This is a genomic window from Sagittula sp. SSi028, from assembly GCF_048553715.1.
In the GTDB taxonomy this organism is placed as follows: domain Bacteria; phylum Pseudomonadota; class Alphaproteobacteria; order Rhodobacterales; family Rhodobacteraceae; genus Sagittula.
Window position 1 is genome coordinate 390,798 of sequence record NZ_JBLZNC010000004.1, and the last position, 45,845, is coordinate 436,642.

Consider the following 45,845-nt stretch of genomic DNA (forward strand, 5'->3'; position numbering starts at 1 on the left):
CCATTGCCGCACGTCGTGGCGGAAATCCAGATACCCCAGCGCGCAGCCCACCGCGATCTGCCCCATATCCAGCGGCCCGTTCAGGTGGCTCATCCAGCGGGTTTCCAACGCGTCGAGCGAGCGCGCCACCTTGGACCACTGGCCTTCGATCCAGTCCATCGACACATGTTCCGGCGCGCGAAAGCGTTCCTCGTAGACAATCAGAACCGCGGCTTCCATGATGCCATGCGCCGTCGCCTCAAGCGTCAACGTGTCCCAAATGCGCGCCTCTGGGTACAGGCCGGCCTCGGCGCGGGCGTCGAGAAACCGGCAGATCACGCGACTGTCGTACAGCGTGGGGCTGTTCTCCCGCACGAGGGCAGGGATTTTCCCGACCGGATTTGCCGTGGCCAATGCGGCATCGGCCTGCAGTGGGGTCGTCGCGACATTGACCCGTTCCACATCATCGATCTGGCCGGTCTCGTGCAAGGCCACCATCACCTTGCGAACAAAGGGCGAGGCGGGCGAATACAACAGTTTCATGGGGGACCTCCTGTGCGGTGTCCATCATGCTTGGCAGGCTTGGCGCTCGGGCTCAAGCGCCTGTGACGCCTAACCTGCTTTGGGGTGGCAGGCGTCGTAGATTTTCATCAGATGCACCTGATCAACGCCGGTATAGGCCTGTGTTGTCGACAGCGACGCATGGCCCAGCAGTTCCTGAATGGCGCGCAAATCGCCGCCCGCCTGCAACAAATGGGTGGCAAAGCTGTGGCGCATGGCGTGCGGGGTCGCAGTCGACGGCAGGCCCAGTTGCATGCGGGCGCGTTCGGTGACCTTTGTGATGTGGCGCGGGTTCAGCGCCCCGCCGCGAGCGCCTCGAAACAGCGCCTCGTCCGGTGTCATAGGGTAGGGGCACAGCGACAGATAAGTGTCCACCGCACGGCGCGCGATGGGCAACACCGGCACCAAGCGTTCCTTGCGCCCTTTGCCCATGATCCGCAGGCTGTCGGTCAGCGGCAGATCACGCCCTGTCAGTCCCAGCGCCTCGGAAATGCGCAAGCCGCATCCATACAGCAGCGTGGTCACCGCAGCATCGCGCGCGCCTTGCCAGCTGTCTTGCGTTTGCAATTCCACCGTGTCGATCATCGCGCGCGCGGCGTCTTCGGACAGGGGGCGCGGCAGTTTTTTCTGAAACTTCGGCGCGCGTATGGTCAGCACGGCAGTGGGCTCGAACCCCTCGCGTTCCGCCAGCCAGCGGTAAAAGGTCTTCACAGCCGACAGCTTGCGCGCCACTGACCGCGAGGAAATGCCCTGACCGCGCAGATGCGCCAGCCAGCCGCGCATGTCAGAGGTCGTCACCCGCGCCAGCGGCGCAAGCCCCTGCGGTTCCGCATGATGGCTGGTAAGAAAGGCGATGAAATCAACAACGTCGGTCCGGTAGGCCGTGACCGTATGCTCTGACGCCTCTTTCAACGCGCGCTGATGGTCCAGCCACGTGGCCAGCGCATGGCGCGCCGCTTGGGAAATCTCAAATGTCATGGCCCCACCTTATAGCGCGGATTGCGCCGTGACCTGTCCCCCGGTTGGTGGCGCGGCTCAGCTGAGCCAGCGGCGCATGCCCCGTTCAAACACTCCGGCGAAAAAGGCCAGCAGATCGGTGCCTTGCTGTGGAGAGAACTGATGCGGGTCTTCCGATCCCATGACCAACAGGCCGGGCAGGCGGCCGGGGCCGAAATCCAGTTTCAGGCAGGCTTCGGAGCGGATCCATTCGGCGCGGGTGCCGTAGACGCGCCCATCGCCGTGGCTGACCTGTCGCAGTGTGACCGTGCGCACGGGGGCTTCGCGGTCGCCACAGATGAATTGTTCGACAAACCCCGGTTCAGCCACGGACAACACATCGCCCAAACGGCGGATCACCGGCTCGCTGTCGTCCTGTGCGGTTTCCAGAACCAGTTTGATAATGTCGACCCGCAGGATCTGTGCGACCTCGCCGCCGAGATCCTTGAGGAAGGGTTCAAAATCCAACGGGTCGAGCATCCGTAGAATGGCGCGGTGGATCTGGTTGGTGCCTGCAAGGTTTTCGTAGGCGGCGGCGATGACGCTGCGATGCGTGTCCTCCAGCCGGTCAAGCCGTGCCTCCAGCCGTTCCATCGCAATGCCGCGCAGATCCACGATATTGCCGCCCATCGCACGTTCGTTCGCCGCGATCAGCGCGTGCATCAGGTCCTTGTCATCCAAGATCATGTCGGGACGCGTGATGATCGTTTCGCGGAGAGACTCCTCGATTCGGGCGGTGCTGGTCATGTGCTGTCCTGTATCGGGCCGGCGGGGCCGGTCGGTCGCTGCTCGCGCTTTTGCGCTTTGTTTGGGCATTTTGTGCCTTGGCGGGCGACCCGCTGTCAAGGAATTCCGCCCTGTGTCGCGCGGCACGGCGGCAAACGCTGCGCTTTGGGCACGGCGGGAATCGTGCCATCCTGCGAACAGGAGGAGAGCGACCATGCCAAATATCACACAGGATTCCGGCTATCAGACTGTCATCACCACGTTCGAGACCAGCCCGGGGAATTGTCAGGACCTGCTGGAGGCGCTGCAAGACGCGCTGGCCGCGCATATCTCGCAACAGCCGGGGTTTGTTTCTGCGGCCTTGCACGTCAACGATGCGCAAACCCGGATCGCAAACTACAGCCAATGGGCGCGGCGGGAGGATTTCCTCGCCATGCTGCGTTCAGACGACATGCGCGAAACCAACCGCCGTCTGAACGCATTGTGCCGATCATTCGAGCCGGTGCTCTATGAGGTGGCGGCCACGTTCGGGCGTGGCTGATCAGGCTGCGACGTCCTCTTGGATGGTGTCGCGCGCGGCAAAGCGGAAACCGGACCCGCGGACTGTTTCGATGTCGACGGCGCCATTCGAGGCCTGCAAAAAGGCCCGCAGGTTGCAGATGTAGACGTCGAACACCCGGGCGTCGGGTTCGTTTTCCAGCCCGTAAATGTGGGACAGCAACTCGGCCCGTGTCACAAGCTGCCCCGGACGCAGCGCGAGGTATTCCAACAGCTCGTACAGCTTGGGGGACAGTTTCATCGGGCAGTTCGACAGATGTGCCTTCCGGGTCAGCAGATCGACGGTCAGCGGCCCGTGGTTGATTTGCGGCACGGGCAAACCCAAAGCCCGGCGCGCCACGGCCTGCAGCATGACAACCGCTTCTTCCGGCGGGCGGCTGGTGTCGATCACGCAATCCGCACCGGCATCCAGCCAAGCGGCGATCTGCTGCGGTGTCGGCTTGGTGGCAACCAGCGCGACCGGCATGGGATCGGTTTTGGACTGCAAGATGGTCAGGTTCACGCCCTGCGCCCCGATCTGATCGGCTGCGAGGATCAAAAGATCGGCTTCGCCATGGCGCATGAAATGGCTCACGTCCTCGATCCGGTCGGTGCGGGTCATCAGCGTGCCATTGGCCGCAAGCTCTGCCGCGAGGGTCATCATGGTCCAGTTGGTTTCAGCGATCAGGTAACGCATTGGTTCGTCCTTCAGGTCATCACGGTCTGTGTTTGGATCAGACCCCGCCGGCAGCCCGCACGGGGCCACACACATGGCGGTTGATGGGCCCGGAGACGGTGTTCTTCCGGCGGGCCAGCGAAGGGCTGCGTTCTGCAACCTGTATTAATGGCATACGTGCGAATCTTGCGCGGATTGTGGCGCGCACTGGGCAAAGCTGTGGCTCTGGTCCGGATGCGCGCGGGTCGGGCGGGCTTGACGCAAAGACCAAAGCCTACAGTTTGAACGCCATGGAAACCTATTATGATTTGACCGACCGGCGCGGTCTGCCCGAGAACCTGATCCTGCTGCTCGACAGCTTTCCGCGTGAGGCTTGGGCGGAACATCCCAATTTTGCCGGTCTGGTGGCCTTCTGGCTGGACCGCCATGCCATGTTTCGCAAACTTTGCGCGATGATGGGGCAAGAGGCGGAGCAGGCCGTCGATGGTACGATGTCCGCGCAAACCCATGCGCAGCGCTTGCGGCATCTGGGCGGGGCGCTGGTGCAGCAATTGCACGGCCATCACCAGATCGAGGATGTGCACTACTTCCCGATCCTGCGCGCGCGTGAGGACGGTCTGGCGCGGGGCTTCGACATCTTGGACCGCGATCATCACGCGATGGACGGTCTGCTGGATCGCTTCGGCCAAAGCGCGAATGGCGTGTTGCGCGGCACGGTGGAGCCGGGGCATTTCCGCGAGGTCCTGACCGGGTTCGAGACGCTCTTGCTGCGCCACCTCACTGATGAGGAGGACCTGATCGTGCCCGTGATCCTGAAACACGGGCCCGATGGTTTGCAGTAATCCGTGCGCTATAGATCAGGCGCGCTGGTTCAGCAGGGCGGTCATCACGGCGGGCACATCGATATGGCCCAGCACCTGATCACCGTCGGCCACCAGAACCGGCAGATCCCCCGCCGCCACCATCGGAAGAATTTCGCGGATGGTCAGCTCGGGCGAGACACGCGGCAGACCGTCGGCGCCCTGATCGGGGACAGGTCCCATGATCTCCAAAGCGCGCAGCACGTTCAGCGGGTTCATATGGGCGACAAAGTCCGCCACATAATCGGTCGCGGGGTTCAGGACGATATCCTGCGGGGCGCCGCATTGCACGATCCGCCCGCCTTCCATGATGGCGATGCGGTTGCCGATCTTCAGCGCCTCGTCGAGATCATGGCTGACAAAGATGATCGTGCGGCCCAGCTTTGCCTGCAGTTCAAGAAGCTCGTCCTGAAGCTTGTTGCGGATCAGCGGGTCAAGCGCGCTAAACGGTTCGTCCATCAGCAAAATGGGCGCTTCGGTCGCCATGGCACGGGCCAGTCCGACACGTTGCTGCATGCCGCCTGACAGCTCGCCCACCTGACGGTCGGCCCAGTCGGTCAGGTTCACCAGATCCAGCTGCGCGCGGGCGCGGTCGTGGCGCTCTGCCTCGGGGACGCCTGCGATTTCCAGACCAAAGGCCACGTTGTCGATGACGGTGCGCCACGGCAGCAGACCGAATTGCTGGAACACCATCGCCACCCGCTGAATGCGGATGTCGCGCAGCTCTTTTTCGCTGCAGTTGGCCACATCGACCATGCCGCCATCGGTGCGCACCTCTACCCGGCCACGCGCCACGGGGTTCAGCCCGTTCACCGCACGCAGCAGCGTGGATTTGCCAGAGCCGGACAGCCCCATCAGCACCAGAATTTCGCCGTCCTGCACTTCGAGCGAGCAGTTGTGCACGCCCAGAACCTGTCCGGTGGCCTGCTGGATTTCGGACCGGTCCTTGCCTGCGTCCATCAGGGGCAGGGCGGTCTGGGGCTTGTCGCCAAAGACGATGTTGACCGCGTCGAAACGCACCATTGGATCGCTCATGGCTTAATTCCCCCGTTTGAACATGCGGTCAAAGATGATGGCGACCAGAACAATGGCGATGCCCACCTCGAAACCCTTGGCAATGTTGACGGTGTTCAGCGCCCGCAGGGTCGGCACGCCCAGACCGGATGCCCCGACCAAAGCGGCAATCACAACCATCGACAGTGACAGCATGATCGTCTGCGTCAGACCGGCCATGATCTGCGGCATGGCGTAGGGCAGTTCGACCTTCCACAGCAGTTGCCGTTTGGTGGCGCCAAAGGCGGTGCCCGCCTCGATCAGCGCCTGCGGGGTCGAGGTGATCCCCAGATGGGTCAGTCGAATGGGTGCGGGAATGGCAAAGATCACCGTGGCGATCAGGCCGGGCACCATGCCGAGGCCGAAGAGGATCAGCGCGGGGATGAGGTATACAAAGGTCGGAATGGTCTGCATCAGGTCCAACACAGGTGACAGGGCGTTCATCAGCCATGGCCGCCGCGCCGCCGCAATACCGACAGGGACGCCAACGCCCATACAGACCAGCGCAGAGGCGATGACCAGCGACAACGTTTCTGTGGTTTCTTCCCAATAGCCTTGGTTGATGATCAGCAGCAGGCCCGCAGCGGTAAACACGGAGAACCAGACAGATTTTCGGGCAAACCAGCTGACCAGGGTGATCACCGCAACGATGACCAGCGCAGGGGGCGTTTGCAGGCACCACAGCATGGCATCGATGACGGTCTCAAGGATCAGCGCAAAGCCGTCAAAGAACCACGCGGCATTGTCGGTCAGCCAGTCGACGCCCCATTTCACCCACTTCCCCAGCGGGATCTTGTTGTCTTCCAGCCATTCCATGGCGTGCCCTCGCTTATTGCTTTGACTGACCAGTCAATTAGCCGATGTGAGGCAAAGAATAAAGCCTCACCCGTTCAAAGATGTCAGAAAACGTCGCTTTTGCGGGATATTCCGACAAGAAAGGCCGCCGACACGCGGTCGACGGCCTTGACGGTTGTCTCGGGGCGCGGATCAGTCCAGCGCGGAGGTGACCGCCGCCAGCGCATCACCACCGTCCTTGGTGGTCACGCCGTCCAGCCAGCCGTCCAGAACGTCCGTGTTCGCCGACAGCCATGCGGTGGCTGCATCCTGCGGGTCCTCGCCGTCATCGAGGATCTTGGCCATGATCTCGTTTTCCATGGCGAGCGTGAATTCGAGGTTGGTCAGCAGCTTGCCCACGTTCGGGCAGGCGTCGACATAACCTGCGGTGGTGTTGGTGTAGACGGTCGCCCCACCAAGGTTCGGCCCGAAATAGTCATCACCGCCGGTGAGATAGGACATCTCGAAGTTGGCGTTCATCGGGTGCGGTTCCCAGCCAAGAAAGACCACAGGCTCGTCACGGCGATCGGCGCGCGACACTTGGGACAGCATGCCCTGCTCCGAGGATTCGACCACTTCGAACCCTTCGAGGCCAAAGGCGTTCTCGTCGATCATGGACTGGATCAGGCGGTTGCCGTCGTTGCCCGGCTCGATGCCGTAGATCTTGCCGTCGAGCGCGTCCATGTTGGCGGCAATGTCGGCAAAGTCCTTGATGCCCGCATCGGCGGCGGCCTTGTTCACGGCCAGCGTATATTTCGCCCCTTCAAGGTTGGCGCGCACGGTGTCGACGGTGCCCGCCTCGCGGTAGGCGGCAATGTCGCCTTCCATCGTGGGCATCCAGTTGCCAAGGAAGACATCCACATCGCCCGACGCCAGCGAGGTGTAGGTCACCGGCACGGACAGCACCTTGACGTCGGCCTCGTATCCCAGCGCCTCCAGCACAACAGAGGTGGCGGCAGTGGTTGCCGTGATATCGGTCCAGCCGACGTCGGACAGGGTCACGGTGTCACAGTTGGCCATGGCACCGGTTGCGGTCACGCTGAGCGCGGCGATGGCGCAAAGGGTCTGCTTGATCTGCATGGAAGTCTCCGCTGTTGAATTGGTTCTTTTGTCTAAGCATTCGGCGGGTGTGCCGCGCTTGTGCAAGAGCTTAGCGGCAATTGACTGACGGATCAATCAGGGATTCCGTTGTGTGACCCTCGCAAACGCAAAACGCGCGACCGTTTGCTGGCCGCGCGTCGTCATGTCATTGGTTTGTTTGGCTAAATATCCGCGCGTCAGGCGCTGCGCTGTTTGCTCTCCCAATCCGGCGCGATCCAGGGTTCCACATTCTCTGGTGCCAGCGGAGAACGGCCCAGAATGTGGTCCGCGGCCTTCTCGCCGGTCATGATGGAGGGGGCATTGAGATTGCCATTGGTGATGCGCGGAAAGATCGAGCTGTCCGCAAGCCGCAGCCCGTCAACGCCGATCACCCTGCATTCGGGATCCACGACGGCGGTCGGATCATCCGCCGCCCCCATGCGCGCAGTGCCGCAGGGGTGGTAGGCGCTTTCGACGTGCTGGCGAATGAAATCATCCAGCTCGTCATCGGTCTGACAGTCGGCACCGGGTTGGATTTCATGCTTGTAGAAGGGTTTGAACGCGTCCTGCGCAAAAATCTCGCGGGTCAGGCGGATGCAGCGCCGGAAGTCCTGCCAGTCTTGTTCGTGGCTCATGTAGTTGAACAGAATGCGCGGATCGTCCTTCGGGTCGGCGCTGCGCAGGGTCACAGCCCCGCGCGAGGGGGAGCGCATCGGTCCCACATGGGCCTGAAAACCGTGGCCTTCGGGGCTGGCTTGGCCGTCGTAGCGAATGGCAATCGGCAGGAAGTGATACTGGATGTCGGGGTAGTCCACACCCGCCTGCGAGCGGATGAAGGCCGCGCTTTCAAACTGGTTCGAGGCGCCGGGCCCGGTTTTGTTCAACAACCAGCGCGCGCCGACATAGGCTTTGCCCAGCAGGTTCCAGTATTTGAACAGGCTGACGGGCTGGCTGGCGGCGGCCTGAATATAAAGCTCCAGATGATCCTGCAGGTTCTGTCCAACGCCCGCGCGATCCGCGACCACATCGATGCCGTGTTCCGCCAGATGTTTGGCGGGACCTACCCCTGACAGCATCAGCAGTTTGGGAGAGTTGAGCGAGGAGGCGGCAAGGATCACCTCGGCGCGGGCATGCACGGTCTCAACCTTGCCACCACGTTCGATTTCGACGCCGGTGGCGCGGCCGTCTTTGATCACCACCTTGCGGGCAAAAGCACGGATCAGGTCACAGTTCTCGTGCTTGAGCGCGGGTTTGAGATAGGCGTTGGCGGCGGACCAGCGCTGCCCCTGCCAGACGGTCATGTCGAAGGGGCCAAAGCCCTCTTGCTGGTGGCCGTTGTAATCGCCCGTCACGGGATAGCCTGCCTGTGCACCGGCTTGGACAAAGGCCTGTGTCAGGGGGTTGTCGCGCTTGCCGCGGGTGACATGCAGCGGGCCGTTGGTGCCGCGCCATGCAGCATCCCCGCCATGCCCGCCATCGTGCCAGTTTTCGAGACGTTTGTAATAGGGCAGCACATCCGCATAGCCCCAGCCAGCAGCCCCCTGATCCCGCCAGTGATCAAAGTCACGGGCATGGCCGCGCACGTAGATCATGCCGTTGATAGACGAAGACCCGCCGATCACCTTGCCACGCGGCGTGGCAAGTTGCCGCCCGCCGAGATGTGGTTCGGGTTCGGATTTATACCCCCAGTCATACATTTTCATGTTCATGGGATAGGACAGCGCGCCGGGCATCTGGATGAACGGGCCTGCGTCACTGCCGCCATGCTCGATCACCAGTACGGATCTTCCAGCCTCTGTCAGGCGCAGCGCCATCGCGCAGCCTGCACTGCCTGCGCCGACGATAACGTAGTCTGCGGTGAATTCTAGGGTCATGCCGCGTCCTTTCGGATGGTGCGCCTGCAGAGCCTGCGGGACGCCGTTGGCGTTAGGTATTTTGCCCAAGGAAAAACGGGGGCGCGGGTTTCAGACGCCCCCGTTGCGGTTGGGTCAGAAGGGGGCTTCGACGTCGCCCATGCGCACGTAGACGGATTTCATCTGGCTGTAGTGTTCAATCGCCTGCTTCGAGTTCTCACGGCCGACACCGGAGGCTTTGACGCCGCCGAAGGGGGCCTCTACCGGGGCGTCGTTGTAGCTGTTGATAAAGCAGCTGCCCGCCTGAAGCTGGCCGATGACGCGGTGGGCGCGCTGGATGTCCTTGGTAAAGACGCCGGCAGACAGGCCGAATTCGGTGCCATTTGCGCGGGCGATCACCTCTGCTTCGTCGTCGAAGTCGAGCACGGCCATCACCGGGCCAAAAATCTCCTCGCGCGCGATGGTCATGTCATCTGTAACATCGGCAAAAACGGTTGGGGCGATGAAAAAGCCATCGCGGTCGAGCCGTTCGCCGCCGCAGATCAGGCGGGCGCCTTCGGATTTGCCCTTGGCGATGTAATCCAGGACGATGTCCATCTGGGTCTCGGACACCATCGGGCCGATGGACGTGGCATCCTCACGCGGGTCGCCGATGATGGCCTGTGCGCTGCGTTCCGCGAGGCGTTTGAGGAATTTGTCCTTGATTGCACTGTGGACGAAGACACGGGTGCCGTTGGAGCAGATCTGGCCGGAGGAATAGAAGTTGCCCAGGATGGCACCGCCCACGGCGTTTTCGATGTCGGCGTCCTCGAACACGATCATCGGGGATTTGCCGCCCAGTTCCATGGTGACGTGTTTCATCTCGGCGGCTGCAGCGGCGTAGACTTTTTTGCCGGTGGGGACGGATCCGGTGAGCGAGACCTTTTCCACGCGCGGGTCTGAGACCAGCTGTGCGCCGGTGGCCCCCATCCCTTGGACGACATTGAACACGCCTTTGGGCAGGCCGGCCTCGATCAGGATCTCCGCGATTTTAAGGGCGCACAGTGGCGTGGTTTCCGAGGGTTTGAACACCATCGCGTTGCCGCAGGCCAGCGCCGGAGCCGCTTTCCAGCAGGCGATCTGCGTGGGGTAGTTCCACGCCCCGATTCCCACGCACACGCCCAAGGGTTCGCGCACGGTATAGACCCAGTCCTCGCCCAGCGGGATGTGTTCGCCGGTCAGCGTGCCTGCCAGACCGCCGAAATACTCCAGCGCGTCTGCCCCGGATGTTGCATCAGCGACGCGGGTTTCCTGAATGGGCTTTCCGGTATCGAGTGTTTCGAGCTGGCTGAGCTCTTCGTTGCGGTCGCGGATGATCTGGGCTGCACGTGTCAGGACGCGCCCGCGGTCACGGGGGGACCACTTTGCCCATTCCTTCTGCGCCTCTGCTGCGGCCGCAAGCGCCTGTTCGACGATAGCGGGGGTGCCTGCGTGCACCGTGGCAAGCTGTTCGCCGGTGGCCGCAAAGATCACTGGTATGGCATCGCCTGCGGTGTCTTCGACATAGGTGCCATTGATGAAATGGGAGGCTTTGGGTTGTGCGATCATGTCTGTCTCCACGCCCGTGGCGTTGGTTATATGCGTCAGGGGCAATCGGTTGGCATGCCCCAGTTGGTGGATCGGTTCAGGAATTACCGGATCCTGCGCTGATTTCTTGGGTCAGCGCGGCAAGGACGTGGGCCTGTGCGTCTGCGCCGTCCATGGCATGCGGCGTGATGGCGCTGCGCAGGTATAGCCCGTCGATCAGGCCGGCGAGCCTTTCGGCCGCAGCGGGGGCGTGGTCGCCGACCAGTGGCCGCAAATCATGCACTAGATTGGCGTGTAAGCGGCGGTGATAGATCGACAGCAGGCGGCGCGCCTCGTTGGAGGAGCGGGCGAGCACGTAAAAGTTCAGCCATGCGGAAATCACGTCCGACTGAAAATTCGTGGTCGAGAAACTGGCGCGGATGATCGCTTCGATCCGGTCGCGATTGGTGTTGGCGCGGGTCAGGGCGTCGCGGACTTCGGCGGCGTAAACCGTCATGATATGGCGCATCGCGGCGAGGAACAGGCGATCCTTGTCCCCGAAGTAATGAAAGGCGAGGCCGGAGGATACACCGGCGCGCTTGGCGATGCGGCTGACAGTCACGTTCAATGACCCTGCCGCGCCAATCTCTTGCACGGTGGCCTCGACCAGTTGTTTTTTGCGCGCAGCTTCTGTGGCCATTTGGTTCTCCTATGCGGGCGACAGTAGCAATCATTGACTGACGGATCAATCAGAAGTCTTCGGCCATGCGAATGACTGCGCAACGGATTATGAAATGATTATGAAGCATGCATGTGTCACCCATTGGACATTTTGCGCGAAAGATTTGTTTGGGGGTCGCGGTAAAGGTGCAAGTATACAGAGGCCGTTAGTAGGGTGCGCAAGGCCCATGAGCTTTGCGGTTGTATTGTAATAAATGCATTTTTACGGACTTGCCTTGGCCGGAATCCGCGTTTCCCGTCATGGCAAGTCCTTCAAACCCACTCCAGCTCCAGTATCGCGCCTACGATCCTTAGCTGCTGCGCTATCGGCTTTTGCATTGCTTCCACATCGGCCAGCCCCTTTGGGTCGTACGTCTCAGAGGCAGATTGGTCACAGACCTATGATAAAAGGGTGAAGTGGCCTGCTTGGCGTTGGGCGGATTGGCCGGTCTCATGCTGTAAAATGGGTAATATTTTACGTAATTGAGATTATAAATTGACTATGCAGAATTCGGTCGCCTACCCGCACGTTTTAAAATGCCGCCTGTTGGCGGACCTGCCGCCAAATGACAAAACAGAATTTGTGGATCGCTGCAGTGCGATCGTCTACCCCGAGCCAGAGGTCTTTCTAACGCAGGGGGAGACGTCCCCGGGCGTGTTCATCGTCGCCCACGGTCGGATCGACGCTGTGTTGGTCGGGGAGGGCGGTGCGCAGACTGTGCTGGCCCATCTTGGCCCCGGGGATACGGTGGGCGAGGTGGAGGCCATCGCGGATGAACCCTGCGTGGCGTCGTGCCGGGCGCAGGCGCTGACGACTTTGTTGTTTTGCCCAACCGAGATGTTGCAGGCGTATCTCCGCCAACCTGTCATGATGCGCAATGTGGCGGCTGTTTTCCGCAGCCGACTGGAAAAGGACAACGCGCTGAAGGCGGTCGACCAGCATGGCAATCTAACGCAGCGCTTGTATCTGCGGCTGCGCACGCTGAGCGATGCGCGCAACCGTGTGCGTGCCAGTCAGGCCACGCTGGCAGAGATCCTTGGCTGTTCGCGGCAATCGGTGAACAAGGCCATGGGGCGCTTGCGGGCGGAGGGGATCATAGATGCATCCAAAGGCGAGGTCCGCCTGCTGCGGTATGAGCTGACGTTGGACGATCTTGGCAGTCTGTTAACGGAATGAAACGACTGGGTACGAAAAGGGCCGCGCAAGGCGGCCCTTTGTCCTGTCATTGGATCACGCGGGCGCGGTGCCTGCGTTCTTAGCGGCCTTGCGCGCGCGGTCATCCTCTTTACGCGCCTTGGGGAAGAAGCTGTAGTAGAACACCGGTGCCGCCACCAGCGTCAGGATCGAGGCAAAGCCAAGCCCGCCCATGATCGTCACCGCCATCGACGCAAAGAACGCATCGGATAGCAGGGGGATCATGCCAAGGATTGTCGTCGCCGCAGCCAGCACAACCGGACGCAAACGCGAGGTCGACGCGTCCAGAACCGCCTTGCGGAAGGGCACGCCATCGGCGCGGACCAAATCGATCTCTTCGACCAGAACGATACCGTTCTTGATCAACATCCCCGACAGCGACAGCAGACCCAGCAGCGCGGTGAACGAGAAGGGCAGACCCGTGCCCAGCAGCCCAAGCGCCACGCCGTTCACGCTCATCGGGACCAGCAGCCAGATGATGACGGGCTGGCGGATCGTGCCGAACAGCAGCACCGAAATCAGCACCATGATGATCAGCGACAGCGGCAACTGCCCGCCAAGGCTGGCCTGCGCTTCGGTCGAGGATTCATACTCCCCGCCCCATTCCAGCGTGTAGCCTTCGGGCAATTCCATCGCTTCGATGGGCGCGCGGATATCGGTGAATACGGCAGCGGCGTTGACGCCTGCCGGCACACCCGCCTGAACGCTGATCGTGGGCACACGGTCACGGCGCACGACAAAGGTGTTCTGTGCCTCCCAGTCGAAGCCGTCGATGATCTGCGCCACCGGAATATAGGCCTGCGCCGCGTCAGAGTAGACCGGCAGGTCCGCCAGATGTGCGCCGCCGTCGGCACTGGCGCTGTCAGAGCGCATGATGATCGGGATCAGTCGGTCCGCCTCGCGGTAGTAGCCGACCTGCGTACCATCGGTGCCGAATTGCAGCGCGCCCGCCAGATCGTCACGCGACACGCCTGCGGCCTTGGCCCGTTCATCGGCAAAGCGCGGCTCGATGATCAGTTCGCGTTCCCGCCAATTGGTGCGCAGATCCATCAGCTGGTCAGAGGCCTCGATCAGCCGTGATTGCGCCTCGACCGCCAATTCCCGCAGAACCACCGCATCGGGGCCAGAGAAGCGCGCCTCGATCGGGGCGCCGCCGCCGGGGCCAAAGGCCAGACGTTCGGTGCGGAATTCGCCGGCGGTCAGCGTGGAGCGGCCAAACGCCTCCAGATCGGCGCGCAGTTCCGGGATCTGTTCCAGCGATTCCGTGCGGATGATCAGGTGGCCATAGGTCGGCAGCGCCTCTTCCGGGGCGTAGGTCAGCATAAAGCGCGTCGCCCCCCCGCCGATGAAGGTCGCCACAGACACCACGTCATCGCGTTCGGCCAGCCAGTCCTCCAGCACAGCCATGTCATCGGATGTGGTGTGGATGCTCGCCCCCTGCGGCAATTTGTAATGCACGTAGAACAGGGGCGTGTTGCTGTCGGGGAAGAACTGCTGCTTCACCTGACCAAAGCCGATGTAGCACAGCACAGTGATGCCGATCAGCGCGAGGATCACCAGATGGCGCAGGGTCAGAGCCGCGTTCAGCACGGCGCGGTACGCGCGGAACAACGGGCCGCCGTAGTGGTCGCTGTCCTCGCCGGAACCGACCTTGAAGAAGTAATGCGCCAGAAGCGGGGTCGCGGTGATGGCCAAAATCCAGGACAGCAACAGCGAGATCCCGATCACGGCAAACAGCGAGAACAGGAATTCACCGGTCGCATCCGGCGAAAGACCAATCCCGGCAAAGGCCATGATGCCGATGACCGTCGCACCAAGAAGCGGCACTTGCGTTTTCTTGGCCACGTCCTCTGCGGCGTCGCGGGCGGTTTTGCCCTGCGCCATATCGCCCTGCATGCCCTCGGCCACAACGATGGCGTTGTCGACCAGCATGCCCATGGCGATGATCAGCGCGCCCAGCGAGATACGCTCCATCTCGATGCCGAAAATCGCCATCAGGAAGATGGTGCCGACGACGGTCAGCAGCAGGGTGGCGCCCACGACCACGGCCGCGCGCCAGCCCATGAACAGCGCCAGCACGATCACCACGATGGCAACCGACATGGCAAGGTTCAGCAGGAACGCGTTCGAGGCTTCGTCCACCACCACGTGCTGCTGGTAGATCGGATGCAATTCGACACCGGCAGGGACGTCGCGCATGATCTCGGCCAGACGGTCATCGACGCGTTTACCAACGTCCACGATGTTCAGGCTGGCCTTGCCGGACACGCCCAATGTGAAGGCCTCTTGCCCCTGAAAGCGGATCAGTTCGGTCGGCTCGTCAACGCGGGACCGCTCTACCGTGGCAAGGTCGAGCAGGTCGATGACATCCCCGCCCACGCCGATGGTCAGGTTTGCAATTTCGTCAACGGTGTCAGAGCCTTCGGGCGCCTGAATGCGGACATCCTGTCCGTTCTGGCTGACCGAGCCGGCATCTGTGCGGGAATCCGTGTTCGACAGGGCCGCGGCGATGGCGTCAGGCCCGATGCCGAGGTTCGTGATGATGGATGTGCGGGCGTCGACATAGATCGCCTCGGACGGCAGGCCCGCCAGCGCAACATCGGCCACGCCGTCGACCGCCAGCAATTCGCGCCGCAGATACTCAGATATCTCATGCGTTTCCGCATCCGAGAATCCCGGGGTGGTGACCGCATAGAACACGCCGTACACATCGCCAAAGGTATCGTTGACGATGGGGGTGCCGGCCTCGGGGGGCAGGCTGCGGGTGGCGTCTTCGACACGGTTGCGTAGCTTGGTCCAGATGGCGGGCAATTCGGTGCCATCATAGGTGGATTCAATGTTCACCGAGATGCGGCTGATGCCGGGTTTGTTGGACGAGGTGATGAAGTCGATCTCGCCCATCTTCTGGATCTCGGATTCCAGCGGTTCCGACACCTCGCGCGCCACCTGTTCGGCGCTCGCGCCGGGGTATTGCGTGATGATGATGGCGTTTTTGATAGTAAAGGCGGGGTCTTCAAGGCGGCCGATCGTTGCGAACCCCCAGATGCCGCCAAGCAGGCAACCCAGCATCAGGATCCATGTGATCAGCGCCTTATCGATAGAGGCGCGTGCGATAGACATCGTCAATTACTCCCCGATACGGGTGAAGGGGCGCACGGACTGGCCGTCACGCAATTGCGATGCACCCGTGCTGACGATTTGCGCCCCGTCGGAGGGGCCGTCGGTCATGTAAAGCCGCCCGTCCTCGTGCAGTTCGATCTCGACCGGGGTCTGGGTGACGGTGTCGTTCTCGAACACCATGACGAAGGGATTGCCCTCGGGGTCATAGGTCAGCGCGGTTTCCGGCAGGATCACCCCGTCGGGGGCCTTGCCCTCGGCGCTGGCGTAGACGGTCACGGATGCGCCGGGAAAGACAAACGCACCGGGATTGTCGATAAAGGCGAGGGTGATCGTGTAGGTCTGGCCCACGCTGGATGTCTCCGTCTCGAACTCGCGCATGGAGAGCGGATAGCGCGTGGGCTCGCCCGGCAGGACGGCCTCGAACTTGACGGTTTCTCCGGCACCGGCCTGCCGGAACAGAACCTCGGGCACTTCGATATCAACCCGCATCTCAGAGATGTCGTGCAAGCGGACAACCGGCGTGCCGGCGGACACCGTCTGGAAGTTTGCCACCAGACGGCGGGCCACCAGCGCATCAAACGGGGCGCGCAGCGAGGCGTGTCCCAAATCGTCCTGAGCATTCTCCAGCGCGATTTCCGCCAGACGCAGCTGCGTTTCCGCATCGCGCACCGACACGGCAGAGGCGGCTTGCCCGCGCAGGCTTTGCAGGCGCTCGGCGTCGCGCTTGGCCTTGTCGTAATTGGCCTGCGCCTGTTCCACCGCGCGTTCGTAATTGGCAATGTCGAGGCGGGCGATCAATGCGCCTTCTTGCTTGGTCGTGCCCTCATCCGCATTCAACGTTTCCAGCTGGCCCCCCACCTGAAACGCCAGATCTACCGTCTGGCGTGCGGCGACCTGGCCAAAGAACTGACGCTGCAAGGTCACCGGCTGGGTGCTGATTTCCATCAATTTGACGGGTTTTGGCACTTCGCGCGCTGCGGTCTCTTCCTGAGCGTGGGCGGCAGAAAATACGGAAAGGGATGCGGCCAGCAGGCCAGAGAGTAGGGGCAAATTGCGCACGGAAGGAGGCTCCTGTCGCAGGGTTACGCGTTGCGGCCCCATGTAGGAGCGTTTCGAAGCGTAGTAAACAGTTCGGTTTAGTTTTTATATGCAAGTGTCATTCTTGCAAAAACGCACAGCGTCGAATGCCTCACTACGCGTCATTTATTATGACCCGATGAATATCGGTTTCTAGGGATATGTCGAAAATGACAGGTCAAAGGGCGCCCGCAGGCGCCCCTTAAAGCCGTTTCAGGCGGATTGCATGTTTACGGCTTGCCCGTCCAAAGTACCTGCAACCGCAGCCTCTGCCAGCAAGGCGGCCACGTCAGCGCGAGAGGCTTTGCCGGATGTATCGACAGCATCGCCAAGGATCACACCGTCGCTGCGGCCATCATCGGTCAGAGCCACGGGGCGCAGAATGGCATGTGTCAGACCGGACGATTGCAGATGCGCGTCTGCGTCATGTTTCGCCTGCAGATAGTGCGCCAGATCGCCGGAAGGGTTGGACTGGTCGGCACCAACTGAGCTTAGCATCACAAACCGTTCGACACCGGCAGATTTCGCCAGATCGACCAGTCGCTGTGCGCCATCGCGGTCGATCTTGTCCGTCATCTCCGGCCCGGTTTTCGACCCGGAACCGGCGGCGAAAATCACCACATCGGCACCGTCGCACACGTCGTCGGGCAGCTCTGCGAGATCGCCATATCGCAGTTCTGTCGTCTCCGGCAAAACGCTGGTATCCGACGACTCGCGCACGAGCGAGATTGTTTTGTGACCGCCCGCTTCAAGCGACTGCACCACCTGTGCGCCAGTAGATCCGGTCGCACCTGCTACGAGAATTGTCTTGGTCATCGTGACCTCCTGTTCATAGTGGGATCCGCAGGCGATACGCTGTTCGACCGCCTGCGTGGTTCGGTGAGATCAGGGCAAAAAGACGGCCTTGGCATTGGCGAATTCCTTCATGCCAAAGCCACCATGCTCACGTCCGTAGCCGGAATCCTTCACGCCGCCGAAGGGCATATTGGGGTCCGCCGCACCAAACGAGTTGATCCGCACCATGCCGGTGTCGAAGTGTTTGCGCGCCAATTCCAAGGCGTGTTCTTCGTCCTTGCAAAAGATACCACCGCCCAGCCCGTAACGGCTGTCATTGGCGATGCGCATGGCGTCTTCGTCGTCTTTCGCACGAATAACCGAAGCGACGGGGCCAAAGATTTCGTCGTCGTAGGCCGGCATGCCCGGTTTCACATCGCCCAGAACAGTGGCGGGGTAGAACGCGCCGGTGCGATCAGGCACGGTGCCGCCGCACAGGACCTTCGCGCCGTTTTTAACGCTTTCCTCCACCTGCTGCCTGACCGTGTCGAACTGATCCTCGCTGGACAGCGGCCCCAGCTGCGTGTTCTCGTCCATCGGATCGCCCATCTGGATCGCCTGCATCTGCTTCACAAAAGCATCGACAAAGGCGTCATAGACCGCGTCGGTCACAACGAACCGCTTGGCAGAAACGCAGGTCTCGCCATTGTTGTAGAGCCGCCCCATGACGGAATACTTCACGGCGGTTTCGATGTCGGCATTCTCTAGCACCAGATAGGCGTCGTTGGAGCCCAGCTCGAGCACGGTTTTCTTTAGCGCTTTTGCGGCAACGCTGCCGATGTGCCGGCCTGCGCCATCGCTGCCGGTCATGGTCACGCCGCGCACTTTGGGGTGTTCGATCAGCTTGTCCGACACGTCATGGTCGATGATCAGCACCTGAAACAGCTCTTCGGGCAGGCCTGCCTCGATGCACAGCTCGCGCAGACGCAGACCGCTGCCGGTGCAAATGCTCGCATGTTTGAGCACACAAGCGTTGCCCGTCATCAGATTGGCGGCCAGCACGCGGACCGGCTGATAAAGCGGGAAGTTCCACGGTTGGATCGAATAGATCACACCGATGGGTTGATAAGTCACAATGCCGCGTTGGCCGTCGCCGTGGGTGCGTTCCTCATCGGCCAGCGTGTCGGGGCCGTTTTCGGCTGTGTAGTCAAAGATGGCCGCGCAAATCTCAACCTCGGTCAGGCCGTCCTTGTACAGTTTGCCGGTCTCGCGGGTCATCAGATTTGCCAGCTCGTCGGCGTTGTCGCGCAGCTTCTGCGCGATTTTCTTCAGGTAAGGTGCGCGGTCGGCATGGGACAGCGCGCGCCAGTCCTCAAACGCGGTATGAGCCGCGTCGACGCGCTTCATCGCCTCGCTTTCGCTCATCAGGTCATAGGTTTTCAGTGTTTCGCCGGTGGCGGGATTTCTCGTGGTGATCGTGGACATAAAGCCCCCCTTTCATTCAGGGGGAGAACCAAATGCCCCCGTCAGGGTTCCACCGGCGGCAGTGACAGCTTTGTGATCCGGAGGCGCGATCTTACGCGTCGGCGTGGACGGCGGCCCCTTTCAGCAAAATGGTTTTCCACGCTTGTTCAGTCGCCTCCAGAATAGCGGGCACCTGATCCATCAGGCTGTGCGCCTGCGCGATTGAGCCCGCCTCTGCCATGGCTTCGACGTCTTTGAAGATCATCCGCAAGCGTGCCGCTGCCATCATCCCGCACATTCCGGCCAGGGAATGGCTGGTGGCTTGTACGCTTTTGATATCGCCGCCCACCAGAGCGCTGTCCAATTTGCGCATCAGCTTGCGGAATTCGCGGCGGAATTCCTCGAACTGGTCCTGAAGTTGCGCGATGCTGAGCAGATCGACCAAATCGCTGACATGCTCCCGATCAAGGTCGCTTGTGACACTGTCGTTTTGCGGAACCGGCGCGGGTTCGGGCGTGGAAATGGGATCATAGGCTTTGTGGACGCATTCCTGCAGGGCTTTGCGGTTTACGGGCTTCAGCAAAAAGCCGGACATACCTGCATCCGTGAAAGCCTGTCGGTCTTTCGGCAAGGCATGGGCGGTAAAGGCGATAATGGGGGTATCGCTGTTTGGCCCGCCGGAGGCGCGGATCATGCGGCAGGCCTGTGTTCCGCTGACCTCGGGCATGGAAATGTCCATGAAAATGAGGTCAAAGGCCTTGGTTCCCGCAATATCCACGGCCTCCTGCCCGCCGCTTGCCGTGACAACGCGATGTTGTCCCTCCAGCATTTTTTCCAACAGGTTCCGGTTCACGCTGTTGTCGTCGACGATCAGGATACGTTTTTGCGCGGTCGTATCAACCGGTTGTGCATGCGCATCCAAGTCGGCAATCGCGGCGTCGCTGACTTCGGTGACAGGAATGTCCACAATAAAGGACGTGCCTTCGCCCAATGTGGATTCGCAATAGATCTGGCCGTTCATCTGGGTGACAAAACGCTTCACAATTCCCAGTCCCAGACCCGTTCCGCCGGTCAGGCGTTCGTAACTGCGGTCCAAAGACACGAAATCATCAAAGATGCGCGCCTGATCCTCTTCGGAAATCCCGATTCCGGTATCGCTGACCTCGAACCGCAATGTGCCACGGCTTTGCGTTGACCGTGCGTCCGGAATGTATTGGGTGAACAGGGAGACTGCACCTTGAGGCGAGAATTTGATGGCATTGCTAAGCAGATTGATCAGCACTTGTTGAACTGCGCGCTGGGCAAGGCTGAATGTTTTGCCTTCCAAGCCCTTTTGCTGCTGGTCGAGCTGGACGTCGCAATTCTGCGCCATCGTATCCATCATGCCGATCATGTTTTCGGTGAGCGAGGAGACATCGCAGCTGGATTTACTGAATTCCTGTTCGCTCTCGCTGCGTTCGATGGCCAGAACGTCATTGATATGGGCCATCAGAATATCGCCGGAAAACAGCGCTGTTTTGACATTGGCGCGCTGCGCGTCGGTGAGAGGACCCTCTTCGAGCAGATAGAGCGAAGACAACACGCCATTGAGCGGTGTGCGCATCTCGTGGCTCATCATGGCAAAAAACCGCGAGCGTTCCTTGGCAGAGGACAGTGCCGTATCCCGCGCCTGCATGATTTCGGCCTCGTGGCGTTTTTCCAGCGTCAGATCCCGAATGTAATTGATAAAGATCGGGCCATCGCGGGTTTGGGATACAGACACGCTGAATTGGGCGGGGAAAATCGTTCCATCCGCATAAAGCAAATCGAGTTCGCGGGTTTCGCCGTCTTCAAATGTCCGGTAGCCGCTGCGCAGATATGCGTCCCGGCTGGCGTTCAGGATGGCCCGCGCGGATTGTGTGGCAAGGATTTCTGTCCCCGGCCGCCCCAGAACAGACTCGGCTTTATGGCCAAACATATTTTCTGCGGCCTTGTTGAATTCGATGATCCGGCCATGGCGGTCAGACGCCACAATTGCATCAATCGAGCCGTGCAGAATGGCCGTCAACTGCCGTTGCTTTTCATTGGCAAAGACGGACGCGTTGTGCAGCGATGCCGTGCGGCGGATCAAAAAGATAATGGTGGCGATCAGAAACAGCGTCATCAAGCCAATGGCGGCCAGCATGGTTTCCATCAAGGCCGACAATTTCGCACGGCCGTCGCCATTTACCTCCGAGATGTGCTGGATGGATCTAAGCACAACCGTCCGAACACCAATCTCCTGTGTTTTGATCGCTTCCAGAATGGACGGCAGTTCTGCTGCAAGCTTTGCATCGGGTCCGTCGACTACCGGGATCAACGCGTCCATCTGCGCAAGTAACCCATCCAACAGGGCGATGCGTTCTGCATCCAGCGTGGCTCTGTCGATCAGGGGAATGCGGCTGTAGAATATGTCAAAACGTTCACGTACAGCATCCAAGTCCGGCGTTTCGCTGTAGACATTCTCGACTAAAGCGCTTGAGAATTTTAGAAACTCGCTATCAAGCTGCGAGGCGCGCCATTGGCTTTGGTCTTGAGTTCCGGCCTCAAGGATTGTGATGTTTTGCCGGACAAAGATCGACATGGCGATGACCACGACAAAGGCCGTCAATGCAAACAGGCTAAGCGCGAATTGGCTTTTGTTCGACATGTAAGTGGTCGCGAGGTTCGGCAACCTGCGCCGGAACGGGCAATCTTTCATGATCGGACACCCCAGCAAGCGGCGCTCACCAAGAACGTCGGTCGTAGGTCCCGCAAGTGGATCGGAACGCCGGGGGCAAAAGACGGAATCATGACAGGTTTACTCGCGAGATCACATGTATTTATCCGATCGACAGTATCGAAAGCGATGGAAGAAGGCGCTGACAATAAAGCCTATCCGCCTATACGAAGGTGTATTGCGGGGAAATTATTGGTTGGTGTAGACTTTCCTAACGCGTCAAAATCATTCAGATTTGGGCGCAGCGAAGGGTGTCAAACCCAGACAATTCACAAGGGTGCAGGCAAGGATGGCTTTACGGGTACTGATCGCGGATGACCATGACATGGTGCGCGACACGTTTACGATGTTCCTTGAAACCAGCGGGACAGCGCAAACCGTACCCGCCGGTACGCTCGACGAGGCGTTGGACGTCATGCGCCAGAAGGGGCCGTTCGACCTTGTTCTTCTGGACTACACCATGCCGGGAATGAAAGGTCTGGAAGGGCTGAAAGCCGCGCTGGAGATCAGCGGCGGCAATCCTGTCGGTATCGTGTCGGGCACCGGCACCCGCCTGATTGCGCAGCAGGCCCTGGACATGGGGGCGGCCGGTTTCCTGCCCAAGTCCATGCCGGCCAAGACTTTGGTGAACGCTGTGCGGTTCATGGCCATGGGCGAAGTTTACGCGCCCGTCGATTTCATGTCGGGCAAGGATGCGCCGGATGAGACAGATTTTGAACGCGACCTGTCAGACCGCGAGAAACAGGTGCTGCGCGGCCTGATGGCGGCGAAATCCAACAAGGAAATTGCGCTTGAACTTGATCTGCAGGAAGTGACCATCAAACTGCACGTCAAGACACTGTGCCGAAAGATCGACGCAAAGAACCGCACGGATGCGGCCATGATGGCACGCGACGCGGGCTTCGTCTGATCCCATCCGTCGGGCGTCACGGCGGGTCCCTCCCTTATACGCGTTATTGACGACTCGCGCAGGCGGGGGGCTTTGTGCCGCGCCACTGCAACCTCAGTCATAATTGCCCCCTTAGCGATCTCTTTTTGGTTTCACGAATATACACAAGGTTAGTCGACTGCCTGTGCGAAGCAGTCTTCAGCCCTTCGTCCCACCCGTTCTGGTCCGGTTTCTTGGCATTTCGGTAGGACGGCAGGGATGTCCCTCTGCCGGTTCACCGCCGGTCCAGCCCCGGCCACAGAGGGAGGCACTGATGTCTTTTTCCATCACGCAATTGAGCAAGGCCGTGGTCGCGGGCCTTGCGGTCAGCATAACCGCAAGCGCGGCATCTGCTGACGCACTTCAAAGCAACTTTTCGTTCCGTATCGTCGATGCCGATGATGCAGGGCAGGAAATTCTCGTGGAACGCAGCGCGGTCAAACCGGGCGAGGTTATCCATTACGACCTGCGTCACGAGAACAAGACCGATGACGCCATGGCCGGACTGGTCATCGCGGCGCCGGTCCCCGACGGCGTGACCATCACCTTTGACGGGCAGCACAGCTCTGTGCCTGCGGTGTTCGAAGTGCAGGCCGATCTCGACCCCGAGGCGGAAGGCCTTGAATGGTCGACGCTGCCTGCTGTGCGCATGGTCGCTGACGAAACCGGCACTCTGGTCGAGCAACCCTTGCCCGCTGACGCCATTACCGCAGTCCGGTGGAGCCTGACAGAACCGCTTGCAGGCGGTGAGACGGCTCTGAATTCCTACCGCGTCCGCGTGAACTGAGCCGGGGCAGGCGCCCCTCCCAACCATCACTCAAACCGGGAATTAACAAGTGACTTACCATTCAGCAATCCTGCGCACGTCCAGTGCCGCAGCTATTTGTGTCGCGCTTGCGGCCGTGGCAAACGCCGCCCCAGAGGCGGGCTCCGTGATCGGCAACCAAGCCGTCGCGACCTATACAAACGCCGCAGGCGACACCATCACGGTGACGTCGAACACCGTCGAAACCGTCGTTCAGCAGGTGGCAGGTGTTACCCTGACCTCTGACAACACGGAAAGCGTGGCCCCGGGTGGCAAGGCGTTCCTGCCGCATATCATCACCAACGACGGTAACGGCCCTGATGCCTTCAACCTGTCGGCGGTCGAGACCGATACCGGCGCGCTCGATACCTCGCAGTTGGTCTTCTACCCCGATGCCAACATGGATGGTGTCGCCGACAGTGCCACGCCTTTGACCGAAACGCCGGTTCTGGCACCGGGTGAGCAGTTCGGCGTCGTGATCGAGGCCACTGTGCCCTCGACCAATGCGGCGGGTGCCACCGACACCATCACGGTCACATCGACCTCGCAGTTGGACGGCACGGTTCTGGCCACCAACACCGACACGCTGACAGTGTCCAACGATGCGATCATCGAGCTGGTCAAATCCATGGTCGTTGATGCAGGTGCAAACGGCATCGTCGACGCGGGTGACACGGTCACCATTACCCTGACCTACTCGTCCACGGGCCTTGTTGCAGCGGACAACTACGTTGTGACAGACGTTCTGGATGCAGGGTTTGCCTACACCCCGGGCACCGCGCAATGGTCGGATGCGGCAGGCTTCCTTGATGACGACAACGGGTCCACCGTGGTGGATGCGACCAACGGCAACGGCGAGACCATTGCCTGGGACTACGACGATACCCAGACGGTGAACTTTAGCATCTCGTCCGTCGGGTCGGGCCGGTCCGGTAGCATCACCTTCGAGGCGACCATTGCCTCTGACGCGCAGGCAGGTGTTCTGACGAACGTCGCCACGCAAACCGTGGATGGCATCGCCTTCCCACCGTCGAACACGGCATCTGTCACTGTCGATACGCAGTATTCCGTGGCGATTGCGGACACGGCCATCGACGGGGCAGGGGCACCGGATGGCACCACGACATCGGCCACGGACGATGACACCTTGCAAAACGATGTGGTCACCGAGACCGGCGACGTGTCACAGGGCGGCACCATTCGCCATGAGTTCGTGCTGACCAACAACTCCAACGAGGCCGACAGCCTGTCTGTGGATGTTGCCAATGTGGACTTCCCCGCAGGCACCACGTTCCAGATCGTTGGCGCGGATGGTATCACGCCGGTGATCGGATCTGTCGGTCCCTTGGCGATCGGCGACAGCGCCAAGGTCACCCTGATCGCGACCCTGCCGACAGACGCCACGCCCACGGCTGCTGGTGCGACCAACTACACGGCGACCATGACCGTGACCTCGGATGCCTCCGGTGTTACCGATACCTCGACCGCCGAATTCACCGGCGCGGTTCTTGCCGCAGCGGTTGATCTCGAAAACGCGGTTGCGGGCTCCGAAGGGGACGGCGCAGCGCCGACCAACGCAGGCGCACCCTGGATCACAACCGCGACGGATCCGGCCGCACCGGTGACCTTCGACATGGTTGTGCAGAACAACGGCCCCGTGTCGGATGCCTATAACCTGTCACTTGCGCAGGCGCTGCCCACCGGCTGGACGGTGGAGTTCCGTGATGCCGATGGCACCATCGTGACCAACACCGGCACCATCCCCGCAGGCGGTCAGGATACCATCACCGTCACTGTGACCCCTTCGGCAGATGCGCCGCCCGCTGATGTGCCGGTGGACATCCAGGTGGCCAGCTCTGTGTCGGGTCAGTCGGACCGTATCGTCAACCAGATCTCGGTGAACGAAATCTATGACGTGCAGATCCTTGAAGATCAGAATGTTCAGGCTTCGCCCGGCGGCGTCGTGGACATGCTGCACACGATCACCAACGCAGGTAACGTGGACATCACCGAAGGTGCGATCACCCAGACCGGGCTGACCAACTTCTCTGGTGCGATTTTCTGGGACCAGAACGCCAACGGCGTGATCGATGCGACCGATCCGGTGATCGACAACTTCGATGATCTGACCGATGGCATTGCGGCGGGCACCAACGGTCTGGCAGTGGGTGATACCATCAGCGTGATCTACCGCGTGCAGACCCCGTCGACAGCCACGGCTGGCGTGTCCGAGACAGGCACCATTGCGGTGGCCACCTCGCTGAACGGTGCGACGGCCACGGACGCGGACACGGCCAACAACGCCAACGAAGATCGCATTGTGATCATCGCCGGTGACGTGACCCTGACCAAGTTCCAGTACATCGACGCCAACTGCGACGGCACTGTGGGCACCTTCTCCAAGGCGCGCCAGCCGGTCGAACCCGGCCAGTGCATCCGCTACCGCATCGAAGCCGAGAACACGGGCAGCTTTGCAGCCGATGATGTGACCATCTCGGATGCGGCTCCGGCCTACACCGCGATCACGAACTGCGGTGGATCTTGTGGCGAAGCGCTGTTCCCGGCTGGCAGCACTGCGACGGTCACCACCAGCGCCGTCTCCAGCGACCATGGAACGGTTCTGCCCGGTGGCATCGCAAGCCTCGAGTTCACCGTACAGGTGGATAACTAAATCCACCGCCCTGACCTCCGCCCTATTGGGCGGGGGTCATCCCCCCTCGATGGGCCCGATGGGTCCGTTTTTTCCCCTGCAGTCCGAAAGGCGAAACTGATGCGCAGTTTTATTCGCTTTGCCGGTAAGGGCGTGGCTCAGTTCCTTGGTCTTGCCGCTACCACCATTGGCCTCAACGTGATGGCCACCTCCGCGTTTGCTCAGACGTCGCTGGCAGGCAGCACGATCCGAAACGTCGCAGAGGCCACTTATTTCGATACCGGTCGCGGCATGTTCGTGCACATCCAATCCAACGTGGTCGAAGCGCGCGTCAGCGCCGTTCCCGCACTGGAGGTCACGGGGCGTGACGCGGTGGTCGTGTCGCGCGGTGGCAGGGACCAGTTTTACTTTGCCGTGGAAAACACAGGAAACGTCGATCTCGATGTTGCGCTGTCGCCGGAAATGGCGGGCGATGCAGCGGCCCTGCGCAACGGTCGCCTGTTTCATGACGTGAACGCGAATGGCGCAATCGATGCGGGCGAGCCTGAACTGCTGGCGGGTGCAGAGATGCTGATCGCACCGGGCGCGCGGGCGGCAGTGATCTTTGCCTTCGAGGCGGCGCCGCAGGCCACATCCGGTCAGATCGCACAGATGCGGTTGATGACCCGCGCCACACCGCGTCTGACGTCCAACATGGCGGGCGATGCCACGCCGCTGATGGCGATGGGCACCGCAAGCGCCGAGATTGTCAGCGCCACGCTGGAGATCGAAAAACGCCAAGCGATCATCCCGCAGGACAGCGACACGGTGATCCGCTACGATCTGCGTTTGCGCAACAACTCCGACGCGGATGTTTCCGCCTATGACGAGATCGACGGTGCAACCCTGCGCATCGATGGCGCTGTGGCGCAGGGCGTTTTGATGCGCGACGACATTCCGCTCAACGCCGGTCTGGTCGAGATCGTGGAGGCCGGTGGCACCACGCCGCTTTACCATATCCAAGGCGATGCCGCACAGGATTACACCACAACCGCGCCGACGGATCTGGCGCAGGTGGATGCGGTGGCCTTTTTTACCGCAGGCGATTTCGCCGAAGGCTTTTCTGCATCCACGGCGTTCACGGTGCAGGTCAGCGGTGATCTGGGGCCTGTGCAAATCGACAACATCGCGCGCAGCTATGTGCCCGCCTCGGGTGGGGTGTCGGCGGTGATGTCGAACATGGTCAGCTTTGACGGCAACAGCGACAGCACCGGCAGCATGAGCTTTGTCGATCCGGTGACAGCGGCTGCCATAGCAGCGGTTGATCTGGGCAATGACGTCGCGACCGAGCTTTTTGCCGGTGCCTGCAACCTGTCCGATGGCATAGACAGCATGTCCGTGACCGTGGTCAGCCATCTGACCGGCGACGTGGAAACCGTGCTGGCCTATGAGACGGCTGGCAACAGCGGTATCTTCCGCACGGCAGCCTTGCCCGTGGCTGATATGGCCTCTGCCGTGGCACAGGACGGAGTCATGGCTTCGGCACGGGGGGACCGACTGACGGCGCAGGCCCGCTGTGGCAACCGCACCCTGACCGCCAGCCTGCTGGTCGAACCGGGCAACTTTGCCTTTGATGCGATCACCAACGAAGCAGTGGCCGATGCGCCGGTGGCGTTAATCGATGCGGCCTCGGGGCGCGAAATTGCCCGCGCGCGTACCGACGAACGCGGCTACTTTGCCTTCGGGGACCAGCCGGCGGGCCGCTACACCTATGCCCTGCCGCAGGCCGCCAGCTGGAGCTTTCCGACCGTGCGCCGCGCCTTTGACGGGTTCGGGCGGACATTGACGCAGGCCGCATTCGGCGCAGCCTTTGATCACGGCGGCGGGCGGGTGTTCGAATCCGACGTGCCGCTTGATCCGTTCTACCCCGCGCCCGTGGCCCTGATCAAAGAGGCCGACCGTGACCGTGTCACCCAAGGCGGGTTTGTCACCTACACGCTGAACGTGACCAACAATATGCGACAGGCGTTGATCGGCGCCGAAATACTGGACCGCCCGCCCTATGGTGTCACTCTGGTCGAGGGGTCGGTGACATTGGATGGCGAGGTTCTGGCCGATCCTGTGCGCGACGCCCAAGGGGATCTGCGGTTCGACATCGGGGATCTGGTGCCGCTGGGCACGGCCACGCTCGAATACGTGATGACCGTCGGTGCGGCCACCCGCGAAGGGGATCTGGAAAACACCGCACTGGCCTCGGGCCGGCAGGCGGGCACCGGCGTTCTGCGCAGCTCTGCCCCCGCGCGTGCTGTTGTGCGGCTGGACAATTCTGGCGGGGTGTTTTCCCGTCAGGGCACTGTGCTGGGCACCGTGTTCATGGACTGCAACGCAAATGGTGTTCAGGATCTCGGCCCCGATCATCCCGATGAACAGGGCATTGCTGGCGTGCGTATCGTAACGCAGGAAGGGCTGTTCGTGGTGACAGACCGCGCGGGCAAATACTCGCTGCCCGGTTTGCGTCCCGTGACCCATGCCTTCCAAGTGCAAAGCGCCACTTTGCCCACGGGGACCGGGGTCATGGCGACCCGCACCAATGACCTGCGTCAGGGTGGCTCGCGCATCGTGCCTTTGCGTCGCGGCGAGCTGCGCACCGAAAACTTTGCCGTGACGGCCTGCACGCCGGAGGCGATTGCCGAAGTCGCCGCGCGTCGGGCCTATTTCGACGCAGCCAGCACGCCGCAAACCATGACCGCCGCCGATCTGCCGATCGAAGGCGCGCGTAACCCGCAACGCTCTGTCAGCTCCGAGGCGGGGGTGGCCACCACCACACAGCTGACGCCCGCCATGCTGGCCGCTGAGGCCGAGGCACAAGGCGCAGACACCCCCCGTCGCGCGCCCCTGGCCGCCAAGGCCCGACAAACCCGCCGTCCTTTGGAAAGCCTGATCCGCTCGCTGGATTCAGAGCCGGGCTTCCTTGATATCGAAGACGGTCAGGTCTTGGCGCGGCGCAGCCAGACCATCCGTGTCAAAGGCAAGGCGGATCTGACCCTTGGCCTGTTGGTGAACGGTCAGGCGCTGGGCGCGGACCGTGTGGGCGAGCAGACAAGCTGGCCCGCCCGCAATGTGCAGGCATCGGAATTTGTGGCGGTCAAGCTGCGCCCCGGTGCCAATACATTGTCCCTGATCGGGCGTGACGGTTTTGGCATCGAGCGTATGCGCCATGACATCACCGTCACAGCGCCCGGCGATCCCGCGCGGATCGACATCACCATGCCTGCCGAGGCCTCTGCCGATCCGGTCAGCATGGTGCCTGTTGTGGTGCGCCTGCTGGACGCCCGTGGCCTGCCGGTTCCGGCCTCTGCCACGGTCACACTGGATGCGGGGCGCGCCCTGTGGGACGTGGATGACATCCGCCCCGGCACGCCGGGTGTGCAGGCCTTTATCGACAATGGCGAGGCCACGTTCAACCTGATCCCGCCGCAGGTGTCCGGTGCCGATCTGGTGACCATCACCAGCGGCTTTGCCAGCGCCGAGGCGCGCATCGCCTTCACCCCCAACCTTGAAGAACGGATCATGATTGGTGTGGTCGAAGGGGCTGTGGCCCTTGGCGGGGGTGCCACCGGCCCATTGCTGCCGAAGGATCAGTTCAGCCATTTCGAGGACACCACCACCGGTCTGCGCGGCGAGCTGTATCTAAAAGGCGCGATCCGTGGCGATGCCTTGCTGACGCTGCGCTACAGCTCGGACCGCGATACCGAAGACCGTCTGTTTCGCGACATTCGCGGCGACGAATATTACCCCGTCTATGGTGACAATTCGGAACGTGGCTGGGATGCGCAATCCTCGACCAACCTGTACGTGAAGGTCGAGCGCGGCCGGTCCTACGTGCTGTATGGCGATATCGCGATCCAGCCCGAAGCGTCCTCCTTCAAACTGGGGGGCATGCGTCGGGTGGCCGCAGGCGCCAAGGCCCATTGGGAGGATGACCGCGTCTCTGTCACCGTCTTTGCGGCCCGCACGGCGCAGGAACAGCAGGTGGTGGAATTCGCAGGGCGCGGTGTGTCTGGCCCTTATGATCTGGCGCTCGGGGGCTATGTTGACGGCTCAGAACGTGTCGAAATCATCGTCCGTGACGAGGACGGCGGGGATATCCTGTCGACGACAACGCTGCGCCGCGGCACCGACTACATCCTCGATTACTTCCGCGATACGATCACCTTTGACACGCCGGTGCGCCAGTTCGATGCCGACGGCAATCCGGTGTCCGTGCGCGTGACCTATGAGGTCGAGCCAGAGGATGCAGACCGCTACTGGCTGTATGGTGGCGAGGTCAATTACGTCCTCAGCGACAGCACGCAGATCGGGGTGCGCGCCGTGCATGCGGATGCCGCCGTGGGCAACCCCGCCCGCGAGCGTCTGCAGTCGGCCTATGTGCGCCACACCACAGCGGCTGGCGGCGTCTGGGAGGCCGAGGCTGCCCGCTCAGAGGACAGCCAGCAGGTCAGCGACACGGCCTTCCGTCTGGCCTATGACATCCGCACCACCCGCGAACGGCTGTCCTTCGAGGCGCTGCACACAGGCCGTGACTTCCGCGCAGGCGGGCTTGCCCGTCCCGGCACCAGCCAGTTGCGGCTGAGCTATGGGCTGGAGCTTGACCGCAAGAGCGACCTTGAACTGTCGGCGGAATATCTGCGCGATCGCGTGTCCGACAGCACCCGCAGCACCGTCCAGGCCAGCTATGCCCGTCGTTTCAGCGACAGCTTCCGCGGCAAGATCGGGGTAGAGCTGTCCCGTCACGCGCGGGACGGTGGCGCCGAAGATCAGGCGGCCCTTCTGCTGGGCGGGCATTGGACGCCCAAGTCCCGCCCCGGCGTGGCCGTGCGCAGCGAGTTGCGCCTGCCCATCGCCGGTGAGAGGCGCGACGACGCAGAGCTGACGCTGGCCATGTCGCGCGAGGCAAAGCCGGGTTGGCGCGTGCACAACGAGATCGAGCTGACCTTTGGGGAAGACGTGATCATGACGCGGGCGCGTTTCGGCATGGAATACCAGCTCACCGAATGGCTGTCCGGGACCACCGAGTTCAGCGAGGCCGCAGGCGACAGCGAAGAGACATGGCATCAGGGGCTGTCGATTGTCTGGGACATCAACACGCTGACCACGTTGCGCGTCGATCTTGAACATTCGCGGGGCATGGACACAGGCAAAGACCGTCTGACCAGTGCAGCCTTTGGTGTCAAATGGCGCAACAGCGATGACACCGTGGTGGGGGATGCGGACTTTGACGCGACCTTCGAGGAGAGCGGAAACACCTACTATGCCTCGCTGGGCATGGCCGGTCAGGTCAACGAGGATTGGACGATCCTTGGCCGCAGCCGCATCGCCATGGATCAGCGCGACGGCAAGGATCACCTGCGCACCCGTACCCGTATCGGGGCGTCCTACCGCCCGGTGGAGGACCCGCGTCTGGATGTTCTGGCATGGTACGAACATCGCCTCGAGCAAAAGCACAACCGTTCGGAGACCCATATGTGGTCTGTCGATGCCAGCTATGAGGCGGATGACGACATCCGTCTGAACGGCAAATACGCAGGTCAGCATCAGCGGCTGTCAGGCGATGGTTTCGAGGCAGAGTCCACCACACAGCTTGTGCAGGCGGGCGCCTATTTCGATCTGCTCGACGACCGGATGCAACTGGGCGTGAACGCGGCCCACCTGTGGGACAGCCACGGTGGCAGCACCACGGGTCTTGGCGCAGAGCTGGGCGTGTCGCTGGCCAAGGGAACTTTGCTGGCGGTCGGCTACAATGCGGTGGACGCCCGCGTCAAAGGTCTGGGCGATCTGTATCAGGAGGGGGCCTACTTCCGGTTCAACCTGTTGCTGGATGAACGCCTGTGGGACCGTTTGGATGGATTTCTTGGCAACTGATTGAACCTGAGCGTTGCCAAGAACAGGGCCACGTCGCGAAGCGCATCCGTGACGTGGCCCGCTTTATGTCCCGCCCGCCGGTATCCTGTCCGGTCTCTGTGGGGGATGGCGCTATACGATGGTGTGTTTGCTTCCCTGTATGCCCCGCCCGCCTGCTTTCCAGGCTTTTCTAGAATGATCCGGCACTCAGTTGGTTCAGGAGTACGGAGTAATGTTCAAAAGGGTTTTGACCGCATCGATTGTCTCAGCCGTCTGCATGGCCTCTATGGGGGGCGCGCAGACGCAAGACGGGACAGAGTTCGACATGGCCGCGATCACAAGCGATGGCCGCATTCACTTTGGTCTGGGGCTTGACGGGGAGGCCACGCCGATCCTGATCGATATGCCAGAGGTCGTGGCATACTCTGGGTCAGGGCGCGCGCCCTTCGTGTCATCGCGCGCAGGCGGGCCGGATGCGCAGTTGCGCCATCTGATCGCCTATGCCGAGGCCGGAATGGCCGGATACGATGCCGTGCAGCTTGGCGCGCGCCGTCTGCCGCCAAAGCTGCCTACGCAGATGACGGTGCAGGAAATTTTCCAATGGATCTACGCCACGCCGGGGCAACCGCATGCGATTGGTCGCTATCAGTTCATCCCGTCTACGCTGCGCAGCCTGTTGTCGCGCGCAGGTGTCGCCCCGACAGAGTTGTTCTCTCCGCAGCTTCAGGACCATCTGGCGAATATCTTGCTTGATGACGCAGGCTACGGCGCTCTGATGGCGGGGAAGATATCCCGCGAGCGGTTCATGTATAACCTCGCAGGGATCTGGGCGGGGCTGCCGCTGCCGTCCGGCAAATCACGCTATCACAACTATGCGGGCAACCGTGCCACCATCAGCTGGCAGACCTTTGACGCGGAAATGACGCGGATCTTCGCCGCCCGCTGACTGCCCGTAACCGCATGATTCGCCTTATGTTAGCGCCACCCTTTCAGGGTGGCGTTTTGCGTATGGCGGCACCCGAAACCGGCGCCCTGTCGAGAGCGGGCGGCGATAAATCAGTACGTCGGATCATTCCCTGTATATCGTCCTATACCTCGGGATACATTCCATGCGCTGAATGTCGACGGACCTTAATCACCCCACCTGATTAATTCAGAGTTGAAAGACGTGACCCGGGTTCAAGGTCACACAGCCGGACATTGAAAAACAGTTCAAATGCCATCGCAGACTCCGTCTGCGGTGACCGGGGGTCGCATGTCTTTCGCTTTGGATGGAGATGGGCATGAGACTGTTTTTGCGCAATTTTTTCAGAAATAATGATGCGGACGCCCTGGCCTCCTTGCGGGCTGGCAGGGGTGACGGACAGCGCTCTGCCCCAGAGCAGGAGACCGCGCAGGACGCACCTGTATCTGCACGCATAGATCCCGCACCGGTCTCACTTCGCAGCCTTGCCGCACAACCGGGGGGGGCCTCGAATGCAGAGGTCGAAAGCCTCGGGCGTATGACCACCTCGGGCGAGGAAGCGGTGGACAGTCTCTTTGGTGGCAACATTTTGGCCCCACGCGGCGAGATGACCGGCGAAGGCTCCTATGCCGATCTGGTTGACGATCTGGGGGTGACGGACCTGCGTTACCCCGGCGGATCGCTTACCGAAGAATACTTTGACATTCGCGACCCCGACCGCGCGGTCGTCACCGGCAACGAAAATGGCGTCACCGCTGACTTTATTCCGATCTCGGAATTCATGGCCGCCGCCGAAGAGATGGGCCAGCCTGTCACACTGGTGGTGCCGACCCGCACGCAACTGTCGGACAGGACCGATGCCAATGGCGACCGTCTTACCGATATCGACGAAGAGGCGCTGCGCGATTTCGTCTATGACACAGTGACCGGCGTGTATGGCGACGTCGAGATCCAGGCCTTCGAGATCGGCAACGAATACTGGGGCTCGGGGCGGATGAACTCCGCTGAATACGGTCGCCTGTCTGCGGAGATGACAGAAATCATCGACAGCGAACTGCAGCTGATCGCCGACACGCTGGGGACAGAGGTCGACACCAGCATCGTGGTGCAGGTGGGGACGAACTTTGATCACGCCTCGCTCAGCCGTGTTTACGACGGCATGTCAAATGACGAGGTCATCGATGATCTCAACGACAAATACGATCTTGGTCTGGATGACAGCATCATTCGCGGCTCCGGTGTGCCGAACTGGACCGAGATTTCCAACGAGATCATCATGTCCTTCTATGAGGATGGCACCATCGATGCGCTCGACGGGATTGTGGCGCATGTCTACTCCAAAGAGCCCGCGCTGGACGGTCAGCGGTCCTTTCAGCTCAACACGATCAAGGACACATGGGGCGACGAATTTCCCGATGCGGATCTCGATATCTATGTGACGGAATGGAACGTCTCCGGCGCGTCGCGGCTGTTCGACCGCAACGAGGATTTCGGCCTGTTCCAGTCGCATGAAATGCTCAACATGATCGAGGAGTTCATGTACAGTGGGGTGGACGTCGCCCACGCATGGCCCTTGTTGCAGAACACGTCGAATGCCTTTTCCAAAGGGTTCGAGCATGTGGAGCTGACGCCTGCGGGCAAGATGTTCAATCTGATGTCGTCGCACATCCCGGGCAAGTCCATGATCGATTTTGACGCGAATGATCGCGACACCGAAGAAGAGCTGGCCCATGCGGATCTGCACGGCTTTTACGGCGACGGCGATCTGGCCTTGTTTCTGGCCTCGACGGCGGATGGGACGGAAACCACCCGTGTCGATCTGGGCAGCATTCTGGACGGCTCCGATACGGCGCAGTTCCAGATCCTTGGCGTGGCGGCGGGCGATGCACCGGGCAGCAATTCCTCCGAAGGTGTGATCCGCACCCTGTCCGCTGACGATGTGATGACCGGCTCTGTGTTAGAGGTGACATTGCAGCCGGGAGAGATTCTGGTGGCAAGCTTTGATGACATCGATCCGGCCCGCGAATTTGCGCCGCTGGCTCGCGCGATTGATACCGACAGCGCGCCAGTGGCCGTCTCGGAGGAGGCAGAGGTGACACCGTTGCGCGCAGCCCCCGAACCCGAAGGGATGCGCCCGCGCCCTGACCGTGAGGATGGCGTTTTGAAAGGCACCCGTGGCGACGACACGCTGATCGGCGGTGACCGCAACGATAAGCTGAAAGGCGGGGAGGGCGATGATCTGGTGCGTGGCGGTGGCGGGCGTGACCGTTTGGCTGGTGGCGACGGTGATGACCGGCTCGAAGGTCAGCGCGGCGATGACCTGCTGAAGGGCTGCGATGGAAAGGACACTCTGTTCGGCGGCTCTGGCGACGACACGCTGAAAGGCGGCGCTGGTGGCGACTGGCTGGACGCTGGCTCTGGAACCAATGTCATCCTGACAGGTTTTGGCCGTGATACCGTCTCGATCGAGGACCGTGGAGACGCGTTCGAGACCCGTGTGACGGATTTTACTCTGGGTCGTGACAGTCTTCGTATCCGGTCCGACGATGTCGAGGATGCGGATGATCTGTCGCTGCGTTTCACCGGTGAAGAGCTGATCATGACGCTGGCAGGTGACGAAAACCGCCGGATCGTTCTTGAAGGCGATTACGACGAAGATGAATTCTGGGACAGCGGAAGCCTGAACATCGCGTAAACCTATTTGCGCGAAAAGCCGGCGAGGCACGGCTGCCCCTGTCAGAAACATCATAACCGTTCGGACAGGGGCCCACCCAGGAAGACAGGAAATCGCCCGCAGGTATCAGGGATGACCCAAATGTTGGTGAACGTATCAACAAGAATACATTCATTAACCGCAATCCACCGCGCCTGATTGCCAGTTCTATGGTTTCTAAACTTAACCCAACCACAGGAGGACGACATGACACCACCGTCTCGGCTTTCACCTCTGGATCTTGGGCAGACGTCATTTCGACAAGGGCAGAATATTTTGGGACTTTATTCAGACGCAAGCAGCGGCACGGATCAGATTGTGGGCAAACGTCTGCGGCCGCGTGTTCTGGTGGTCGAGGATTCCGAGGTGTTCCGCTACATCCTTCGCACGTTGTTTGAACAGGCGGGCTTCGACTATTTCGATGCCCGTGACGGGGTTGAGGGGGTCGAGGTTTTCGATCGCACCCGCCCCGATATCGTTTTCACCGACTACAACATGCCGCGCATGAACGGCTTGGGCCTGATTTCGGCCATCCGCCGTAATGCCGCCGGCCGGTCTGTTCCGATTTTCGTTCTGTCCAGTGAACCCGCGAAGGCGCCCCGTGGCGATATTCTTGATGCGGGGGCAAACGGTTGGATCGACAAGCCGTTCGAACCGGCGGCCCTGGTAAACATCAGCCGTTGCCTGATCAAGTCGCAGTCCCGCGTGAACCGCCGGCCCAAGCAGCGTGGCCTGAACATCCCCCCGCTTCAGACCCGGGACTAAGCTGACCACCTGCGCCCCGGTCGGGGGCGTCGTATGAGACCGTGCATCACCGCGCAAGGGCTGTCCTTGGCGCGGTTTTTGTTTGCCGGTGTCATAACGAAAAAAAGCCGCACCAAGCGGGGGCTTGGTGCGGTGTAGTAACGGTCCCCTGGGACAATGGATCAAGCGGTTCAATCCATTGGGGCTCCGCTGTGTGGATGCGTCAATGACGGTCCAGCACCTGAGCAGGATAGCGCCGCGTGGGCACCATGCCGGGCTGCCCGCGCATGGCCTTTCGCAGACTGGCCAGCGCGACCGGTAGGATGAACCCGACGGCGCTAAACATGGATGCAAAGAAGTAGGCAGGGACGATGGGAACGCCCGCCATCAAGAGCAGTCCAAAGACCGAAAACCCTACAGTGAGCGTGCACATCAGGCCCGCAGCGAGGGGGGGATTCTCGTGAGTGGTGTAGAATTCGTGGTCCATGAGCTGTCTCGCTATTTGCATCGTGATCTCACCCTAGACGGCAAATGCGCAGCCGGTGTGCGTTCCGAAGCATTGCGGGACCTGCCCGACGACTAGCGCACTATCCTTTCGGTTAAGACCTGTTGGCGGACAGGGCAGGGGGTGGGGGCGCATATGCGAAAGCATATCGGCGTACACTTGAGCGCGCCGCCCCTGTCTGACTACACCACAGGCAGATCAGCCAATGCGTGCGAAGTCTGGAACCGGTCGTTCGCGTAACCACAGCCGGTCGCGCAACCCGTTTCACAGACGACAAAACGAGGTTGGTTCATTGATGAAATTGTTTTCAGGACGTCATGGCGTCAAAGCGGCGCTTGCCGCGACGGCGTTGAGCCTTATGCCCACGGGTGCGCTGCACGCGGGGGATTTTGCACTGGACCTCAGCACTTTTGATTGGCCTGCGGGCAACCAGGGGCCATTGGTGCGGACCTTGCGCGACCAATACGGGTTTCAGGTCGATGGCACGGTGACAATCACCGGCAATCTTCAAACGTACCCGGATGCCAGCAATGGCAATGCGCCCACGCCGACCCCTGACGATGTCGACATCTTTGGCGGCAATGCCGAGTCGCTGATCATCATCGGGGATGCGCCCCGCAATCGCGGTGAGCGCGGGGATGACCGGATCGTTGCAACCGTGTCTGCCAGTTCTGGCGGCGTGTCGGTGCAGGTTGATAATCTGGTGGTTGATATTCTCGACATCGACCCCACGGACAATAACTCAACTGGCGATCGATGCGATTTCGTCACGGCCTTTGGTGACAATGGCAACCCGACGTTAAGCACGGTTGGCCCCGCGCCGACTTTGATCGTCGGTCCCGGTCTCGGCTCTGGTGATACAGGGCTTTTGGCCGCGAACGAGGCGCAGTGCCGTTTTATTGATGGGGGGGCTGTTGTGTCTCCGACGTCGAACAACGACACAAACGGGACCTTGCGGCTGAACTATCCGAACGGCACGTCGACGATGACGATCTGGTATGACGAAAGCATCGGCGAGGTGCGCAGCTACTATGATCCGCAAACCTTGCCGTATGATCCGCAGGCGCGCGGTATTGGTCTGTTTGCCAATGTGACGTTTACCACGGACCAAAGCATCACCCTGACGCGCAACACTTCGCCCAGCTCGGCGCTGCAGGGGGATCGCATTACCTTTGTCTATACCGTCACGAACAACGGCAGCCTTCCGTTCAATACCTCGCAGGATGTGGTGATCGAGGATGATCTGCTTGGCACCGTCACCTGTCCGGCGATCAGCGCACCGGTGGCACCGGGGGGTCAGGTTGTCTGTACCGCCGATTACACCGTGTCGGCCGCGGATGTGCTGACAGGGGCGATCGACAGCACCGCGACCGCAGGCATCGGCCTGATCGGTCAGCCCTTCGTGTCGCGTCTGCAATCCAACCCCGAGAACGCCAGCATCATCACCAATGTGCTCAGCGCGGACACAGGCCCGCGCACCTGTACGCCGCAGTCGGTCTTTGCCCAGCCGCGCACCCAGCTTGCGGGATCGGGCAGTGCGGCGGCGCTGACCACCTCGGATATCTTTGTGTTCGATAACGTGACGCAGGACATCAACGGCAATGATCTGGACGTGGTGTTCCAACTGACCGAGATCTCGGACGCAACCGATGTGCGGCTGACGGCAAACGCGGTCGAGGCGCAGATGATCCCCGGGGATGAGGGATTTGTGACGTACAGTCTGCGGTTGGTGCAGGATGGCAGTGCGACGGCGGGCACGCCGCTGGGCACAGCCGTCGATCAGGCCCGCATCAACGGTGTCATTGTCCAGCAGACCGATGTGGACAGCCGCGCCGCTGGTGATGACAGCACGGCGGTTGTTGGCCCCTTGGTGGCACCGGATGCGGTGTCCTACTTCAACACGGCACCTTTGGTTGGCTTTGCCTCTGGCGGACAAGCCATCGCCATGGACCCGGCCAAGGCTGGCGACCCTGCCAATTGGCTGGATGAGACAAACGAGACCAGCTTCGACAACTATGCGACCTATGAATACAGCGGTTTTGTCGAGGCAGAGTTCATCCACGGCTATGCAGGGGCTTCCGCCGTCAGCGACCGCCGCGCGGCATCGACGCTGCTGTGTGCGATCACCAATGTCTCGCCGAATGTGGTGGCGGAAGATGATGACTATACCGCCACGCCGCTGAACACACTGGTGGGCGGCACGGCGGGAGAGGTCTATGCAAACGATACGGTGAACGGTCTGCCCGCCACGGTGCTGAATGCCGATCTGACGGTGATCACACCCGCCACACCGCAAAGCCCCGGCGACCTTGTGCCGTTTCTGGAAACCAGCGGGCTGGATGAGGGACGTGTTGTCGTGCCTGCCAATGTGCCCGCTGGCGACTATGAAATCGCCTACGAGCTGTGCGACGCCTTCGATCCGCTGCAATGTGATCGCGCGACCGTCATGGTCACGGTGTTCGAGGGGCTGGGGCTGGACTTTGGCGATGCGCCGATCACCTATCTGCCCGCCTCTCACCGGGTGGACGCGGTGCCCACTGTGTACCTTGGTGCGATCCCGCCGGATATCGAACCGCTGCCACAATCGGATGCGACAGCGACGGCGGATGATTTGCTCGACATCGACGACGAAGACGCTGTGCTGTTCCCTGTTTTGACCCAAGGGATGATCAGCACCCTGAACATCCCTGTCACCGGCAGCGGGTATTTGCAGGCGTGGATCGATTTCAACGGTGACGGCCTGTTCGAGGAAACCTTGGGCGAACGCATTGCCCAGGATCTGCAGGATGACGGGACCGGCTTCGACAATACAGCAGGCGACGGTGTGATTCAGGTCGACGTGAGCGTGCCGTCGGATGCCACCACATCGACCACCTATGCGCGCTTCCGCTATGCCAGTGCGCTTGGCACACCTGTTGCCGGTTTCGCGATTGATGGCGAAGTTGAGGATTATTCACTGCTGATTGTCGCCGCCGATCTGGTTGACCGCGGCGATGCGCCTGCCAGCTATGGCGATCCGCGCCATATCGTTGTGCCCACGATCTATCTTGGCGCGGGCCTGCCCGACACAGAGATCACGCCGCAAAACAGCGAGCTGGCAGACGGCGACGATCTTTCCGGGATAGATGACGAGGATTCAATCGCCGAGTTTCCGGTGCTTGAGGCAGGCAGCACCGTCTCGCTGACTGTGCAGACCCATGAACTCCTGTCTGATACTTATGACGCGGGGGTGCCGGTGCTGACACCCGGTATCACCAACCTGCAGGTCTGGATCGATTGGAACCAAAATGGCGTGTTCGATGTCGGTGAACAGGTGGCCGCAGACTACCGCGACGGCGGCACGGGGGATACCGATGGCGTTTTCAACAATCAGATCACGCTCAACATCAACGTGCCGAACACCATCAACAGCGGCTATACATACGCACGGGTCCGTTGGTCGACCACCAGCGGACTGGTCGCAGATGCTTTCGACGGTCTGAACCTCGACGGCGAGGTCGAGGATTACTACGTGCGCCTCTCAAACAATGCCGTGCCTTTCGTCTGCGACGGTACGCTCTATCGCATTGTGGGGGCGGGCAACTCGCGACTTCAGGAACTGGTGTTTTCACCGGACGGCTCTGGCGGCTACACTATCTCGGATAACGATGTGGGTACGCCAGCGGCGGATGAGTACAACGCGGCCTGGGGGTACAATGCGCTAGACGGGTTGTTCTATGGTGTCGATAACGGCAACCGTGACCTTGTGCAGTTGGATTCACTGGGCAATTTCAGGATTGTTTCTACCATTCCCGCGACTGCCACGGTGGGTAGCAATGCCGGCGACATCATGTCCAACGGGGTGATGATCTACCGCGTCAGCGCGGGTGGTGCTTTCCAGCTGCTGGATCTCAGCGATCCGCTCAACCCGGTAGACTTGGGGCAGCTTACCTTCTCGGAGCCGCTTACCGTTGCCGATTTCGCATTCAACCCTAACGACGGGATGTTCTACGGAATCAATAGCACCACAGACCGGCTGTTCTACTTCGACCCAAATGGCGGCACAGCCGGCAGCACCTCGATTGTCGACTTTGGCCCGGCGACCTACACATCAAGCTATGGCGCGGTGTGGTTTGATGCCTCTGGGCGGTTCTATGTCCAAGAGAATTTCGGCAATCAGATTTTCGCGGTCAATGTGGGGTTTGAGGGTGACGGTGATGGCAGCGCAACGCTGATTGATACGCTGACCTTGGGCACGGACAACCGCGTAGATGCGGCGGCTTGCCCCTCGACCAACGGTCCCCTGCCGCCCGAAGGGTCGATTAGCGGGCTGGTGTTCGAAGATCGCAACTTCTCGGGCACGCCCGATGGCTCGGCGACCGAGCCGGGCATCCCGAATGTCACCGTATCGGCCTACGATATCAATGGAACACCAAGCGATCCAACGGATGATACGTTCATTCAAAGCGCGCAGACCGACGCCAGCGGGGGCTATCTTTTTGAAGATATCTCGGCGCGGATCGTGTATCGGATCGAAGTGAGCGAAACCGATCCGAATTTGCCATCGGGTTCTGTGTTCACCACTGAAAATCCTTACCAGCCGGTTCGGGTGACAGCGGGCAGCACGACAAGCGGATACGATTTTGGTGTTGCCACGGCGGTTGACCTGTCGCTGACCAAGGAAGCGTTTGACACCTCGGGCGCGCCGATCGGCCTTGCCCCGGCCAATACAGAGATCGACTTTGTTTTGTCGGTCACCAACGACGGGCCGTCTGCTGCAACTGGTGTGCAGGTGCGTGATTTGATCCCCGATGGCTACAGCTACGTGTCGGACACAGCGGCCACGCAGGGCGACAGCTATGACGCAGGCACCGGGGTCTGGGATCTGGGCGACATCGCCAGCGGGACAACCGAAACCCTGACCATTCGGGTGACGATGAACCAGACCGGCGATCACACCAATCTGGCAGAGATCATCGCCTCCGATCAGGCGGACCCTGACAGTGACCCGTCCGTGGGGGCGGTCACCGACGATCTGTCCGACGGGATTGCCGATGATGACGAGGCCAGTGCCACCGTGGTCTTTGACGGCAATGGAGCGACCTTGTCGGGGGTGGTGTTCCTTGACCATGGGGGCGGTTCTGGCACCGCTTATGACGGCCAGCAGGCCGCAGAGGAGCCCGGCACCGCCGCCGCGCGGATCGAGTTGTTGAATTCCGCAGGCACCGTCGTTGCCGCGCCGGTTGTCGCGGCGGATGGCAGCTGGACCGTCACATTGCCGGAGAACTACTTTGACCGCCTCACGGTGCGCGTCATCCCCAGCGACGGGTACTCGCTGGTGTCAGAGGATCCGCGCAGCCTGCCGGGTCTGAGCAATCCTGATCCACGCGATGGCAGCTACAGCTTTCAGCCGGGGCAGGGGGCTGACTACACCGATCTGCGGTTCGGTCTGATCCAGGAGGCCCGGTTGACCGAAGACCAGCAGGCCGCCATCCGCGCCGGACAGGTGGTCTCGCTGCGGCATGACTATGTGGCTGATGCCGAAGGCACGGTCAGCTTCAGCACCGCTGTGGTGGACGAAACCACGCCGGGTCTGTTTGCCACGGGGTTGTTCTATGATCCGGCCTGCGACGGGACGGCGGTCACGCCTGTGAGCGATCCCGTTGCGGTGTCTGCAGGGACGCGGATCTGTCTGGTGGCACGTGTCACCGCCTCGGCGGCGGCTGCTCCGGGGGCGCGGGTTGCCTTTGATGTCATCGCCCAGACCACCTATGGGGCGACCGGCCTAACCGAAGAGGACCGCAACACCGATACCGTGCGGGTCGAGGGGTCCGAGGGGCGGCTGGAACTGCGCAAAACCGTGCGGAACCTGACGCAGGGCACCGCCGAAGGGGTCAGCAATGGCGCAAGCCTTGGGGACGTGCTGGAATATCGCATCTATCTGGACAATCCCGGCAGCTTGCCCGCGACCCAGATCGTGATCCATGACCGCACGCCGCCCTACACAGAGCTGGCCGCCGCCATTCCGTCGCCGGTGAATGTGGGATCTGGCGTGGTATGCACGCTGGCCCAGCCTGCCACAAACACGGCGGGGTACGCGGGCGCACTGCAATGGGATTGCACCGGCACATACGAACCCGGTGAGACAGGGTCAGTCAGCTTTCAGGTGGCCATCTCGCCCTAAGATGGGCTGACGCCCAGTGGCCATCCATGACCGCTGTGCGGTCCGGGATTTTGGCGGCCCAAAGACGATCCGCATGGCGCGGGTCGTCTATTTTGTTGCGCGTAAGGCTATGCACAGGGTGGCGTGATGCCTGTCGAGAAGGCGCGGCGCTTTGCTCAAAGGACTTGATCGCTGGTAATAGTAATGTCTAATGTGTGCATTGGACATATTTGAGACATTGGGTTGATGACAGATTTTATCGGCATGGCGCTGACTGGCAGCTCAGCGGGCTGTGTGTCAGCGCTTTGCGCTGTGACCGGACCGGAGCCATCGCAATGACAGACCGCTACGCAAGCCTTTCGGATCTCTCACAGTTTTGCGATAAAGTGCTTCGCGCCGCTGGTGCAGACGCCCCAAGCGCTGCCGCTGCCACCCGTGCGATGCTGCACGCCAGCCGCCTTGGCGTGGACAGCCACGGCGTTCGCCTTTTGCCGCATTACGATATGGTTTTGCGCGGCGGACGGGTAAACGGCACGCCGCGCACAAGGTTTGACCGGACCCGAGCCGGATCGGGGTTGCTGGATGCGGATAACGGGCATGGTGCCTTGGCCGCTTATACCGCGAGCGATTTTGCCTGCATCCTTGCGCGCGAGGCGGGCATCGGCGCGGTCGGCATTCGCCGCACGTCGCATTTCGGACCCGCGGGCGCCTACGCGCTGGCCATGGCAGAGGCAGGGATGATCGGGATTGTCATGTGCCATTCCGACAGCTTTGTGCGTCTGCATGACGGGGCGGAACGGTTTCATGGCACCAATCCGATTGCCGCTGCTGTGCCTGTCGCGGGCGACCGGCCTTGGCTGCTCGATATGGCGACCAGCGCGGTGCCCTACAATCGGGTGCAGTTGTACAAATCTCTGGGGCGCGCACTGCCGGACCATACGGCATCAGATGCGCAAGGTGTTGATACGCCGGACCCGAACGCGGTCGATATGCTGGCGCCCATGGGCGGCGAATTCGGCTTCAAGGGGGCAGGTCTTGCGGGGCTTGCGGAAATATTCTCGGCCATTCTGACAGGCATGAAAATCGGCCCCGAGATCCTGCCGATGGCCGGTCCGGATGTGTCGACGCCCCGTGAGATGGGCGCATTCGTGATCTGTATCGACCCCGACGGGTTCATCGGAGGCGAGATGCTGCGCGCAGGCATGCTGCATTACATGGAGACTTTGCGCAGCAGCGCGGCCCGCGCGGGGGCACGGGTCATGGCACCCGGAGATCGGGAATGGGCCGAGGCCGACCGCCGCGACAAGGCAGGTGTTCCGGTCGATCCGGACACCGCCCGCGCCTTTGGCCGTCTTGCCGAACTGGCCGACATTGCGGTGCCTTTTGCAAAGGCCGGTGTGACGTGCGGCTAAGCACACAGGCCTCTTAGCAAAATAACGGGAGGGGAAATCATGGTGAAAACGGTGCAGGGCGCGCGCGCAGGGGTGGCCCTGATCGGCGCAGGAATGATCGCCAAAACGCATGTGGCCGCGCTGTCCGCGGCGCAGGACAAGGCGGATTTGCGTAAAATCGTCTCGCGCAGGCCAGAGCGGGCCACCTATCTGGCGGAGTATTATGACGGCTGCGCCCCGGACTTTACCGCTGATCTGTCCGCTGTCGCAGAAAACCCGGACATTCCCGTGGCCATCGTGGCCACGCCGCCCAGCGTCAGAAAAGACGTGATCGAGGTGCTTGCGGCCTCCGGCACACATATCCTGCTCGAAAAGCCGCTTGGCCGGAACCCGGAGGAAGCGCGCGAGGTTGTGGACATCTGCGACCATGCGGGCGTGACCTTGGGTGTCTTGTTCCAGCACCGCATGCGCGCCCCGTCAGTGGCGGCCACCCGCCATGTGGCCAGCGGTGCGCTGGGCGCGCTGGGCCTGGTGGAAATTGCCGTGCCGCTTTGGCGCGATCAGGCCTACTATGACGAGCTTGGCCGCGGCACCTATGCCCGTGATGGCGGTGGTGTCATGATTACAAACGCGATCCATTCTATCGATCTGGCGCTTAGTCTGACCGGCCCCGTGACGCGCGTTCAGGCCATGACCGCGACAACACCGCTACACCGGATGGAGGCCGAAGATTTCGCCGTGGCGGGCTTGCGGTTTGCCTGCGGTGCGGTCGGCTCGTTTGCCGCCAGCACGGCCATGTACCCGCATCGCACCGAGGTCATCCGGCTCCATTTCCAGAATGCCAGCCTGAAGCTGGATAAGGATTCGCTTGAAATCAGTTGGCGCGAGGGACGTGTCGACGTCGAAGCCAAGGACGACGCCCCCCGCAAGGTCAATCCGCTGCTGGGTGGCAAACACGAATGGCATCAGGCCGTCATAGAGGATTTTATCAAGGCCATCCGGACCGGCGGCAAACCTATGGTCACAGGGCACGAAGCATTGGTGTCGCACGACCTGATCACGGCAATCGAAACCTCGTCGCGGACCGGACGCCCAGTTGAACTGGGCAACTGATTGATGGGCCACATTCAGACGGTACGGTCGGCTCAGGACACATAGCCAATAGATGACCGATGCGGCGACAACGATTTCGGCGAAGAAGGCCTTAGGGTCAGGCCCCATCGATTTCCCGGTATCAGCGTGATTCACGGCTCGAAAATCGAGCGGTGAACATGTCTGATCTCTTCTGGTTGAGTGATGCGCAGATGGCGCGTCTGGAGCCTTTCTTTCCGAAGTC

At 61.4% G+C, this 45,845-nt stretch carries 29 protein-coding genes (1 of these 29 only partly in view); 13 read left to right on the plus strand and 16 right to left on the minus strand.

All coding sequences use genetic code 11. The annotated features are described in order from the left end of the window. The 3 genes from ACN5AZ_RS10520 to ACN5AZ_RS10530 all read right to left on the minus strand — a co-directional run. Positions 1–522: the 5' portion of a glutathione S-transferase gene (locus ACN5AZ_RS10520; RefSeq protein ID WP_419428831.1), read on the minus strand. It extends 81 nt beyond the left edge of the window; 522 of the gene's 603 nt are visible here — the first part of the coding sequence; it begins with the start codon at positions 520–522; the stop codon falls past the left edge of the window. A gap of 69 nt (positions 523–591) precedes the next feature. Then, entirely contained in the window at positions 592–1,518 is a 927-nt protein-coding gene (locus ACN5AZ_RS10525; protein ID WP_419428832.1) for a tyrosine recombinase XerC, read from the minus strand. Positions 1,519–1,575: 57 nt separating this feature from the next. Next, a complete protein-coding gene (locus tag ACN5AZ_RS10530; RefSeq protein ID WP_419428833.1) occupies positions 1,576–2,283 on the minus strand; it encodes a DUF484 family protein in 708 nt (235 codons plus the stop codon). Between the two features lie 193 nt (positions 2,284–2,476). Here ACN5AZ_RS10530 and ACN5AZ_RS10535 point away from each other — a divergent pair, with 193 nt between their 5' ends. After that, positions 2,477–2,803 (plus strand): antibiotic biosynthesis monooxygenase family protein, encoded by a 327-nt coding sequence (locus tag ACN5AZ_RS10535; protein WP_419428834.1) that lies wholly within the window; start codon positions 2,477–2,479, stop codon positions 2,801–2,803. Here ACN5AZ_RS10535 and ACN5AZ_RS10540 read toward each other — a convergent pair whose 3' ends face one another. Continuing rightward, the gene (locus ACN5AZ_RS10540) at positions 2,804–3,496 is read right to left on the minus strand and encodes a winged helix-turn-helix domain-containing protein (protein WP_419428835.1); all 693 of its coding nucleotides are present in this window, start codon (positions 3,494–3,496) and stop codon (positions 2,804–2,806) included. Positions 3,497–3,672: 176 nt separating this feature from the next. On the opposite strand from ACN5AZ_RS10540, the gene ACN5AZ_RS10545 reads away from it, so the two are divergent. Continuing rightward, entirely contained in the window at positions 3,673–4,317 is a 645-nt protein-coding gene (locus ACN5AZ_RS10545; protein WP_419428836.1) for a hemerythrin domain-containing protein, read from the plus strand. Between the two features lie 15 nt (positions 4,318–4,332). Here ACN5AZ_RS10545 and choV read toward each other — a convergent pair whose 3' ends face one another. From choV to betI, 6 genes are all read right to left on the minus strand, one after another. Beyond that, the gene (gene choV / locus ACN5AZ_RS10550; protein WP_419428837.1) at positions 4,333–5,370 is read right to left on the minus strand and encodes a choline ABC transporter ATP-binding protein; all 1,038 of its coding nucleotides are present in this window, start codon (positions 5,368–5,370) and stop codon (positions 4,333–4,335) included. Between the two features lie 3 nt (positions 5,371–5,373). Next, positions 5,374–6,204, minus strand: a complete 831-nt coding sequence (choW, locus tag ACN5AZ_RS10555) for a choline ABC transporter permease subunit (protein ID WP_419428838.1) — start codon at positions 6,202–6,204, stop codon at positions 5,374–5,376. A gap of 171 nt (positions 6,205–6,375) precedes the next feature. Further along, positions 6,376–7,302, minus strand: a complete 927-nt coding sequence (locus tag ACN5AZ_RS10560; RefSeq protein WP_419428839.1) for a choline ABC transporter substrate-binding protein — start codon at positions 7,300–7,302, stop codon at positions 6,376–6,378. A gap of 197 nt (positions 7,303–7,499) precedes the next feature. After that, positions 7,500–9,176 carry a choline dehydrogenase gene (gene betA, locus ACN5AZ_RS10565; RefSeq protein ID WP_419428840.1) on the minus strand — a complete coding sequence of 559 codons (1,677 nt, stop codon included), beginning with the start codon at positions 9,174–9,176 and terminating at the stop codon, positions 7,500–7,502. Positions 9,177–9,290: 114 nt separating this feature from the next. Next, positions 9,291–10,742 carry a betaine-aldehyde dehydrogenase gene (gene betB / locus ACN5AZ_RS10570; RefSeq protein ID WP_419428841.1) on the minus strand — a complete coding sequence of 484 codons (1,452 nt, stop codon included), beginning with the start codon at positions 10,740–10,742 and terminating at the stop codon, positions 9,291–9,293. 76 nt (positions 10,743–10,818) lie between these two features. Then, complete coding sequence (gene betI / locus ACN5AZ_RS10575) at positions 10,819–11,400, minus strand: choline-responsive transcriptional repressor BetI (RefSeq protein ID WP_419428842.1); 582 nt, start codon at positions 11,398–11,400, stop codon at positions 10,819–10,821. A 603-nt stretch (positions 11,401–12,003) separates the two neighbouring features. On the opposite strand from betI, the gene ACN5AZ_RS10580 reads away from it, so the two are divergent. Beyond that, positions 12,004–12,597 carry a Crp/Fnr family transcriptional regulator gene (locus tag ACN5AZ_RS10580; protein ID WP_419428843.1) on the plus strand — a complete coding sequence of 198 codons (594 nt, stop codon included), beginning with the start codon at positions 12,004–12,006 and terminating at the stop codon, positions 12,595–12,597. A gap of 54 nt (positions 12,598–12,651) precedes the next feature. On the opposite strand, the gene ACN5AZ_RS10585 is transcribed toward ACN5AZ_RS10580, so the two are convergent. From ACN5AZ_RS10585 to ACN5AZ_RS10605, 5 genes are all read right to left on the minus strand, one after another. Next, positions 12,652–15,735, minus strand: a complete 3,084-nt coding sequence (locus ACN5AZ_RS10585; protein WP_419428844.1) for an efflux RND transporter permease subunit — start codon at positions 15,733–15,735, stop codon at positions 12,652–12,654. Between the two features lie 6 nt (positions 15,736–15,741). Continuing rightward, positions 15,742–16,794 carry an efflux RND transporter periplasmic adaptor subunit gene (locus tag ACN5AZ_RS10590; RefSeq protein ID WP_419428845.1) on the minus strand — a complete coding sequence of 351 codons (1,053 nt, stop codon included), beginning with the start codon at positions 16,792–16,794 and terminating at the stop codon, positions 15,742–15,744. 231 nt (positions 16,795–17,025) lie between these two features. Continuing rightward, a complete protein-coding gene (locus tag ACN5AZ_RS10595) occupies positions 17,026–17,628 on the minus strand; it encodes an SDR family oxidoreductase (RefSeq protein ID WP_419428846.1) in 603 nt (200 codons plus the stop codon). 69 nt (positions 17,629–17,697) lie between these two features. Next, entirely contained in the window at positions 17,698–19,071 is a 1,374-nt protein-coding gene (locus tag ACN5AZ_RS10600; protein WP_419428847.1) for an NAD-dependent succinate-semialdehyde dehydrogenase, read from the minus strand. Between the two features lie 91 nt (positions 19,072–19,162). Continuing rightward, a complete protein-coding gene (locus ACN5AZ_RS10605) occupies positions 19,163–21,769 on the minus strand; it encodes a response regulator (RefSeq protein ID WP_419428848.1) in 2,607 nt (868 codons plus the stop codon). 307 nt (positions 21,770–22,076) lie between these two features. Between ACN5AZ_RS10605 and ACN5AZ_RS10610 the strand changes: the two genes are divergently transcribed. From ACN5AZ_RS10610 to ACN5AZ_RS10640, 7 genes are all read left to right on the plus strand, one after another. Further along, the gene (locus tag ACN5AZ_RS10610; RefSeq protein ID WP_419428849.1) at positions 22,077–22,697 is read left to right on the plus strand and encodes a response regulator; all 621 of its coding nucleotides are present in this window, start codon (positions 22,077–22,079) and stop codon (positions 22,695–22,697) included. 292 nt (positions 22,698–22,989) lie between these two features. After that, complete coding sequence (locus tag ACN5AZ_RS10615; RefSeq protein WP_419428850.1) at positions 22,990–23,502, plus strand: hypothetical protein; 513 nt, start codon at positions 22,990–22,992, stop codon at positions 23,500–23,502. A gap of 115 nt (positions 23,503–23,617) precedes the next feature. Next, positions 23,618–26,191, plus strand: a complete 2,574-nt coding sequence (locus ACN5AZ_RS10620) for a beta strand repeat-containing protein (protein ID WP_419428851.1) — start codon at positions 23,618–23,620, stop codon at positions 26,189–26,191. 99 nt (positions 26,192–26,290) lie between these two features. Next, on the plus strand, positions 26,291–32,071 hold the full coding sequence (locus ACN5AZ_RS10625) for a hypothetical protein (RefSeq protein WP_419428852.1): 5,781 nt from the start codon (positions 26,291–26,293) through the stop codon (positions 32,069–32,071). Positions 32,072–32,282: 211 nt separating this feature from the next. Then, positions 32,283–32,996, plus strand: coding sequence for a hypothetical protein (locus ACN5AZ_RS10630; RefSeq protein ID WP_419428853.1), 714 nt, complete (start codon positions 32,283–32,285; stop codon positions 32,994–32,996). A 337-nt stretch (positions 32,997–33,333) separates the two neighbouring features. After that, complete coding sequence (locus ACN5AZ_RS10635) at positions 33,334–35,709, plus strand: calcium-binding protein (RefSeq protein WP_419428854.1); 2,376 nt, start codon at positions 33,334–33,336, stop codon at positions 35,707–35,709. A gap of 294 nt (positions 35,710–36,003) precedes the next feature. Next, entirely contained in the window at positions 36,004–36,492 is a 489-nt protein-coding gene (locus ACN5AZ_RS10640) for a response regulator (protein WP_419428855.1), read from the plus strand. A gap of 202 nt (positions 36,493–36,694) precedes the next feature. Here the strand turns inward: ACN5AZ_RS10640 and ACN5AZ_RS10645 are convergent, their stop codons facing one another. Beyond that, positions 36,695–36,958: a hypothetical protein gene (locus tag ACN5AZ_RS10645; RefSeq protein WP_419428856.1), complete on the minus strand. Its 264-nt coding sequence runs from the start codon at positions 36,956–36,958 to the stop codon at positions 36,695–36,697. A gap of 313 nt (positions 36,959–37,271) precedes the next feature. Between ACN5AZ_RS10645 and ACN5AZ_RS10650 the strand changes: the two genes are divergently transcribed. The 3 genes from ACN5AZ_RS10650 (at position 37,272) to ACN5AZ_RS10660 (ending at position 45,622) form a co-directional block, all read left to right on the plus strand. Then, positions 37,272–43,139 (plus strand): GEVED domain-containing protein, encoded by a 5,868-nt coding sequence (locus ACN5AZ_RS10650; protein ID WP_419428857.1) that lies wholly within the window; start codon positions 37,272–37,274, stop codon positions 43,137–43,139. Positions 43,140–43,453: 314 nt separating this feature from the next. Further along, positions 43,454–44,530, plus strand: coding sequence for an Ldh family oxidoreductase (locus ACN5AZ_RS10655; protein ID WP_419428858.1), 1,077 nt, complete (start codon positions 43,454–43,456; stop codon positions 44,528–44,530). Positions 44,531–44,569: 39 nt separating this feature from the next. Continuing rightward, on the plus strand, positions 44,570–45,622 hold the full coding sequence (locus tag ACN5AZ_RS10660; RefSeq protein ID WP_419428859.1) for a Gfo/Idh/MocA family protein: 1,053 nt from the start codon (positions 44,570–44,572) through the stop codon (positions 45,620–45,622). The last annotated feature ends 223 nt before the right edge of the window (positions 45,623–45,845 follow it).

Excerpts from the sequence above, each read along its gene's own strand:
- ACN5AZ_RS10605 (WP_419428848.1), bottom strand. The coding sequence starts at position 21,769 with ATGAAAGATTGCCCGTTCCGGCGCAGGTTGCCGAACCTCGCGACCACT.
- betA (WP_419428840.1), bottom strand. The coding sequence starts at position 9,176 with ATGACCCTAGAATTCACCGCAGACTACGTTATCGTCGGCGCAGGCAGT.
- ACN5AZ_RS10630 (WP_419428853.1), top strand. The coding sequence starts at position 32,283 with ATGTTCAAAAGGGTTTTGACCGCATCGATTGTCTCAGCCGTCTGCATG.
- ACN5AZ_RS10610 (WP_419428849.1), top strand. The coding sequence starts at position 22,077 with ATGGCTTTACGGGTACTGATCGCGGATGACCATGACATGGTGCGCGAC.
- ACN5AZ_RS10660 (WP_419428859.1), top strand. The coding sequence starts at position 44,570 with ATGGTGAAAACGGTGCAGGGCGCGCGCGCAGGGGTGGCCCTGATCGGC.
- ACN5AZ_RS10625 (WP_419428852.1), top strand. The coding sequence starts at position 26,291 with ATGCGCAGTTTTATTCGCTTTGCCGGTAAGGGCGTGGCTCAGTTCCTT.
- ACN5AZ_RS10635 (WP_419428854.1), top strand. The coding sequence starts at position 33,334 with ATGAGACTGTTTTTGCGCAATTTTTTCAGAAATAATGATGCGGACGCC.
- ACN5AZ_RS10560 (WP_419428839.1), bottom strand. The coding sequence starts at position 7,302 with ATGCAGATCAAGCAGACCCTTTGCGCCATCGCCGCGCTCAGCGTGACC.
- ACN5AZ_RS10585 (WP_419428844.1), bottom strand. The coding sequence starts at position 15,735 with ATGTCTATCGCACGCGCCTCTATCGATAAGGCGCTGATCACATGGATC.
- ACN5AZ_RS10530 (WP_419428833.1), bottom strand. The coding sequence starts at position 2,283 with ATGACCAGCACCGCCCGAATCGAGGAGTCTCTCCGCGAAACGATCATC.
- ACN5AZ_RS10525 (WP_419428832.1), bottom strand. The coding sequence starts at position 1,518 with ATGACATTTGAGATTTCCCAAGCGGCGCGCCATGCGCTGGCCACGTGG.
- ACN5AZ_RS10595 (WP_419428846.1), bottom strand. The coding sequence starts at position 17,628 with ATGACCAAGACAATTCTCGTAGCAGGTGCGACCGGATCTACTGGCGCA.
- ACN5AZ_RS10615 (WP_419428850.1), top strand. The coding sequence starts at position 22,990 with ATGTCTTTTTCCATCACGCAATTGAGCAAGGCCGTGGTCGCGGGCCTT.
- betB (WP_419428841.1), bottom strand. The coding sequence starts at position 10,742 with ATGATCGCACAACCCAAAGCCTCCCATTTCATCAATGGCACCTATGTC.
- ACN5AZ_RS10645 (WP_419428856.1), bottom strand. The coding sequence starts at position 36,958 with ATGGACCACGAATTCTACACCACTCACGAGAATCCCCCCCTCGCTGCG.
- ACN5AZ_RS10650 (WP_419428857.1), top strand. The coding sequence starts at position 37,272 with ATGAAATTGTTTTCAGGACGTCATGGCGTCAAAGCGGCGCTTGCCGCG.
- ACN5AZ_RS10535 (WP_419428834.1), top strand. The coding sequence starts at position 2,477 with ATGCCAAATATCACACAGGATTCCGGCTATCAGACTGTCATCACCACG.
- ACN5AZ_RS10540 (WP_419428835.1), bottom strand. The coding sequence starts at position 3,496 with ATGCGTTACCTGATCGCTGAAACCAACTGGACCATGATGACCCTCGCG.
- ACN5AZ_RS10655 (WP_419428858.1), top strand. The coding sequence starts at position 43,454 with ATGACAGACCGCTACGCAAGCCTTTCGGATCTCTCACAGTTTTGCGAT.
- choW (WP_419428838.1), bottom strand. The coding sequence starts at position 6,204 with ATGGAATGGCTGGAAGACAACAAGATCCCGCTGGGGAAGTGGGTGAAA.
- ACN5AZ_RS10600 (WP_419428847.1), bottom strand. The coding sequence starts at position 19,071 with ATGTCCACGATCACCACGAGAAATCCCGCCACCGGCGAAACACTGAAA.
- betI (WP_419428842.1), bottom strand. The coding sequence starts at position 11,400 with ATGGCCACAGAAGCTGCGCGCAAAAAACAACTGGTCGAGGCCACCGTG.
- choV (WP_419428837.1), bottom strand. The coding sequence starts at position 5,370 with ATGAGCGATCCAATGGTGCGTTTCGACGCGGTCAACATCGTCTTTGGC.